42 protein-coding genes and 8 pseudogenes (1 of these 50 running past the window's edge) are annotated in these 57671 nt (G+C 61.0%); 24 read left to right on the top strand and 26 right to left on the bottom strand.

Features of this window, described 5'->3' with window-relative positions:
• Both LCF40_RS14605 and LCF40_RS14600 read left to right on the top strand, forming a co-directional pair.
• Nucleotides 1–2988: the 3' portion of a PKD domain-containing protein gene (locus tag LCF40_RS14605; RefSeq protein ID WP_224828975.1), read on the top strand. It extends 1272 nt beyond the left edge of the window; the window shows 2988 of its 4260 coding nt (coding positions 1273–4260); the start codon falls outside the window, past its left edge; its stop codon occupies nucleotides 2986–2988.
• Between the two features lie 68 nt (nucleotides 2989–3056).
• Nucleotides 3057–4481, top strand: a complete 1425-nt coding sequence (locus LCF40_RS14600) for a sulfatase-like hydrolase/transferase (RefSeq protein WP_224828974.1) — start codon at nucleotides 3057–3059, stop codon at nucleotides 4479–4481.
• On the opposite strand, the gene LCF40_RS14595 is transcribed toward LCF40_RS14600, so the two are convergent.
• Nucleotides 4482–6536 carry a gamma-glutamyltransferase family protein gene (locus LCF40_RS14595; protein ID WP_224828973.1) on the bottom strand — a complete coding sequence of 685 codons (2055 nt, stop codon included), beginning with the start codon at nucleotides 6534–6536 and terminating at the stop codon, nucleotides 4482–4484.
• Between the two features lie 125 nt (nucleotides 6537–6661).
• On the opposite strand from LCF40_RS14595, the gene LCF40_RS14590 reads away from it, so the two are divergent.
• Nucleotides 6662–7756: a M14 family zinc carboxypeptidase gene (locus LCF40_RS14590; protein WP_224828972.1), complete on the top strand. Its 1095-nt coding sequence runs from the start codon at nucleotides 6662–6664 to the stop codon at nucleotides 7754–7756.
• A gap of 2 nt (nucleotides 7757–7758) precedes the next feature.
• On the opposite strand, the gene LCF40_RS14585 is transcribed toward LCF40_RS14590, so the two are convergent.
• Nucleotides 7759–9402, bottom strand: coding sequence for a glycoside hydrolase family 3 protein (locus tag LCF40_RS14585; protein ID WP_224828971.1), 1644 nt, complete (start codon nucleotides 9400–9402; stop codon nucleotides 7759–7761).
• A gap of 77 nt (nucleotides 9403–9479) precedes the next feature.
• Between LCF40_RS14585 and LCF40_RS14580 the strand changes: the two genes are divergently transcribed.
• On the top strand, nucleotides 9480–9731 hold the full coding sequence (locus tag LCF40_RS14580) for a hypothetical protein (protein ID WP_224828970.1): 252 nt from the start codon (nucleotides 9480–9482) through the stop codon (nucleotides 9729–9731).
• Between the two features lie 316 nt (nucleotides 9732–10047).
• A complete protein-coding gene (locus LCF40_RS23710) occupies nucleotides 10048–10302 on the top strand; it encodes an SDR family NAD(P)-dependent oxidoreductase (RefSeq protein WP_224828969.1) in 255 nt (84 codons plus the stop codon).
• Nucleotides 10303–10542: 240 nt separating this feature from the next.
• Here the strand turns inward: LCF40_RS23710 and LCF40_RS14570 are convergent, their stop codons facing one another.
• Nucleotides 10543–11718: a GNAT family N-acetyltransferase gene (locus LCF40_RS14570; protein ID WP_224828968.1), complete on the bottom strand. Its 1176-nt coding sequence runs from the start codon at nucleotides 11716–11718 to the stop codon at nucleotides 10543–10545.
• A 260-nt stretch (nucleotides 11719–11978) separates the two neighbouring features.
• Between LCF40_RS14570 and LCF40_RS14565 the strand changes: the two genes are divergently transcribed.
• Complete coding sequence (locus tag LCF40_RS14565; RefSeq protein WP_224828967.1) at nucleotides 11979–13013, top strand: hypothetical protein; 1035 nt, start codon at nucleotides 11979–11981, stop codon at nucleotides 13011–13013.
• A gap of 418 nt (nucleotides 13014–13431) precedes the next feature.
• Here the strand turns inward: LCF40_RS14565 and LCF40_RS14560 are convergent, their stop codons facing one another.
• Nucleotides 13432–14367, bottom strand: coding sequence for a dihydrodipicolinate synthase family protein (locus tag LCF40_RS14560; RefSeq protein WP_224828966.1), 936 nt, complete (start codon nucleotides 14365–14367; stop codon nucleotides 13432–13434).
• Nucleotides 14368–14583: 216 nt separating this feature from the next.
• Here LCF40_RS14560 and LCF40_RS14555 point away from each other — a divergent pair, with 216 nt between their 5' ends.
• Nucleotides 14584–14976, top strand: coding sequence for a hypothetical protein (locus tag LCF40_RS14555; protein WP_224828965.1), 393 nt, complete (start codon nucleotides 14584–14586; stop codon nucleotides 14974–14976).
• Entirely contained in the window at nucleotides 14973–15176 is a 204-nt protein-coding gene (locus tag LCF40_RS14550) for a hypothetical protein (RefSeq protein ID WP_224828964.1), read from the top strand. The genes LCF40_RS14555 and LCF40_RS14550 overlap by 4 nt, the downstream gene beginning before the upstream one ends.
• Before the next feature lie 463 nt (nucleotides 15177–15639).
• Here LCF40_RS14550 and LCF40_RS14545 read toward each other — a convergent pair whose 3' ends face one another.
• From LCF40_RS14545 to LCF40_RS14535, 3 genes are all read right to left on the bottom strand, one after another.
• Nucleotides 15640–16434 (bottom strand): PIG-L deacetylase family protein, encoded by a 795-nt coding sequence (locus LCF40_RS14545; RefSeq protein ID WP_224828963.1) that lies wholly within the window; start codon nucleotides 16432–16434, stop codon nucleotides 15640–15642.
• 407 nt (nucleotides 16435–16841) lie between these two features.
• Nucleotides 16842–17906, bottom strand: a complete 1065-nt coding sequence (locus tag LCF40_RS14540; protein WP_224828962.1) for a glucose 1-dehydrogenase — start codon at nucleotides 17904–17906, stop codon at nucleotides 16842–16844.
• 5 nt (nucleotides 17907–17911) lie between these two features.
• Nucleotides 17912–18175 (bottom strand): RidA family protein, encoded by a 264-nt coding sequence (locus LCF40_RS14535; RefSeq protein WP_224828961.1) that lies wholly within the window; start codon nucleotides 18173–18175, stop codon nucleotides 17912–17914.
• A 325-nt stretch (nucleotides 18176–18500) separates the two neighbouring features.
• Between LCF40_RS14535 and LCF40_RS14530 the strand changes: the two genes are divergently transcribed.
• From LCF40_RS14530 to LCF40_RS14520, 3 genes and pseudogenes are all read left to right on the top strand, one after another.
• A complete protein-coding gene (locus LCF40_RS14530; protein WP_224828960.1) occupies nucleotides 18501–19502 on the top strand; it encodes a zinc-dependent alcohol dehydrogenase in 1002 nt (333 codons plus the stop codon).
• Between the two features lie 1518 nt (nucleotides 19503–21020).
• Nucleotides 21021–21191 (top strand): annotated as a pseudogene (locus tag LCF40_RS14525) (TATA-box-binding protein); the annotation flags it as partial.
• 72 nt (nucleotides 21192–21263) lie between these two features.
• Nucleotides 21264–21452: pseudogene (locus LCF40_RS14520) on the top strand (helix-turn-helix domain-containing protein); the annotation flags it as partial.
• Nucleotides 21453–21457: 5 nt separating this feature from the next.
• Here the strand turns inward: LCF40_RS14520 and LCF40_RS23705 are convergent.
• The gene (locus LCF40_RS23705) at nucleotides 21458–21736 is read right to left on the bottom strand and encodes a transposase (protein ID WP_224828999.1); all 279 of its coding nucleotides are present in this window, start codon (nucleotides 21734–21736) and stop codon (nucleotides 21458–21460) included.
• A 59-nt stretch (nucleotides 21737–21795) separates the two neighbouring features.
• Between LCF40_RS23705 and LCF40_RS14510 the strand changes: the two are divergent.
• The 4 genes and pseudogenes from LCF40_RS14510 to LCF40_RS14490 all read left to right on the top strand — a co-directional run.
• Nucleotides 21796–22161 (top strand): annotated as a pseudogene (locus tag LCF40_RS14510) (helix-turn-helix domain-containing protein); the annotation flags it as partial.
• 108 nt (nucleotides 22162–22269) lie between these two features.
• Nucleotides 22270–23460: an ISH3 family transposase gene (locus LCF40_RS14505; protein WP_224828959.1), complete on the top strand. Its 1191-nt coding sequence runs from the start codon at nucleotides 22270–22272 to the stop codon at nucleotides 23458–23460.
• A 319-nt stretch (nucleotides 23461–23779) separates the two neighbouring features.
• Nucleotides 23780–26047, top strand: a complete 2268-nt coding sequence (locus LCF40_RS14495) for an Eco57I restriction-modification methylase domain-containing protein (RefSeq protein ID WP_380682519.1) — start codon at nucleotides 23780–23782, stop codon at nucleotides 26045–26047.
• A gap of 377 nt (nucleotides 26048–26424) precedes the next feature.
• Nucleotides 26425–27270: a hypothetical protein gene (locus LCF40_RS14490; protein WP_224828956.1), complete on the top strand. Its 846-nt coding sequence runs from the start codon at nucleotides 26425–26427 to the stop codon at nucleotides 27268–27270.
• 176 nt (nucleotides 27271–27446) lie between these two features.
• Here LCF40_RS14490 and LCF40_RS14485 read toward each other — a convergent pair whose 3' ends face one another.
• Nucleotides 27447–28361, bottom strand: coding sequence for a hypothetical protein (locus LCF40_RS14485; RefSeq protein WP_224828955.1), 915 nt, complete (start codon nucleotides 28359–28361; stop codon nucleotides 27447–27449).
• A gap of 371 nt (nucleotides 28362–28732) precedes the next feature.
• On the opposite strand from LCF40_RS14485, the gene LCF40_RS14480 reads away from it, so the two are divergent.
• A complete protein-coding gene (locus LCF40_RS14480; RefSeq protein WP_224828954.1) occupies nucleotides 28733–28945 on the top strand; it encodes a DUF7386 family protein in 213 nt (70 codons plus the stop codon).
• A 6-nt stretch (nucleotides 28946–28951) separates the two neighbouring features.
• Here LCF40_RS14480 and LCF40_RS14475 read toward each other — a convergent pair.
• Nucleotides 28952–29952, bottom strand: a pseudogene (locus LCF40_RS14475) (IS630 family transposase).
• A 56-nt stretch (nucleotides 29953–30008) separates the two neighbouring features.
• Between LCF40_RS14475 and LCF40_RS23700 the strand changes: the two are divergent.
• Nucleotides 30009–30182 (top strand): annotated as a pseudogene (locus tag LCF40_RS23700) (DUF7342 family protein); the annotation flags it as partial.
• A gap of 169 nt (nucleotides 30183–30351) precedes the next feature.
• Here the strand turns inward: LCF40_RS23700 and LCF40_RS14470 are convergent.
• The 3 genes and pseudogenes from LCF40_RS14470 to LCF40_RS14460 form a co-directional block, all read right to left on the bottom strand.
• Complete coding sequence (locus tag LCF40_RS14470) at nucleotides 30352–31653, bottom strand: MgtC/SapB family protein (RefSeq protein ID WP_224828953.1); 1302 nt, start codon at nucleotides 31651–31653, stop codon at nucleotides 30352–30354.
• A 177-nt stretch (nucleotides 31654–31830) separates the two neighbouring features.
• Complete coding sequence (locus LCF40_RS14465) at nucleotides 31831–32619, bottom strand: HAD-IIA family hydrolase (RefSeq protein WP_224828952.1); 789 nt, start codon at nucleotides 32617–32619, stop codon at nucleotides 31831–31833.
• A gap of 96 nt (nucleotides 32620–32715) precedes the next feature.
• A pseudogene (locus LCF40_RS14460) lies at nucleotides 32716–33901 on the bottom strand (inorganic phosphate transporter).
• Between the two features lie 167 nt (nucleotides 33902–34068).
• Between LCF40_RS14460 and LCF40_RS14455 the strand changes: the two are divergent.
• Nucleotides 34069–35520, top strand: a complete 1452-nt coding sequence (locus LCF40_RS14455; protein WP_224828951.1) for an alkaline phosphatase D family protein — start codon at nucleotides 34069–34071, stop codon at nucleotides 35518–35520.
• A 293-nt stretch (nucleotides 35521–35813) separates the two neighbouring features.
• On the opposite strand, the gene LCF40_RS14450 is transcribed toward LCF40_RS14455, so the two are convergent.
• The 7 genes from LCF40_RS14450 to LCF40_RS14420 form a co-directional block, all read right to left on the bottom strand.
• A complete protein-coding gene (locus LCF40_RS14450) occupies nucleotides 35814–36734 on the bottom strand; it encodes a metallophosphoesterase family protein (protein ID WP_224828950.1) in 921 nt (306 codons plus the stop codon).
• A gap of 37 nt (nucleotides 36735–36771) precedes the next feature.
• Nucleotides 36772–37908: an ABC transporter ATP-binding protein gene (locus tag LCF40_RS14445; protein ID WP_224828949.1), complete on the bottom strand. Its 1137-nt coding sequence runs from the start codon at nucleotides 37906–37908 to the stop codon at nucleotides 36772–36774.
• A gap of 40 nt (nucleotides 37909–37948) precedes the next feature.
• The gene (locus tag LCF40_RS14440) at nucleotides 37949–38821 is read right to left on the bottom strand and encodes a carbohydrate ABC transporter permease (RefSeq protein WP_224828948.1); all 873 of its coding nucleotides are present in this window, start codon (nucleotides 38819–38821) and stop codon (nucleotides 37949–37951) included.
• A gap of 3 nt (nucleotides 38822–38824) precedes the next feature.
• Entirely contained in the window at nucleotides 38825–39712 is an 888-nt protein-coding gene (locus LCF40_RS14435) for a carbohydrate ABC transporter permease (protein WP_224828947.1), read from the bottom strand.
• 74 nt (nucleotides 39713–39786) lie between these two features.
• Nucleotides 39787–41310, bottom strand: coding sequence for an ABC transporter substrate-binding protein (locus LCF40_RS14430; protein WP_224828946.1), 1524 nt, complete (start codon nucleotides 41308–41310; stop codon nucleotides 39787–39789).
• Nucleotides 41311–41483: 173 nt separating this feature from the next.
• Complete coding sequence (locus LCF40_RS14425; RefSeq protein WP_224828945.1) at nucleotides 41484–43040, bottom strand: sulfatase; 1557 nt, start codon at nucleotides 43038–43040, stop codon at nucleotides 41484–41486.
• Entirely contained in the window at nucleotides 43037–43255 is a 219-nt protein-coding gene (locus LCF40_RS14420; RefSeq protein WP_224828944.1) for a DUF1450 domain-containing protein, read from the bottom strand. Before LCF40_RS14420 ends, LCF40_RS14425 begins: the two co-directional genes overlap by 4 nt.
• A gap of 135 nt (nucleotides 43256–43390) precedes the next feature.
• Here LCF40_RS14420 and LCF40_RS14415 point away from each other — a divergent pair, with 135 nt between their 5' ends.
• Complete coding sequence (locus tag LCF40_RS14415) at nucleotides 43391–44917, top strand: sulfatase family protein (RefSeq protein WP_224828943.1); 1527 nt, start codon at nucleotides 43391–43393, stop codon at nucleotides 44915–44917.
• A 37-nt stretch (nucleotides 44918–44954) separates the two neighbouring features.
• Here LCF40_RS14415 and LCF40_RS14410 read toward each other — a convergent pair whose 3' ends face one another.
• On the bottom strand, nucleotides 44955–45608 hold the full coding sequence (locus LCF40_RS14410) for an HAD family hydrolase (protein ID WP_224828942.1): 654 nt from the start codon (nucleotides 45606–45608) through the stop codon (nucleotides 44955–44957).
• 362 nt (nucleotides 45609–45970) lie between these two features.
• Here LCF40_RS14410 and LCF40_RS14405 point away from each other — a divergent pair, with 362 nt between their 5' ends.
• Nucleotides 45971–46741 (top strand): IclR family transcriptional regulator, encoded by a 771-nt coding sequence (locus LCF40_RS14405; RefSeq protein ID WP_224828941.1) that lies wholly within the window; start codon nucleotides 45971–45973, stop codon nucleotides 46739–46741.
• Nucleotides 46742–47552: 811 nt separating this feature from the next.
• Here the strand turns inward: LCF40_RS14405 and LCF40_RS14400 are convergent.
• The 5 genes and pseudogenes from LCF40_RS14400 to glpK form a co-directional block, all read right to left on the bottom strand.
• Nucleotides 47553–47735, bottom strand: a pseudogene (locus tag LCF40_RS14400) (FKBP-type peptidyl-prolyl cis-trans isomerase); the annotation flags it as partial.
• A 16-nt stretch (nucleotides 47736–47751) separates the two neighbouring features.
• Nucleotides 47752–48402: an IS6 family transposase gene (locus LCF40_RS14395; protein WP_224828940.1), complete on the bottom strand. Its 651-nt coding sequence runs from the start codon at nucleotides 48400–48402 to the stop codon at nucleotides 47752–47754.
• A gap of 406 nt (nucleotides 48403–48808) precedes the next feature.
• Complete coding sequence (locus LCF40_RS14390) at nucleotides 48809–49978, bottom strand: Cdc6/Cdc18 family protein (protein ID WP_224828939.1); 1170 nt, start codon at nucleotides 49976–49978, stop codon at nucleotides 48809–48811.
• A gap of 90 nt (nucleotides 49979–50068) precedes the next feature.
• Nucleotides 50069–50244 (bottom strand): annotated as a pseudogene (locus tag LCF40_RS23955) (DUF7973 family transport facilitator); the annotation flags it as partial.
• 3 nt (nucleotides 50245–50247) lie between these two features.
• Complete coding sequence (gene glpK / locus LCF40_RS14380; protein WP_263623724.1) at nucleotides 50248–51780, bottom strand: glycerol kinase GlpK; 1533 nt, start codon at nucleotides 51778–51780, stop codon at nucleotides 50248–50250.
• Nucleotides 51781–52401: 621 nt separating this feature from the next.
• Between glpK and glpA the strand changes: the two genes are divergently transcribed.
• The 4 genes from glpA to LCF40_RS14360 form a co-directional block, all read left to right on the top strand.
• Entirely contained in the window at nucleotides 52402–54132 is a 1731-nt protein-coding gene (gene glpA / locus LCF40_RS14375; RefSeq protein WP_224828938.1) for an anaerobic glycerol-3-phosphate dehydrogenase subunit GlpA, read from the top strand.
• Entirely contained in the window at nucleotides 54122–55396 is a 1275-nt protein-coding gene (gene glpB / locus LCF40_RS14370; RefSeq protein ID WP_224828937.1) for a glycerol-3-phosphate dehydrogenase subunit GlpB, read from the top strand. Before glpA ends, glpB begins: the two co-directional genes overlap by 11 nt.
• On the top strand, nucleotides 55393–56778 hold the full coding sequence (locus tag LCF40_RS14365; RefSeq protein WP_224828936.1) for an anaerobic glycerol-3-phosphate dehydrogenase subunit C: 1386 nt from the start codon (nucleotides 55393–55395) through the stop codon (nucleotides 56776–56778). The genes glpB and LCF40_RS14365 overlap by 4 nt, the downstream gene beginning before the upstream one ends.
• 89 nt (nucleotides 56779–56867) lie before the next feature.
• Nucleotides 56868–57671 (top strand): ISH3 family transposase (locus LCF40_RS14360; RefSeq protein ID WP_224828935.1); only part of this gene is annotated, 804 nt, incomplete at its 3' end.

Genomic DNA, 57671 nt, shown 5'->3' with positions numbered 1-57671 from the left:
TTCGACGGCGACGTCTGGAACGAGGAGCCCGAGAACTGGTACACGACCGGCGGGAACGTGCTGGCGCCGATCGTAGACGAGGCGGATCGGGACGGCTACTGGCACGAGGGATCGCTCGGCTACAACCGGATCCGGATGTCCTCAATCCGCCAGGTCGCCGAGAACCTCCAGGGGTACGACGGGTTCGACGGGGCGAACCTCTACCAGCATCCGAAGTTCCAGAACGCCCTGAAGATCAACGCTGACCTGCTCCTATTGGACTCGTTTTCGCCCGCGCTGGGCGACACCCACTATCCGTCGGGAACCGAGTGGAGCACGAGCGCGATCGAAGCCGGCTACGAGGTGACGGGCGACCCGGAGTTCGCCCAGTTGTGGCACTACTCGAACGGCTACTCGACGGCGGGGATGCGGGGATCGATCTACGACGCCGAACCCGAGGGCCTCGCCGACGAGATCCAGTCGGTCATCGACGCCGAGGGCCCCCTCGACGTCCCGAGTACGAACCTCGCGGGCTTCGGCTTCGCGGCGCTTCGCGACGGGGAGAACTACACCGCCGGCTCGTTCGGCGTGACCTACGACACCTCCGACCTGTTCGCCGACGCCTCCGCGGCGGTCGACGACAGCTTCGACGAGGCCATCCAGTTCGAGGCCGACGAGGCGGGCGAGTGGTGGAGCTTCGAGTTCGACGTCGAGGAGGCAGGCGAGTACGAACTCGAGATCGAGGCGCTGTTCGTCGGCACGTACGGCATCTACGAACTTTACATCGACGACGAGTACGTCGACACGGTCGACTTCATGGCCGACGGCAGCGGTCGGGAGGTCCTGACGTACGTCCGAGACCTCCCCGAGGGGACCTCCACGATGCGCTGGGACTGTGTCGGACAGAACGACGACGCGGGCGGCTACAGCATGGCGCTGTACTACCTGACGCTGCTCGACGAACGGGAGCGCGAGCGAAAGGAGAAGGTCACCCTCGGGAACGTCAAGCGCGCGGTGTGGATGTATTACGGCCGCAACGGCGTCGAGGGCGGTGGCACCTCCCACGCCCACCGGGACACGCTCCAGATCGGCGTCGCGGCCAACGAAATGGACCTCGCCCGGGACGTCGGGTATCCGGCCGAAACCGGCGACCATCCCCCGAGCCGGATGTACACCGACAACACGATCAGTCACAACACGGTGATGGTCGACGAACGCGGCCAGAAACACCACTGGGTCGGCAATCCTCGCCACTTCGAGGGGGACGACGAGCGGGTCGACCTGATCGACGTCGAGGCGCCACACTGCTACGACGCCACGGAGGAGTACCGTCGGACGACCGCCCTGATCACCGTCGGCCAGGAACGCTCCTACGCCGTCGACTTCTTCGACGTCGCCGGCGGCGACCACCACCGATACGGCTTCCACGCGACGAAAGCCGGAGTTACCACCGAGGGACTCGATCTCGAGGCCCAGGAGGGCGGAACGCTCGCCGGTCCGGACGTTCCCTACGGCGACGACGACTACGATAGCACTCGGGATCCCCGCTCTGCGGGCTCGGGGATGAACTACTTCGATAACGTCGAGCGCGACGACGATCCGTCGGAGAAGGTCACCGTCGACTGGGACGTCGAGGACCACTACAACTTCCGGGACGACGACGCCGAGGAGGTCCACCTTCGGCTGACCAGCATCGGCGACTTCGACGAGGTCGCCCTCGCCGACGCCCATCCGCCCGACAGCAGCGGCGGGTCCGCGCCGGAGGACGATCTGAGATACGCCTTCCTCGACCGGAGCGGGTCGGAGATGGAGACCACGTTCACGTCCGTGATCGAGCACTACGAGGGCGACCGCGCCGTCGAGTCGATCGAGGAGGCCGACGTCACGGGCGGCGAGGGCCACGCGCTGAAGGTGACCCTCTCGAACGGACGCACGGACTACGTGGTCCGTTCGCTCGATAGCGACGCGACGCTCACCGTCGACGACACCTTCCAGTTCAGGGGGTTCTTCGGGCTCTATTCGGTCGAGGACGGGGAGCCCGAGTACGCGTACGTCCACGACGGGACCCGACTCCAGCCCACCACCGACGGCCAGTTGATCCAGGAGAACGCGAACGAGGTCCGCGGGACCGTCGACGCCTTCACGAAGGGGATGACCCTAGACAACGAACTCGAGGTCCAGGCCGATGGAGACCGCCGTCACGTCGACCGCCACGCCGGCTTCGTCTACGTCGACAACGACGATACGAATCCCCACCAGGGAGATCCGGACCCGAAAGAACGCATCGACGAGCGCGACCAGCGCGGCCGGGGCAACGGCGCCTACCCGATCGAGGGAGTCGAGTCGAGCGGGAACACCCTCGCGTTCGACGTCGGGAAGAAGACCTTCACCCGGGACTTCGTCGATCCCGACGAACTCGAGGACGGGGGCTACCACTACGTCATCGGCGAGGGCGACGACGTCCGGGTTCCGCTCGCGACCTCGTGGTCGCCCGGCGGCGAGCGGCCGCCGGTTTCGGAGGTGCTCGACGTTCGCCAGGAACACTGGCTCGACGAGCGAGAGTACATCCTCGAGATCGTCGGCAACGACGTCTGGGCGGCCGACTGGGAGTTCGGCGACGACACCCGTGCGTCGGGCCATTACGTCCGGCATACCTACGAGGAGGACGGCACGTACGAGGTTACCCTCACCGCGACGATCGACGGCGAGGAGTACACCTACACCGAGACGATCGAGGTCGAGGGAGGACCGAGCGACGGCGGCGACGGGCCGCCCGCCGAGGAGGTGTACGACGTCCGCCGGGAGGACTGGCTCGCCGATCGGGAGTACGTCTTCGAGATCGTCGGCGATGACGTCTGGGACGCCGAGTGGGAGTTCGGCGATGGCTACGAGGCCTCCGGACACTACCTCCGGCACACCTACGGGGAGGCTGGAACGTACGAGTTCACCCTCCTCGCGACGATCGGCGGGGAGGAGTACGTCTACGCCGATACCGTCGAGGTCGAGTAGATCGGCGCCCCCCTCCGGGGCCTTCGAACGGGCACCAGACGTAAGGCGGAATCCGTCGTAGCCGGCGTATGGCCGATCGACCGAACGTGCTGTTGATCACGACCGACCAGCACCGGGGGAGCGCGATCGGGGCCGATCCGGCGAGTCCCCGGGACGCCCACGGCGACCCGCTGGTCCACACGCCGACGCTCGACTCGCTCGTCGGCGAGGGGGCGATGTTCACCCGGGCGTACACCCCGGCACCGTCGTCGATCCCCGCCAGGCGGTGTCTCTGGACCGGGCGACGCCCCGCGAACGTCGACGCGACGACCTACCACGGGCGACCCTGGACGTTCGAGCCGACGCTGGCCGGCCTCCTCCGGGAGGCGGGCTACCGGACGCGACTGACCGGGAAGACCCACGCGATTCCGGCCGGCAACCGGATCGGGTTCGAGGAGACGGTCCTCCACGCCGGCCTCTCGGGACGCGAGGACGACTACTCCCGGTGGCTCGCCCGCGAACGCGAAGGCGCCGACGAGATCGGCCACGGCGTCGGGCGAAACTCCTGGGACGCCCGGCCCTGGCACTTAGACGAGCAGGCCCACCCGACGGTCTGGACCACCGATCGGGCGATCGAGTTCCTCGACGACCGGGACCCGACGCGGCCGTTCTTCCACTACGTCTCCTACGTCCGGCCCCACCAGCCCTACGACCCGCCGCGGGCCGCCTGGGAGCACTACGACGGGCGGGAGATCCCCGACCCGCCGGTCGGCGACTGGGCGAGGGGAATATACGGCGATCGGGTTCCGGCGTACCCGTCGACGAACGCCTGGCTCGCGGACCTCCCCCGCGAGGTCGTCCACCGGGCCCGGGTGGGCTACTACGGCTCGGTGACCCACGTCGACCGCCAGATCGGGCGGCTGCTCCGGGCCGCCGATCTGGAGAATACCCTCGTGATCTTCGCCTCGGATCACGGCGATATGCTCGGCGACCACGGCCTCTGGCGGAAGACCTTCGCCTACGAGGGCTCCGCCCGGGTCCCCCTGATCGTCCGTCCCCCGGACCGGGTGGAGCGTCCGAGGGGCCGGGAGGTCCCCCGACCGGTCGGGCTCGAGGACCTCCTCCCGACGATCCTCGAGGCGGCGGGCGTCGAGGTCCCCGGATCGGTCGACGGCCGGTCGCTGTGGCCGCTGATGGAGGGGGACGCGGAGTGGCGCTCTCACTATCACGGCGAACACGGGCCGACCTACGACCCGAAGACGGGGACGCAGTTCCTCGTGAGCGAGGACGCGAAGTACGTCTGGCACCCCACGACGGGCGACGAACTCCTCTTCGACCTCGCGGACGACCCCCTCGAGACCCGCAACCTCGCCGGCGAGCGCTCCGAGGAACTCCCGACGTGGCGCGACCGGCTCGTCGATCGGCTCGCGGGCCGGCCGGAAGGGTTCACCGACGGCGATCGGCTGCTCCCGGTGGAGGCCGGGGAAGCCTGGAACCCGACCGGCTCGTCGTGATCAGGGCGGGCCGCCGTTTCCCCGGCCCGGACGGTCGCCGCCGTGGCCCGGCGGATCGTTCCCGTTTCCGGGGTGGTCGCCGCCCTCGCCCGGCGGGCCGCCGGGATGGTCGTCCTCCTCGCCGAGCCCTGGCGGGCCCCTACCGGGGACGTCCGCCGGGGGCCCACGCGGCGGGCGGCCGACGTCCTCGCCGCTGGCGCCGACGACGCCGCCGCCCCGGCGGGGATCGTAGACGCCCATCGGGCCGTCGCGGTCGACGGCGACCATCTGCGTGTCGCCCAGCGGCCCCGTGGGCTCGTCGGCCATCGTGTACCCCATCGACTCGAGCCCGTCGATCGTGTCCTCGGGGACCGCCGCCTCGTACTCGCCGGTGAAGACGTACATCCGCGGGTGGGCGACGGCCTCCTCCAGGCTCATCCCGTACTCGAGGACGTTGACGAGGACGTCGGCGACGACCTGGGAGATGACGATGCCGCCGGGCGAGCCACACGTGAGGAACGGTTCCCCGTCCCGGAGGACGAGCGTCGGCGCGGCGGTGGTGTTGTACCGCCGGAGCGGGCCCAGGCGGTCGGGGCCGGTCTCGCCGAGCTGGGCGATCGAGTTGTTGAGGAAGAAGCCGTAGCCGGGGACCACGGCACCGGTGCCGAAGCCCGAGGAGAGCGTGCCGGTGAAGGAGACGACGTTGCCCTCGCCGTCGGCGACCGAGAAGTGGGTCGTGTCCTCGGTCGTCGGCGGCTCGAACTCCCCGGGGACGTCCCCGTCGTCGACGCCGACGGGCGGGTCCGTCGTCCAGGGCTCGCCAGGCTGGCGGGCCCACGGGTCGCTCTCGGCACCCAGGAGGTCGGGGTTTCGCTCGTCGGGGTCGATCAGGTCACGGCGGCTCGCGATCAGGTCGTCCGAGAGGATTCCTCGAACCGGGACGTCGACGAACTCAGGGTCGCCCGTCGTCGAGATCATGGGGTTCTCGATCGTCGCACGGGCGGCCCACGTCCGGTGGTAGCGCGTCGCCGACAGTGGATCGTCCGGAAGCTCCATCCCCTCTATGATCTTCAGCATCCCAGGAACGACGAGACCCCCTTCGACCGGCGGGGGAGTCGAGAGCACGTCGACTGCCTTCCCGATCGTCGGATGGGAATCCTCGTAGGTCACCCGGGTCGGCGGGTCGATCGTCGGACGGTAGCTCCGAAGGTCGGCCATCTCCATGACCCCGCCCGCGTCCTGGACGAGGTCGACGATCGCCTCGCCGATCTCGCCCCGGTAGAAGGGGTCGATCCCTCCCTCCTCGATCAGCGACAGCGTCCCCGCGAGGTCCTCCTGGACGACGAGGTCGCCGGCCTCGAGGGGCTCGCCGTCGGGCGCCCAGATCTCGAGGGCGGCGTCGTTCATCCGCCAGACAACCGCCGAGAGGACGCTCGCGACCCGTTCGTCGAGCTCGAACCCCTCGGCGGCGATCTCTCTGGGTCGGGTCGCGAGGTCGCCCAGCGAGCGGGTGCCCCACCGCTTGAGCATGACGTCGAGCCCGCGCAGCGTCCCGGGCGTCCCGATCGAGATCCCGCCGTAGGAACGCTGGGCGGGCGGCTTCAGGTTCCCCTCGTCGTCGTAGCGCATCCCGACGGAGGCGTCGATCGGCGCGCGGGCCTGGCAGTTCAGCGTGACCGGACCGTCCTCGCTCGCGGAGTACCCCACAAGCATCCCGCTGCCGCCGAGCCCGGAGCCGTAGGGGTCGACGACCGTCAGCGCGAGCTGGACCGCCGCCGCGGCGTCGAAGGCGTTGCCGCCCGATTCCAGTACTTCGGCGCCGACCTCGGCGGCGATCGGGTGGGACGCCGAGACCACGCCCTCGGGGTCGGAGACGGACTCGACCTCCCAACCCTCGCTGCCGTCCTCGCCGTCGTCCTTCTCGTCTCCCTCGGCCGCCGCGCTCCCGGAGACGCCGGCCCCCGAGAGCCCGAGCGCGACGGCCGTTCCCCGCATGAACCGCCGCCGATCAGGCTCCCGTGAGACGCTCTTCTCAGACTCGTCCCCGCCGCTCTCTTCTCTGGCAGTATCTGACATGGCAACGTCTAGCTCTCCCTGACTCTCATTAAAACTATTGGTTATTTCGTTCGGAACGTCGTCGGCGACCGGCCCTCCCGGCCGCTGGAGAAGCTTTAACCCGAACGGCTCCGTCGATCGATCCCATGAGCGAGGAGACGGACACCATGACCCATGCGGAGGCCGTCGAGCGGATTCCCGACCGCGACCTCCCCGAGTTCTGGGTCGGCGACCGCAAGGGGGTCACCGATCAGCTGGCAGCCATCGACCGCGGGCGAATCGAGGAACTCGCCCGGTCGCCCGGCGACCGACCGATCCACGCCGTCACCTACGGCGAGTCGACCGACCGCGACCGGCGGGCGAACTACAACTCCGCGGTCGCCGCCCGCGACCCGACCCGCTACGTCGACCGAGGGGAGCGCGACCGGCCAGTCGTCTTCCTTCTGGGGCCAGTCCACGGCCACGAGGTCGAGGGGCTGACCGGTCTCTGTAACCTGCTGTCGGTCCTCGAAACGGGCCGGGATCTTGCAGACAACGAGCGGCCGACACTGCGGATCCTCGCAGATCGCTGTCGACTCGTCGTCATCCCCTGTGGCAACCCCGACGGACTCGCACGGTTCGAGCCCCGCTCGCTTGCGGGAATGACCCTCACCGACCTCGAGTTCTGGGGCCAGGGCACCCGGAGCGACAACCGGCTCACCGGCTACCCCGACGCGAAGGGGCACCATCCGATGACCGGCGACGAGGTCGACTTTCTCGGGTGTTACTTCGACGACGACGGGATTAACCCGATGCACGATGAGTTCTTCGACCCGATGGGGCCGGAGGCGCCCGCCATCCTCGACGCCGTCCGCCGCGAGGCCCCCGACGTCACCCTCTCGCTTCACAGCCACGCCTACCCGCCCGGGTTCGTCCGGACCTCCTACGTCCCCCTCGAGGCCCAGGCCGACGCCCGGGCGATCCACCGGTCGTACAACGAAGCCCTCTACGAACAGGATCTCTCGGCGTACGATCCGATCGAGGTCGCAGCCGAGAGCGGGTCTCCGCCGCCGTACTTCAACCTGCTGAGCGCCGCCCACCACACGAGTGGCACCCTCCCCCTGCTCCACGAGTCCGCCCACGGGCTCGCCGACGGATATTCGGGGGAGATCGACCACGAGGGGATTCTCGAGGCCCAGTTCGCGCTCTACGAGGCCGTTCTCCGGCACGCTCTCGACGGCACAGAGGGCGGGACGGCCTGATACTACCGGTCGCCGATCGGCAACGACTCCCGAACCGCCGGCGGCTCCCGGAGAGTCCCGACGATCGCCTGACTGGCGGCGTCGGGGACGGGATCGGGCAATCCAAGGCGATCCTGAAGGTAGGTCCCGAGGTAGCCGACCCCCGAAAGCTCCGAAAACTCGTTCGGCAGGCCGAGCGAGACGACGGTTGTCGACGCCTCCTCGGCGACGTTCTCGACCAACCGCCGCTGGCTCTCGGGGAATGCCTCCCGACTGTAGGTCGTCACGACGGCGCGGTCGACGTCGGCGGCGAGCGTCCGGACCGTCTGGAGCGCGTCAGTTGTGGGCTCCGTGGCGGGTTTCGAGTTCGCGGATGTTCGGGTCCCGTCGGGGGCCAGCGAGCAGGTCACGACGGGTCCGAACGCCCGGTCAAAGTGGGGTTCGAGCGCGCCCACCCCCCGGACCCCGGTCAGCAAGACGGCGTCGTTCCCGCCGATCGGGAGGCCGTCGTCGGCGAGGAGGGTCACGGAGCGCTCGTAGGCCTCTCGGGCGAGCGACCGGTGGGTCTCCCTTCCCGTCACCTCGAGGGCCTCGACAGGATCGACCCGTCGCCGGTCGGTCGCGCCCGCACGCTCCTTAAGCGCGAGGATCCGCTCGACCGAGCGGTCGATCCGCGATTCGGGGAGGTCGCCGCCCTCCACTGCGGCGAGGAGCGCGTCGCGCGTTTCCCGGAGGTCCTCGTGGGGGACGTAGCCCGTGAGGACGAGGTCTGCGCCCGCGGCGACCGCGCGGACGGCGGCCTCGCCGACGCCGTAGTTCTCGGCGACCGCGTCCATCATCATCGCGTCGGTGACGACGACGCCCTCGAAGCCGAGGTCCTCGCGAAGCAACCCGGTTAACACGGGTTTGGAGAGCGTCGCCGGCCGATCGGGGTCGATGGCATCCACGACGACGTGGGAGGTCATGATACAGTCGATGCCCTCCTCGATCAGTACCTCGAAGGGTGGGAGGTGGACTCTCTCTATCGTCTCCCGGTCGTCAGTGACATGGGGGAGTTCGTGGTGGGAGTCGAGTTCGGTATCGCCGTGGCCGGGGAAGTGTTTCGCGACTCCGATCCCTCCGACGTCGTGGATCCCCTCGAGAGCGGCGGTCGCGTACTGCGAGACGGTCGCGGGGTCAGTTCCGGGAGAGCGGACGCCGATCACGGGATTGTCAGGGTTAGTATGGACGTCGGCGACCGGCCGATGGGTCAGCGAGAGACCCATTGAGCATGCGTCGCGGGCGATCGCCGCCGAGACCTCGCGGGCGAGATCGGGATCGCCCGTTGCCGTCCGGCCCATCAGCGAGGGATACGCTTGGGTTCCGTGGCCGACGATATCGACGGTGCCGTACTCGCAATCCGCCGAGAGCAGCAGGGGGATGGCGTGGTCGGTCCCGTCTGCCAACTCCTGGAGGCAGTTCGTGTACTCCGCCATGGCGTAGGGGCCGGCCCGATGAGTCCCGTAGATCCGGACCGCGCCCGGCCGGAGTTCGTCGACTACGTCCGCCATCTCCTCGGCAGGCCACCCGGTATCGGTTTCAAAGTGTCCGAGTCCGATCCCGATGTGAAGGAGTTGTCCGATCTTTGTCTCGATCGAGAGCTCGTCAACGGCGTGTTCATCGATCATATCCTCTCGTTTCGAGCGGGAGATCAAGGCTCTTGGGGGACCCGATCCGGTAAGTTAGTGGGGGGAAATCGCCGGCGATGACCAACGAAATTACTGGAGTGCTCGCGGGCGATGTCTCGACCGTAAACGGAGGAATCCGCGGGTCGGACGAGCAATCGTCGACCGGTTCGTCGAGGAGGGTACTGCCGTCGTCTTCTCCGCGCGGGACGGGGCGGACGTCGAACGGTGACCGGGAACTCGAGACGGAACACGGAATCGAGACGGCGAAAGTCGCCTGTGACGTCTCCGAACCGGCCGAGGTCGCGGCCCTTGTAGACGCCACGGTTTAGTGGACCTGCCAGTTAATTCGAACCCACCTCAGGAGTTCTTATTCATTCCACCCCTTTTATCGGCCGATGACTATCAGAAAGAGACACTCCCCCGAACAGGTGGTATCGACTCAGGGAAAGAGGCCTCGTAGATGCGTCACTGTTCTATTCTAAAAGTCATCGGCCGATCACTGGTGACAAGCGTGAACTCATGTCTTCTCACACTCCACCTACTTCAGCCCAGATCACTCTGTCCTATCTCGAACGGACTAACCTCGAAGCGGTTCGGACTGTCGACCTCAATCTGAAGTTGCTCTTTCCGGCCTCCCGGTGATGGTTGAGGGCGGCGGGTGGTCGATCGTTCACACTGTCGTCGGTCAACGGTCTGGACGGTATCGGCCAGATCGCCTACTCGTTGGCCAGAAGCGGCATTATCGGGCTTTCGCGGCTGTTAGCGACCCAGTACGGCCACCACAGGATCAGTTTGAACGTGCTCTGTCCGGGTACGATCGAGACCGACCGGCGCTCCGAAAACATGGATCAAGTCGGCGAGAGCCGCCACAGTACCAAACACGACGGAGAGTGGACCTAGCGTGACCAGTAGATCGACCAGTACCCCCAAGGATACTTCGGCAGGCCCGAGAAGGTCGTCAACGGCGGGCTCACCGCCGGCCTCGACTGAAGCTTCCAACGCTAAACCTTCGGCAACGAGGAGATACTGATCCGGTCCGACGACCGCTGATACGGCCAGGGAAACCGATGTACTATTCGATCGGATACAACCATGGATCGTGCCTTGACGTTTCTCCGACCGTATGATGGCGTCACAGAATCAGACGTGTTCGGTCGGCCAGATGAAGTATCGTAGCGGGAGCGCCGTCTCGAGGAACGGATCTCCCGAGCGAAGCGACGCGGTGCGGTCGGGAAGGCCGAACAGCAACGACACGAGTTCCCGGCGGCCACGTTCGATTTCCTTTCTCTCGCTCTCACGCTCGCCGGGACCGACGGAGATTTTCTCAGGACTGTAGGCGATCCGGACGGAATCCCCCTCGGGAAGCTTGAGGGTGACCGATCCCTTCTCCGCTCGTCCGCTCTCGAGCCATCGCTGTTCGAGTTGCTTCTCAAAATCAGAGAGCAGCGCCTGGAGATCGTTGATCCGGAGCTTGCGGTGAGGGCGTGCAGTCCAAAAGCGGCTGTGGCGGGCCAGAACCCGCTCAAGGTTATGCCAGGGCGGCATCCGGACCGACAGCTCGTTCAAATCGAGGATAGCGAGAACATGGGCAAGGAGGGTCTCGAGGCCGACCGCGCTCCCGCCGAACTCCTCAACCGTCCGGGAGCGGCTCTCACGTGAAAGCGATAGGTAGGCAGGGTCGAGAACGACGTCATCGGGCCCGTCGCTGGTGGCTACCACGAACGTCTCCAGTCCCCGTTGACCGAACACTACGCGGCCGCCCTCGCGGTCCCGGACGGCGCGATACGGTTCCTCGCCGTGGATTCGATCGAGATCCTTGAGGGTCATCTCCTCACCACGGTAGACCTCGACGGCGGGAGAGGCTTCGGGCTCGCCGTCGAACGATCGGGCGGTGATTGTGTACTCGTACTCGCTGCCGGCCAGTTCGTAGCCGAAGTGACCGTACCGCTGTCGGTTGCCGCTCAGGTCAGAGAGGGGAGCCCCCGCGTTGTCCATCCTGTCGAACCAGAACTCGAGGAGGTCGGTCATGTACTCCTCACCCCGGTAGCGCCGATCCGTCGCGACGCCGCTGATGCCCCAGCACTCGACGGTTTCACTGGTGCCGGTCGAGAGCATCTGTGGGACCGCCGCGACGTGGCTCACGATCTCCCCGTCAGCGAGTATCACTGCATGGCGGTCGGACCGGTCGGGGTCATAGACAAACGGGAGTCGGGCTTGCATGCCGCCGCGCTCGTAAGCGAAGTAGCGATCGAGCAGCGCCATCATCTCAGGGAACTCTTCGCGAGTCACGAGCCGTGGTCCCTCGATCTCGGTCATCGCCGTTTACCTCTCGTCGATCGGTCGCGTACCTCTCGTTGGTCGCTGTCTGTCACCATCTTCCGGAGGCTCTCGACGTGGGATCATAAATCCCGGCGTCGGAATTCTTTTGGTCTCGATCCATGATTTCTGTGTATGCCGGCGCTCTGGACCTACCCCTGGACGATTGAGCGAGAAGGAGCTGACGCGGCCGCCAACCGCCCACGACCTGCGGGATAGATGCAGTCAACGTTGCTTTCCACTACCACTCCGTCCGGGCGATGAGCCCCCGGACGCCCGACGACCTCTTTCACTCCGCATCTGGAGGCTGTTACTTCGATCCCGAAGAAGAGTTCGAGGGAACTGAGATCGATCCCCCTGTCAACGCGATCGGCGAGTGGACCGAGCCGCTCACGACAATCGTCGATGGCCTCGGTGATCACGGGATCGTGACGAACGCCTGGACGGTCTGTCTCCACAACACCCGCCTCGCTTCGAGGAATCCCGACTACCGAATTGAGAGCGCCTTCGGCGACGCCCACGACCACTCTCTGTGCCCCTCCTACCCCGAGGTTCGGCGCTACTTCGGGAACGTCGTTCATGCGGTCCGTGAGCGCGGCGTCAACGGGATTCACCTCGAGTCGATCGACTTCCCGACGGCTTTTCATGGGCACGGTCGGGAGTTCGGCCACCCTAAGCGCCAGACGATCACCTCAACTGCCGGAGAGATCCTCTGCTCGCAGTGTTTCTGTGACGGCTGTCGGGCGGCGGCGGAAGACCACCTAGTCGACATCGAAAGAGCTCGCGAGCAGGTCCACGACCTTCTCGCCGAGCCCCTCGTGGATCCAGCAATCTCGCCGCCGCCGCTTGCCGATCTGGTCGAACACAACCCTCTCATTGCCGACCTCTTCGACTTCCGGGCGACCGTGATCAAGAACCTGCTGGCAGCACTTGACGACGCCGCGGGATCGGTCCCGCTCACCTACTACGTGATGGAGGCCGCGGGCGCCGACCCTGAGGACCTCCTTGGGACCGGAGTCCGCCTTGATGCTCTCGACGATCACGTCGATCGATTGCTCGCGATCTGCTATGTCTCGGATCCCGAAACCGCCCGCGAACGGATCCGGGCGATAGACCGAGAGACGGGCTTGCCGACCGATGCCGGAATCACGCTTGATCCTGCGGTTTTCGGGAGTGAAATTACCTTCAAGGGGCTCGTGGGGGCCGTTCAAGAGGAGGCCGACCAGCTCTCGATCTACCATGACACGCTCGCGACCGAGACACATCTCAGCTGGCTCGAATCCACATTCGGCTGAGTGGCTATTTCGTCGTCATGGCTCCGGCGGTGGCGGCCCCGTAGACGACCTCACCGCCGACGACAGCTCTGTCCTCACTCCTTTCGGGGTGCTCGAAGGGTCTTGCTTTACGTTCGTCACATCCACGAATTTCCCGGGAGATTGAGGGACCCTCACCGATCCTCAGCGAACCTAGCGTACGCGCCACCTGAGGTGTACGCCTGCAGCGCCTCCCCAACTGACAGGCGTTGGGAGTCGTGGGACGCGTTCACCGTGTGGTAGATTCCTTAGAGGGGACCGAAGGGTATCGTATCGTTCCCGAAGGCGAGCTTGCGAGTGTGTAGACGGTACCTCCCGGGAGCGCGAGCGAGTCGGCTCCATACCCAAAGTGGGGGCCCGGCAGGTAGTGAGGAACGGGGATCCGGCGCAGGCGACCGGATTACGCGGGCGCGAGCAGTTCGTCCTCCCGTTCGACTCGTTCGAGGTACTTCTCGACGCGCTCGCGGTCTTCCTCGGCAAGTTCGACCAGCGGCTCCCTAACAGGCCCTCCCGTGAGGCCCCGGAGGTCCATCCCGTACTTGACGACGGGGACGTTCTTCGCGGCACCGAAGGCGGGGCCGCCGACCGCCTCCGCCCGGAGGTCCTCGAAGGGACGCAGCAGGTCCCGGATCTCCCGGGCCCGCTCCCAGTCACCGTCCTTGATGGCGTCGTACAGCGCGAGGACCGGTTCGGGAATGAAGTTCCCGATCCCCGTCGTCAGCCCCTCTGCGCCCTCTAAGGCGTACGACGGGCCGTAGCGCTCGGCGACGCCGTTGAGCCAGACCACATCGGTGATCGTCGCGGCCAGCCGGGAGAACTCCGTTACGTCGTTGACCGCGTACTTAACGGCGACGACGTTCTCGATCCCAGCGACGGCCTCTATGACTCGTTCGCTCAGTAGCGACCCGCGCTTGTAGACGACGACCCCGAGGTCGGTCGACGCTGCGATCGACCGGTAGTAGTCGATCAGCCCCTCCTCGTGGACGTAGGTGTGGCGGGGGTACATCACCATCGCGGCGTCAGCGCCCGCGTCCTCGTAGGCATTGATCATCTCAATCGCTTCCGCGGTGGCCCCGCCCGCGCCGGCGACGACGGTCGCGTCCGCGGGGACCGCGTCGACGGTCGCCTCGACAACCCCGATCCGCTCGTCGTCGGTAAGCGAGTAGTACTCGCCGGTGTTCCCACAGGGGATGAACAGATCGGCGCCCGCCTCCGCCAGCGTTCGGATGTTCTCGCCGATCGCCTCACGGTCGACCCGGTCACCCCCCTCACCAAAGGGCGTCGCCGTCGTAAACGCGACCCCATGTAAGTCGTCTCGAAGCGTCTCGTATCCCATCTCTGAGCCAACCGTTCGCAAGGGGGAATCATTATGGTTCCGGTACGAGCAGCCCTCGCGAGACGCCGCCGAACCAATCAGTGAAAGGGGAAGTCGGGAACTATAAACCGCTCGCGGCCAAGAGCGGTCCATGTTCGTGTTCGCCGTGATACTGCTGTCAGCGGGGCAGTCCCCCTTGAGTGACTCGAACGGCTGGCCCGCGAGACCGACCACGAGGTGTGGGCAGCGGGCGACCAGTCGCTCACCCGAGAGACGGCGATTCCCGGCGACGACGAGGCCCTCGACCGCTACCGGGTGCGGTGGGGCGACCCCACCGACCACACCGAGGACTGGCTCGTCGGCGAGGAGTGGGCCGACCGCCCGGCGAGTGCCCCCAATCCCGACGTCGTGACCGCGCTCGCGGCCTACGCACGGGAGGGCCGGCCCCCCGCACGCCACCAGCGCCTGCGGCTCCTTTTGGCGCTGTTCCCCCATGCCGATCACGTCGCAGTCTGCGACCGCGACGTCGACTACCTCGAGGACTGGCGCTCCTACTATCCCTGGGAATTCAAGGAGGCCCTCGAGGACGGCCTGGTCGACGCTGCACTCGCTCCGGAGGCCCCGCGATGACCGACGGCCCTGACCCCTCACGAGGATTACTCGGCTACTGGAAGCACGTCTCTCCGGACGGCATCGTTCGGAACCGATCGCCGGAGGGAAACCACGGCAACTATGGGACCGACGCCCGCTGGATCTGGTTTACGAACCCGCGAGCGATCCGCCACGCCGGCGAGCTCGAGGTCGTTGACCAGATTACGCCCACCTCGTGAACTATGGTCGGATCGAGTGGATTGGCCCGCGGGGATCAGTCCTGCCGTCTCGGTTGCGTGACAAAGAACTACAACGGTTCGAAACAGATAAAATAATTGACTATATTTAGTCCTTGGATATATGGAAATATTGTATGATTGTATATATTGTATAATTGTTCATAGCAGACATGGTGTAGTGGACATCGATCGACCTAAACAGAGTATAAGAGTGGGGGATTGTTGCTGGCATCTCCAGTCCACGTGACAGAGCCACCAGGGGCTCCCCCGCGACGGTATGGCTGATAGGTACCTGGTCAGGCAGGTGGTTGACGCTCGATTCAGTCCCCAGCACACGGCTCCCCAGCCGCAAACGTGTCTAGGGACGGGTCACCCTACGCATGGCTGGATAATAGTAGCATATCTCTCGGAGTTTGTTGCCGCCTTCGGGGCACGATTTACTCCGGACTCCTGCCAGCGAACGCTACTCGAACAGATTAGCCGTGAGTTCGTCGTCAAGTTCGGCGCCGTATTCCGAGATTTCGAAGGCCTCAGCGTACTCAACGTCTCCCTCCAATCTGTCCCGGAGGCGATCGGCGGCCCCCTGCATCTCCGCGAACGAGGCGAGAGGATCAGTCTCGAGCCACTCCCGGCGGCGGTCGGGGTCGTCAGGGACCTCCTCAATGATTCCCGCGTTGTACGGCAGCCACTCGTAGACCTGGGACTCGTGACAGTCGAGCATCTTATACTTCCGATCCACGAGGTCAGGCGGGATTGGAATGACGACGTCCGGGTCGAACGAGTGGGGTCGGTCGAAGGTATCAAGCAAGTACGCGAAGACGGGGTTCGAATCAAGGGCGGGCGTCCCAGGACAGACGTTTGGGCCGGTGACCATGTAGGCTGCGTCCCGGACCAGCTGCGAGGTGTAGCGGTGGTCGGGGTGGTAGTCGTTGGGCCGGTGAGTCAGGACGAGGTCGGGCGACAGCCGGCGGATCAGCCGGATCAACCGCTCGCGACGCTCTAGGGTGGGTCTGAGCCGGCCGTCGGGGGCCTTGAGGATACAGTAATCGATGCCGGCGATGTCGGCCGCGGCCGCGGCTTCGGCCCGCCTCCGTTCGACGAGTTCGATCCCGCCCTGTTCGTGGTGACCTGCGCGCCCGTCGGTCATCGAGACGAAGATGACTTCGTGGCCCGCCTGCGCCAAGCGGCAGGCGAAGCCGCCCGCGCGGATGTCAGCGTCGTCGGGATGGGCTCCGATAACGAGTACCGTTCTCTCCATGTCCGGGAAGTCGGACGACCCGGCCGAAAACCTTGCGACTAGACGAGCCGTTCGGCAAACCAGTCGACGGTCGCTGGCGGGTCCTCGCTGGTGTCGTGCTCGGCAACGATCTACTCCGTGCCAGTCGTCCCCTCCTCATCGAGACCTTGACGCCTTCGCTAGTCGGGACGTCGCTCAGGCCGGTGAGAAAATATTGTTTCTAGTACAGGTCGGCATGGTGGTGGACCTTGACAACGCCGCGATCTCAGCGGAGAATATGGTCAGGAACCTGCGCCGGGAGGAAGCATGAATGTTCGTCAACGCGAACAGTTCCCTTCCAGTAGATTTCATGGTCAGAGATATATCTTCCCACGAGGAGACCGACCACGTCGTCTGCTGGATCCGTTCGCAGTTCGAGGTATGACTGATTATGGCGTATCGAACTCAACGACGGTCTTGATGACGTCATCATCCCTCTCGAAGGCTTTCTCAACCTCCTCCGGTGAGTAGATGCCGGTGATGAGTTCATCAGTAAACCAGTCAGGAAACGCTGCGAGCGACTCCTTGGCGGCCTTGAAGTGCCGGACATTGGAATTGACGCTACCGAACAATGCCTTGTTCTCGAGAACGATCTCCCGGTGAAGCTGTCCGCCGTTGATCTGGAACGTCCAATCGTCCGGAATACCGAGCAACGCGCCCACACCGTTTGGCGCGAGTGCCCGCACAGTATCGAAGGCGTGGGGCGCGTACCCTGTCGCTTCATAGACGAAGTCCATCGCCTCGTGGGCGGCCGCGATCTCTGAGACCGGCGTTTCGCGGGAGTCGACGTACGTCGCGCCGAGGCATTCGATGACATCGATCGTCAGATCCGGGCGGTCTCTCCGGCCGAGACAGTACATCCTATCGAACCCCTTCCGGTCAAGCATAGCGAGCGTCAGGAGCCCCAGTGGACCGTTGCCGAGGACGAGTGCCGACTTGGGATTCCACTCGAATGCCGACCGGGTCGCCTGAGCGTGTTCGAACGCCTTCTCGGAGTTGCTTATCGGTTCAATGAGGAAGCCGTAGTCGGCAAACTCGTCAGGGATGCCGACCAAAAAGCGCTCCGGGCTGGTGAAGTACGTGGCCATGAACCCGTGCGCGCCAACAATGCCTCGTTCGAGATAGTCGCCGTCGGCAGCCATGTCCGGCTCGTTCCGCTCGAAATATTCATTGGTCTCGTCTGGAGGCCGTCGCACAGTCGGAACGACGAGGTCGCCCACCTCGAACCTCGTTCTATTGGGGTCCTCGACGATGCCAACTGCTTCATGGCCGAGTATCTGGTAGTCCTCCCCTTCGGGAAAGTCACCGTGGTTTCCGTCGAGCACCTCATGGTCGGTACCGTCGATGCCAACCCGGAGCGTCCTGACCAGCGCCTCATCCGGGCCAGGGTCAGGTTTCGGGATGTCGAGGAATTGGGGGCCCTCCTCGTCGCGCACGGCAGCGATCACGTGCATTTCAGTCACGCCTCCGCTACGCTGTTGACGACTTCGATATCGGTTTGGAGGGGCACCGTCTCGATAGCACTCCGCGGCGGATAGAGATTACTCATGAATTCGGCGCACACCACCGTTATCACATCGTAGTCGTCCCTGTTACTGGCAATTTTGATGGAGTTAGGATTGACTGGACCCTGCACGAAGGCGTTGATTCGATCGCCGTGGCGAATTCCCTGCGAGAACGGGCCTATACTCAGCGGTTTATCGTTAGTACTAATCTCCGCCATGTTTCACCTCCGACAGGGAACGAGGCGGTGAAGTTCCCACAACGTAGACGCTATTTGGTAACAATCCGTCTCTCGACAAGCAAACTGACATCGATCCAATAGTCGAGTTACCATTACATAAAACGCTCGCTGCGCTTGCGGGAGAGTATCGCCGAACTTGGGTGGATGAGGAGTCGTGCATGGATTAACAGTACCTGCATAGATTATCTCTTCAGGTCGCGTTCAAACCGTATCGGGTCAGTCAGAGACCGAGTCCTATCGCTTCGACTCCATCGGAGCGGGATAGGGATTTATACCGGTCGACTAGAAACCCATCCGTTGAGAAATGTGTGGTAATGAGACTGTGGTCTTCGAATCACCTGAGGCGGTGATTGTCGAGCAACGCAACGTCCCGGTGCCGGATCCAAATGAAGTGCTTGTCGAGAGCCGACGAACTCTCGTCAGTACGGGGACCGAGCTCACGATCCTCTCAGGGGACTTTCCCGAGGGCTCCAGATGGGATCACTACGAGTACCCGTTCGTACCCGGCTACAACAACGTCGGTGTCGTTGTCGAGACCGGCAACGACGTCGTGGATATCGAGACGGGTCAGCGGGTCGCGACGCTCGGCTCGCACGCCCAGTACGTCACTGCGTCGCCAGAAGGGTGCCGACCGATTCCGGACGACGTCTCCGACGACGCGGCAGTCTTTTTCACGATCGCCGAGATCGTGATGAACGGCGTCCGTCGTGGCGAGGTCACCTGGGGAGAATCGGCGGTAGTCTTCGGCCTCGGACTACTAGGTCAACTAGCGGTTCGGGTGTGTCAGCTGGCGGGTGCGCAACCGGTCGTCGGGGTCGAACCGAGCGCCCCGCGGCTCGACCGGTTGCCCGATTCGCCGACCGTTGCAGCGGTCGATCCGACGGCAGAGACGGCTGAGGATTCGGTCGCCCGCCTGACAGACAACCGGATGGCCGATGTCGCCTTCGAGGTGACGGGGAATCCGGATGTGATCCCTGAAGAGTTCGACGTACTCCGAGAGCAGGGCCGCCTGGTGTTGCTTTCGAGCCCTCGTGGAACGACTGAGTTCAACTTCCACGACGACTGCAACGCGCCGAGTCACACCATTATCGGCGCCCACAACAGCTCCCATCCATCGGTCGCGACGTCGGCGAACCCATGGACGAACCACCGCCACTGCGAGCTGTTCTTCTCCGCGGTCGCAGACGGAACCATCTCGGTTGCCGACCTCGTGAGCCACCGTATCGAGGTGGCTGACGTGCCAGCCATGTACGACAAACTGCTGGCCGACCGAAGTGAGGCGATGGGCGTTGTCATCAAGTGGTAACGAGTTCGCCGACGATCCGATCGAGTCTCGACACCATCCCGAACTACCTACTGGGAGTGGGAAATTCTCGACATCAGTTCTGACGAGAACAGATTATACAGTAACCAGTAATTTAGGTCTGATCAAGCACACCGCGGCCTTCACGGTTGGCAATCTCAACGAGTTAATCGAGACGGTCAAGGTATACGTCGCTTGTCTGCGGGAAGACCGTCGTATCGGTATAGCAAGGCTTCTCGAACTGGTATTGTGGATTCGTATGTGTGTCTCTCGCGTCAGCGGGCGATCGGAATTTATCCAGTTGGCGATTCCTATTGCAGTCTCGTCCGCGTTTCGCCCGGGATTAAACAGATTCAACGAAGGTCCGATTAGAAGGGTATCCGTTGCCAGCTTGTGGCTGAACTCTAGGATGGTGATCTCCCCACGACGATCGGGCCCGTGTGTCCTAAAGACCCTCAATGAACCTCGCAGCATGGTTCGCGACGTTGTCCGAGAACGCTTCGGCAGCTACAGGTGTGTCTGATCCACGAAACGGTGAGGCCCTTGAGCGCAATCGGAACGCCTGCTAGTGGGCTGACTGACCCGCTGGCCTCAAGGGAGGACTCGATTTTGCAAGCCCGCTCTGAGTGTGATGTCGTTCACGCGAATGAAGGCCACCAGACAATCATTTTTAGCTTCGATCTGGTCAAGATGGATCTCGACAACTGTCGTCGGGATGACTGCTAGTACGGACCAGATCCATGAGGTCCGTGACCAGGTAATGTCGGAGCTCTGGTGTCAGCCTCTGGTCTAAGAGTGCGCGGCAAACAACGTACTAATTGCTTTAGTGGGTCGATCGTTTTGGTGGATAAAACGATCTCTCGAGATGGGATTACAAACATACGATCGTAATCAAGAAGATCGGCTGGTCCTCGAAGGCGATAATATCGAAATATTGTTCGTGCAGTCGATCCGGGGAGAATGTACATACCCGGGACGAAGCAAGGTTCTCCCGGCCAGCCGTAGCAATTGGCCTAGCGGCCCAGTCAGGATCGGACGATTGTCCATAGATCCCGGTAGAGAGCGATACAGGGAAATCGTTTTGAAAAAGGAAACGGTATAGACCGTGCCCAGAGTTATCATACAAGTCAAACAGGTTTTTCGGCGATTATACCGGCGTCTCGACGCGGTCTGGCTCAGATCTGTTTAGTCTGACAAAACAGATTCTGGGATGACAACATTCAATACTAAGCCGGTTGGTACGGACGAACGGATAGATGTACGCTAGTTCGTCGGGAGGTGAGCGGTTGATCAACGTTGGGATCCTCGGGCTCGACACGAGCCACGCCGAGAAGTTCGCCGCGGTGATCGACGACCGGCCCGACGCGACCGTCGCCGGCGTCTGGGACGGCGGGGACGTCCGCGAGGAGTCGTATGTCTCGGCGTTCCGCGAAGAGTACGGCTCCGCCCGCTACGACCGTCCGGGCGCGATGGTCGAGGAGATCGACGTCGCGATGGTACTGCTTAGAAGTCGTCGAGTAGGAACCCGAACAGTTTCCTGGGTTGGTCTATCATCCCGACGAACTGGAGGTCGTCGTCTTGGTGTTCGGCAGCGGGGAGCTCGTCATCACCGGCGGAACTCAGCCAAGCGATGCCGAAGACGCGATTACCATAATTCACGCTCGATTAGATGATCTCGGACTGCTCGAGTAGAATTGGTGAACTCGGAGATGACTCCTATAGTATCCGGTAGAATTTTTTACTCAGAGTTCGTTGCAGCTACTAGTGGATCATCTCGACGAGATCTCCGTCGAGGAACTGCAAGACACCCCCGACAACGTGGACGGAAAGAAACCGACACAACGGCTCTTAGCGGCAATTGCGTACAAAAACGGTGTTTCACAGACTGAACTAGCCGAGTGGTACGACGTTCAACGACGGACGATCTACAGCTGGCTCAAGCGACTCGACACGAGTGGTTAGCGTAACTTTTGCACATCGGAGAGGAACGTGTCGATCCGTTTGTTTGCGAACCCAAGACGGTTCGATAGGTATAGGAAGGTGTTAGTAACGAACTGGTTGAAGTGATCTTTGTCCTCGAAGATTTCTGGCGAAATCTTTCGTTTGAGAGTCTTCCAGAGGGGTTCAATTGCATTGAAGTTCGGCGAGTATGGGGGAAGGAAGACGAACTCGATGCCGAGTTCGTAGGCCCGTTGTTGGGTGAGATGGGCATGGTGACCGCCATCGTTGTCAGCGATGAGCAGAATCCGGCCTAATGAGTACGAAAACTTTTGTGAGTTAATGCAGACTGTCGTTCATGGAACGCTCACGTCGGAAGGAGATCAAGCATCACCTGTCTGAAGAGGAGATTGACGAATTGCTGCGTGAGGCTGAAGACGATCACCGACTGCGGCGTCTTGGCTTTCTGAAAAACCTCTATCAGGGTGATTCGATTCCGGAGGCCGCCGACCGGGAAGGCAGGTCGGCGGCCACCGGTGATCGCTGGGCAGAAGCCTGGAATGAAGGTGGGCTGGAAGAACTCATGCCGAGTTTCGGGGGCGGCCGGCCCCCGAAACTCGACGAAGACGAACAAGAAGAGCTGGTCGAGATACTCCGTGACGGCCAGCCCTGGAAATCACAGGAGATTCAGCATCTTCTCACCGAAGAGTTCGGCGTCGAGTACAGTCGCTAGTTGTCCACTCTGGCTCAGAAGCCTCCTAACTGACACGTCGTCGTGAAGGAAGCGGGTGAATCAGGTGACTGATTCATCCGCTGTCCGGATACGCACCTGATGAACATTCCACAACTCAAACAGGTGCTTACAGACCCGGACGAGTTCATTACGAACAGCCAACTCAAGACTCTTGCTCTGGAAGTGCTTGAGCTGGTGCCATTGCCAGGAATCGAGGGCTCGCCCCTCGATTCCGTCGATATCCTGGAAGTCGTCCTCCGAGCAGCCGTTGGAACAACTTCGGTCAACGGCGTCACGACCAATACAGAGGACACGCCCAACAGAGAACCCGTCATGGACTGGCTCCATACGCTCAACAAAGAGCCGATGCTGGACGCTGTCAACGATATTCTCGCGACGCTGACGATGTCGGTTCTCGACCGATCGCGGTCGAGAACCGTCTGTCTCGACTTCATGGACAACCCGTTTCACGGCTATCCCGACGACGAAACCGAGTTCAGGCGAATGCAAGTCCGTGACGGCACGACGAAGTGCCACAGGTACTGCACGGCGTTCGTGATCGCCCAGGGAAAGCCGCTGACACTGGCAGTTGAACCGGTGGATGGCGATGACAGTGCCGCCGACGCGGTCGAGCGAGTGCTCGCCCGCGTCGAGCTGTATCCGTTCGAGATCAATCGAATTCTCATGGATCGAGCAGCCTACGTCGGAGAGGTGATCGGCGTTCTTCGGGCTGTTGCACCGCCAGTCTTCCCGGTCAAGACCGGGAAGGCGACGCTTCGGGAGAAACTCTCGGTGAACGCGTCATATATGGCCGAAGAAACGATCTGTGAAGGCAAAGAGCACGAACAGACGTTTCCGATGGCCGTGCACATCACGTATCAGAACGGGGATCGTGGGAAGTCCGGCGTGAAAGCGACAGGATACGCGGCGTACGGTCTGGAAGACCGCACGCCGCCACAAGTCGCACGTATCTACACTGATCGATCGCGAATCGAGAAGAGCTACGAGAAGTTTCGTGAGGCACGGGCCCTAACGACAACGCCGTCACCGACAATTCGACTGTTCTACGTCGGCGTTGGGTTCCTGTTAGAGCAGCTGTGGATCGTGATCCAGTGGGCCGTGCTCGCCGCGCCACGTCGTGGCGGGCGAGCACTCCCCGTAGAGTTCACGTTCGGAGACGCGTTTCTCCACGGGATCGAAGGAGTGCTCGACGATGAGCTGGGATGGAAGGAGAAGCATCGAACGAACGGGGTTGGATTGCCGGCTGGATGCGACCACGGTCTCGGCTGAGCCGCCTCGCTTCGCGTGAAGCGAGGCTGGCGAACAGCGACAGCGCTCTTCTGAGGCGGCCTCAGCGACGGACAAAGCCAGAATAGGTGTCTAATCCGATATGTCCTCACATCCTCGCAAGGTATTTGTCGCTCTTCGGTCCTTTTTCGCCGTCCTTCCAATCTGAGACCGGACTTCTCCTTCCGCCGCTATCGATCGAGTGGACAACTAGCGACAGTACGACACTCTGTACGAACTCATCGATGGCCTCCCCAGTTCAGGCGACCTGATTACGACGCTGCTCGCGGAATTGGACGACTTCTACGTGGTTGACGTAGGGATGGGAAGCGGCCACTTCCTGACCTCCGTCATCGAGGAAATCGTCAACGTTCGGCAGGCGCTGTACGCTCGCCGAGACAGTCACCCGAGTCGTCATCGGCTCAAGAAGACGACCGTCCAGAACAACATCTACGGTGTGGATATCATGGAACCAGCGGTCGAAATTGGAAAGCTCCGGCTCTGGCTGTCGATCATCTCCGAACTCCGCGAGGAGGACCTCGATGATCTCGACGTCGAGGAAATCGCACTCCCCAACATCACGTTCAACGTTCGCCAGGGCAACAGCCTGATCGGGTACGTCAGCTTCCCCGAGGAAACCGAGGACGGTCTCGCGACCTTCGAACGGTGGTCCGAGGACAGCGTTCGCTCTCGGTACGAGGACGTCATCGAGCAGGTCGAGTTGTACGAGGAGTACAGTGCCTTTCCCGAGCGGGCCGAACAACACCGTCAGCGAGCCAACGAACTACTTGAAGAGTACCGAGAGGAACTGGATGAGGACGTTTTAGAGGAGTTTCGTGAGGCAGTCGAGGGCGTCTCCGAAGATGATCTCGATGAGTACACCCCCTTTCATTTCGTACTGGAGTTCGCAGAAGTGTATGCCGACGGCGGGTTCGACGTCATCGTTGGGAATCCTCCGTGGGATCGACTCCGTCCGACTCGGGACGACTTCTTCGTGAGGTACGACGAGACGTTTCCATCGTTGCTACCCAAAGAGAAAGACCGACGGCAAGCGAAGTTAATCGAGAACGACGAGATCGCGGACGGATGGGAGGAGTACCAACGCGAGATCGAGATCGTTAGCGAGTACTTCCACGAGAAGTACGAGATGCAAACTCCCACTATCGGGGGAACCACCCAGGGAACGGAAAACGACTTGTCGGCCCTGTTTCTCGAACGAGTGTTCCAACTGACGAAAGAGAGCGGATACGTCGCCCAAGTCCTGCCGGGCGCGATATTCAACGGGGCATCCACCAAGGACCTACGGACACACCTACTTGACGAAACAACGATCCAGAAGTTAGTCACGTTCGAGAATCGAGGGATTTTTCCCGAGATTGATACCCGCTACAACTTCGGCGTCATCGCGTTCAAGAACGAAGGAAGGACTGAGAATCTGCGTGGTATCTTTCACCAGGTCGGAATGGATTCGCTCCAGAACTTCGACGATGTTGCCTTGACGATTCCTCGCCGGGTGCTGCGGGACTACTCACCCAAGGCTCGAATCTTCCCCTATCTTCAATTACAGCGAGAAGTTGACGTCTTGCATACAATTCTCGAACATCCACCGATCAGTGACGACTCGGAGGATGGGTGGCACGCACAGCCGTACGCCGAGTTACACCGAACGAGCGACACGGATCGGTTCGTAGAGGACCCCTTAGAAGGGGATTATCCGGTTCTTGGCGGCAGCAACATTTATCAGTTCGATCACGACCCGACGTTCGTAGACATCGAACCGCCAGAGTTCTGGAGCGTCGAGGAAGATATCGATCCCGATACGAGCGCGAAACGGCGAATACGTGAGAAGAACTATCGAAAGCTCAAGCGAGCACTCTACTACGCTTTCGACGGTTCTGGCTCCCAGATTGGATTCGTAAACGAACTACTGGAAGAACATCGGGGTGAAGGACTGTCCGAAAGCGACGTATTGCTCGATTGTACCGAGTATCGAATCGTGTTTCGGGATGTTGCACGAGCATCCGACGAGCGGACCATCATCGCGTCGGTCATTCCTACCGGAATCGTATGCACAAACACCCTACATACGGTTCGGCCCTACGAGATAGATCCTGACGCGGATGATCTCGATAGCTCACCGTTACATCCCGTCTACAAACGAGTCTTTACCGACAAGTCGCTTTTCGTCACCCTTGGTTTACTCAACAGTATTCCGTTCGACTATCTGATGCGCACAAAAGTGGACACTCATATCGTGATGTACAAATTTGAGGAGTCGCAGGTCCCCCGTCTCACGGAGGGCGACGAGTGGTTCGAGTACATTTGGCGACGGGCGGCCCGTCTCAACTGCTACGGCGAGGAGTTCGCGGAGATGCGCGACCGTCTCGGCGGGATCGAACCGGGAACCGAGCCTGATGAACGCGAGGAAGTGCAAGCCGAACTCGATGCGGCATCATTCCACGCCTACGGCCTCGATCGAGAACAGACAAAGTTCGTCCTCGATGATTTCTATCAGGTGAACAACCCCCGCCGAATGACCGACGAGTACCTCGATTTAGTGCTCGAAAAGTACGATGAGTTGGCTACCTGATTGATTCTTCAGCAGTAGAAGCCGCGTCGATCGTCTCAAGGAGGTTCACGAGGTGAGCGCAATGAATTCCCCAGATGCCTAGAGAACGGCGGCTACAGTGTCTTCCGGCATCGTATTCAGCCGAGACTTCGCCGGCGAAAGAGGGGTGACCGCGCCGCGCAACGGATACCTTGCTCCCCTTTCGAGACCCGTGTCTGAAGTGCTAATCCGAACGGTCGCCGGCCAGATCTCGGCAGCCAGATCATTGAATTCGAGTTCTGTGCCGATCGCACTGTTCACAAGTTTCCCGATGGTGTGGATAGTCGAGTGAGAGGCTAACGGCACTCGCAGCTAGTTTTTTCTGGACAGTCTATCATCAATTCACTATGCGTCGGATAATGCAAATGTTCGGTGGTGGGATAGTACTTCTTACAATAGTAATCTGCAGCTTTCTCTACTTCGTTCATGAGGGATTGTTCGAGCCTGAGTTCGGGTCTGCAGTTGTCACTTCCATGCTAGTCTTAGTAACTGCGGTTTCTGTATTTTTGACATTACTTTTGGTGAAGGAGAACAAAACCGCAAGAGAGAGGGAAAACAAGCCTGTTTTTACAATCACAACCGGTTCAATTTATTCAAATTCCTACCAGTTAGCGGTTGAAAATATTGGAAACGGCCCCGCTCAAAATGTTGATATTACTATGACAACTGAACCCGATAATATAGATGCAAAACTTGAGCGGAAAAACGTACGTCCAGGGGACATCTGCTTAGACTCAGCTACACATATCACTGCTAATCATATTCCAGAACGATACAAGACTGTGTCAATAAAGGGAACTTGTGAAGATATTTTTGGGAATGAAGTTGAGGTGAATAACGAAGCAAAGGTTGAAAATATAACTGGGAATGAAGAGCAAGTTGTCAGGAGTGAAATCGAAGAGTTGGGTCAAGAAATTAAGGGGGTATCTTCATCCATTGATTCACTTTTTGACAATATCCATGTGAAAGAGATAGATTCGCTAGTTAAAATGGAGAATTCCAAGCGTGTAACCGATTGTTTGAAAGAGAACGGAGCACTTACTATTGAGGAATTAGTTCAAAATTTAGGGCTACATTATACAGACCTGCTTCAAACACTAATATGGCTAGATAGTGCTGGAAGTATTGAGTACGACAAAGAGAGTATTACCGATATAGGCGAGGACAAAGAAACTGAGATTAAACTGTCTTTTGGGGAGAAATAATTCGAGAGAATCAGCAGCCGTAACGAAGAATTAGATAACTGTAGACCTGATTACGGTGAAGGGTTGCCTGACTGGTGATTTAACCGCAGAAGTACAGGGATATGGTATATCAAAAGAGAACTCAACCTCTCAGTTGCTTATTGATTTCCTGACTCGAGATCCGGTTTCTAATACAATCAGGTTTCTGGATAATCTGTAGTAACAGGATCTCTTTCGATACTACTCCTTCTTACCATGTCTTCTGAGAACCCCATCTCTCGAACAACTGCTTGGACTGCCTCAAAAACGAACATAGGTGTGTCTGGTTTTAATACTACACTCTCAATAAGGGTTTCAACGTCAATAGCAACGTAAAGACCCTTCTCAACCCTGAGATTTAGATCTTCAATAGCAGATTTTGTTAATGGAGTGCGTACCTGAGAGTTTTCTCCATTGTCTAAGTCGTCCGGGTCATCTTCGAATCCAATATGTAGCGTTGGGGAAGGAGATTTATCTACATCAATAAGTTCAAGTGATTCTCCTAAAATTACAGCACGAATCTCGTTTTCGTATCTGAAGGGTTGTCTTTTATATAGAGTTACCTGAGAGACATCTTCAATTCTCTCCATTGGATCTGTGGAATAATCAGCATAATTCACAGGGCTAATTCTAATAGGGGTCTCTGAAGGGTCATTTAGAATTGGATATCTTGCTTCTCTCTTTTCCTCAATTACGCTACCAAGAGACTCAGAAAGCCGCGTATAGGTTGATTTAATAGCTATTGGATGCTTAGAATATTGATTCCACATAGCCATGGACTCTCCCGAATTCCTGTGCCAGCAATTGACGTACGATGTTTGTCGGACGGCTTCAGGAAGCGTGATCAGGGCATCCGGAAAATCATTACCAGAACATCTCCGGACCTCATTGCGTAGGGCTTCTGCTGTCGGCTCACTCAGTGTGCCTTCAAATTTATCTGGCAAATCGGCCAATCTAGGGAAATAGAGTGCGTCTTCATGGAGAATTGATAAGAACTTCGCTAGGCTCATATATCTCCATAACTCTGGGTTGTCCTCATCGGGCTCTGGGAAGTTTTCTTGGATGTGGGGCATACTCCTTCTTCAGCGTATAGTGGCATAGACAATAGATTCTATGAAACGAATGTCTAATTTCAAATGTGTTCGAATGAGTTGATGTACTATCCCAAAGAATCTGTCTCTCCCTTCTCGTGTGGGGCAATTGAGGATAATGGGGAGTTGGGTCTTCTAGTGTAGAACCCCGGGGTCAGACGTCGATGTATGCAGTCGGCCGAATATATGCACGATCGACGCCGTCAACAACCTCTCGGTGTGCATAGATCGGCGCCGATCGCGACCGTTTTCGGCCCGATTACGGCGCCGGGCAGAGCCCCCTTTATCCCATATACCCATTTCAGATAGTCGAAATCGACGGGTTCGTACCCCCTGTATGCACATTCGTTTATATGCCGACGAAACGGACGACCCTCAGACTCAGCGACGAGCGCCAGCAGCTCCTCGAGGAAGCCAGCGAGATCATTGCCGACGGTCCACCGATGGCCGACGTGATCGACGCGGCGCTCACCCACCTCGTCGAGAGTGAAGAGAACATCCAGAACGCTTGCGACGAACATCCACCTCACGTTATCCAGTCGATCGCGAACACGAGCGTCCTATAGTAGAAGTTAGAAATAATTGCTCACGTTTGGGATCGATATTCGATTAAGAGCGGTGTCGATCGCCGCCGTGAGCTCGTTGAGCGAGTCGAAGAATCGGTTGTTGAGGGCGTTTTTGGAGTTGTCGCCAGCACTCTTCGACCGGATTGAGTTCTGGCGAATACGCCGGCAACGTGACGAAGGCGAGGTCGTCACGAGCCGCTAGGTCCGTGACGGCCGACGCCTGGAAGTACGGCGCACCATCCAGCACGATGATCAAGTCTTCTTCGAATTCTTCGCATAATTCGAGAATGATATGTTTCGCGTGATCGGCGGTGACGTATTCAGTGAACCGTGAGAAAAAGCAGTCACCGTCTTCCGTAATCGCGCCAAGTAGACACGCCCAGTCGCGTTGACCGGACAGTTCGACGCACGGCCGCGTGCCACGCGGAAACCACATGGCACGCGACTCGACCTGTACAGATTTCTTGGTTTGGTCGATACAAACTACTGTGGTGTCCATTTCCCGCCGCTTTTTTTGATCTCGTCGTGGAACTCCTCTTGGTCAGATTCCTCGGCTTCGGCGACTGTTCGACGTGGTTATTGATAACTGAGTCCAGCTTCTTTGAGCAACCGCCGACAACTCGGAATCGAGTATTCGACGCTGTACGTTTCTTCGAGAAGTTCTTGGGCGAGCGCCAGCGTCCACGCCGGCGCGTTGATCCCGACCTTTTCAGGAGACTCGTTGACGGTTTGTTCGAACTTTTTTGCTGAGATTCTGATATCTTTCTGTTTCTTCCGGATTGATGAGTATCAGAGACGGCTTGCTTAAGCGACTCGTCGGTGTCGAGTCGCGTGAGCCAGCTGTAGATCGTCCGTCGTTGAACGTCGTACCACTCGGCGAGTTCAGTCTATGAAACACCGTTTTTGTACGCAATTGCCGCTAAGAGCCGTTGTGTCGGTTTCTTTCCGTCCACGTTGTCGAGGGTATTTTGCAGTTCCTCGACGGGGATCTCGTCGAGATGATCCACTAATAGCTGTAACATGCTCTGAGTGAAAAATTCTACCGGATACTATATGAGCGTTCGAACAACTTGTCGACGATAGAATTCTTCATCGTGACGAGAGCGGTACTCATGCCACCTACTACCTGGATTACCGTCACCAGACAATGCATGAGGCAATTCGCCTCGGAGATAGCGATCACACTGCCTAAGAGCTCACGGGTCGCCTTACCGATATGAAGGCACTGATTCGGAGCTAAGAAGATAAATTCGGTGTTCGTCACCGAATCAACTCGGCGGAACGATCGCCAAAGAGATTTTTCCCATCAGTGGAGAGTATTCACAAATAAGCGCGTAAATCGTGTTGACGGCCGCGTTCCGCTTTGCAGGGAGAAGATGACATTAGCGAACCGACCAGTGCGTAGGCTATGGTGCGCCGATAACCAGCGAACCGAACACGATGCCGACCACAATGAGGATAGCGTTCCACAGCAACACCGGTCTGACGAGATCACGATCGATGGTCGCGGCGAAGAACACCTTTACCAGGATGCTCGCAAGCGTTCCGGCGAGGATGCCGGCGACCGCGAGGTCGTTGGTGATCTGATCCGTCGCAACGAGTGTGACCGCCGTGGCAGTGGCCGTACCGCTCGAAATCAGGCCCGCCAGGAACGTCGTGGTCAGGAAGCCGCGGGCGCTGAACAGGGCCTCTGCCCCAGCAGAGAGGACCAGAATAGCGAGGAACAGCGCGCCGAATACCAGCGCGTTCCGCAGGCTGAACGGGGAGGTGAGGTCGGTCTCTATCTCTTGGCTCCAGTCGCTGACATACAGCGAGAGAACGATGCCAGTGACGGTGATCGCTCCGAGCGGGACGCCGACGATGGCCGCCGCCTCCGGGATGAAGGGGATGACGACAATGGCGTTGCGGAACGCCATCGCGGCGTTCGCGATCAGGATGGCGCCGACGGCCAGGTCCCGCAACGGCGGCTCCGTCTTCGCCCTCTGGGCCATCTCCGCGATGACCGCCGTTGAGTTGACCAGGCCGCCGAAGAAGCCGGTGACGGCGATGCCCCTTCCCTCGTACTTCTTGACGAGGATGTAGTTGACGAACCCGACACCGCTTACAGCGATGACCAGCAGCCAGATGGTCCGCGCGTCGATGGCGTTCCACGGGCCGAACGCCTCGTCAGGGAGCAGCGGGTAGATAACAAACGCCAGAATTGCGAACTCCGTCGCGCTACGCATCTCCTCCTTCGAGAGTGCCCAGGCGAATTCGTGTAGTTCGCGCTTCAACACGAGGAGCAGCGATGAGAGCACGGCCACCGTCACGCTCTCCAGCATGTACCCGCTCGCGACTAGCACCCCTACGCCGAAGGCGACGAACATCGATGCTGACGTCGTCAGGGAGAGGTTGGACCCGTGTTCGTCGTCAAGCAGGCCCCGGACAGCGAGTAGCACGCTCATGGTGATGACCAGCAGTGCGCCGGCACCAAGCAGAAGCGGCTCGTCGATGATGCGCATTATCGCGCCAAGGAGACTGAGTAGCGCGAACGTCCGGATTCCAGCGCTGCGCTGCGACCACTCTCGCTCCAGGCCGAGGAACATCCCCAGCAGCACCGCCAGCGCCAACTGGACGACCTCTTTGCTGACCTGCTCGAAGATGACGCCATCCTCGATCCCAATGCCCTGGAACAGCGCGGCGATCGTGCTAGCAATCTCACCAAACATAGCCGTACCACCGTCCGGAAATCAGAGCGCGATTCGTCGGTCCGGCAGGGATTGCACAGCGTCGGCTAAACGACTGTTCCGTCGAGACTCCACCAACCCTCATCACGCTAACTTTCGGGAGTTGTCTTTGGATGCGTATTAAACTTCCAGCGGGATCGGAACGTCGCCCACGACGGGTCATCCACACGCTTCCACATCGAGCACGTCGCCTATGGACGCCATGGTCTCGAGAACGTAGTCGGGGCCGTCCCCGTCCGTCGCGGAGACGTCACTGCTCTCGAGGCCACTCTCGATCAGCACCGTCGTCATCCCGGCGCGCTTGCCCATTGCGACGTCGGTCTCGGGGTTGTCTCCGATCATGAGACACGCTGACGGCGGGAGGTCGAGCAGCCAGAGCGTCGTCTCGATCACCGGATCGTGGGGTTTTCCGGCGACAATGTCGGGCTCGCGTCCCGAAGTGGCGGCGACGGCGGCGACGATAGCTCCGGTCCCGGGGACCACGCCGCTCGCCGTCGGGCTTCGTCTGTCGAGGTTCGTAGCGACGAACGCTGCCCCCTCGTCCAGCACCCGCGCAGCTGCGGTGAGCGTGTCGAAATCGAACGATTGATCCTTCCCGACGACCAGGACAGTCGCGGTCCCGGGATCGTCAGTCAACGTAACGTCCGCTCGCTTGAACTCCTCGCGCAGTGGTTCTTCTCCGACGAGGAATGCGGTCGCATCAGGGGATGATTCGGAAACGTAGGCAGCAGTCACCGAGGCTCCGGTTACGATATCGTCCGGCGACGCCTCGATGCCCATGTCGTCGAGGCGGTCCACACAGGTCTTCCGGGACTTGCTTGAGGTGTTCGAGACGAAGAGGACGTCTACGCCGCTCGATCGGAGCTCTGAGATACCGTCGACGGCGCCGTTCACCGGGACCGTCGAGCGGTACACAGTACCGTCTAAGTCGACCACGGCTCCTCTCATACTTGTCACATGGCTATATCGGTTCCAATATAAGTGTTCTGGATGGGGTACCTTACTACCCCGGCTAGGTTTCAATCCCGAAGCGGCGGTCATCGATCACGCCGACGGCGTTAACGTGACGAGAGCGTAGGCACAGAGTCCGGACAGGACGAGCGAGCCGATCCACGCGGCAACGATGGTTCGTATCTTGATTGCGCTCGTCGCGTCCCCCTCGGCCACGACGCCGGCGCCAACAATTGCGCTGACGATGATCTCGTTGAATGAGACCGGGACGTCGGGGAATACCGTGGTCTGGACGATGAAAAGGAGGGGACGAGCGCCACGACCGATCACTGCGGACCTAGCGCGGAGTAGTCCTGGGAGACGACCTTGATCATCCGCGGCGCGCCGGTCCACGATCCGACGAGCAGGCCGACGCGGCCGAACAACAGGACGCCGAAGGTCGGGATCGCCCGACCCTTGAGGAGCGGAAAGAGTGGCCAGATGGCCAGGCCGACTTGCGTCCTGCCGACGGAGAACGCGACGGGACTGCCCCGTCCCAGGAAGAATCGGCGTTCGGTCCAGGCCTCGCGCGCCGCCACAGGCGCGCGATGGCGGTGCTGACCGCCGCGATGACGAACAGAGACGCGCCAACACTGCCGGAAACGTGGCTTCCCGTCACCGACGCGGCCTAAGCGGCGGTGAGGGAGGCCAGCAACTCCCGTTCGACCGTCGCTCCCAATGTGGTGAACTGCATGTTGGTGACGCTGAGCACCGTCAGTCCGGTGAAAACACCGACCGCGGCGATCCCGGATATCTGCCTGGACCTAAGACACCGGGTGGTGGCGTAGGCGGTGCCACCGCCGACGAAGGGGATCGCAATCCACAGGACGATGATCCGCAGATAGCTCGCCCACACGGGAGCCCCGCCCAGCGCGAAGCCGATGCCTGTCATCGTGCCCGCCACTGTAAACGCCGTCGCGATGAGGTAGCCGGTGAAGATGTCGATGCCGACGCGCAACTTCGCCGTGAATAGGCCGACGGTGACGGCAACTGGTGAAAGAACAACGCCGCGAATCAGGCCACTCCCGACGGTCTCGGAAACGGTCGCCCCCTGGAGGACGGCGCCGGCGAAGCCGAGCACGCCAACGACGAACCCCGCACGCATAACCGAGATGATGTTCGCACCGACCGCCGGCGTGAACGGTGTCGAACCACTTGGCCCCGCCCTGATGGTCCAGGCCATGAAGAGGCTTCTTCGCGTCGCTGCTGCGCCGACCACTAAGCTAGAGACTTCCACCATGCTATCGTCGCGTCCCTATGATCCGACATAACAGCATAGATTCAGGGGCCGCTGTTCGCAGGCGGGATCGAACTGCCAATACGGGCCGTTCGAACCGGCTACGCACCATAATATAACAAATATCATGGGCACTTTTATTACAGATGAAGATATATTTGTAGGCCGGTATGACCGGAGACTCGTTAGAACCGGACGTAGCCCGCCGAAGGATGCTTCAGGTGACAGGGGCCGCCTCGATGCTCGGGCTGGCAGGATGTAACGCTAATGCCTTTGACGACTCCTTGGACCCGGACCAGTTGCTCGCCCTCCCCCACGGCGTCGCCGTCGGAGACACTACGAGCGAGACGGCAGTGTTCTGGACGCGACTCGCCGAACCCGGAACCGTCAACCTCGAGTTTACGAGCAGCGACTCGTTTGACGATGCCGACCGGGTCCAGCTCGAGGCCGATGCCGACGCCGACGACACGGCGAGAACGCGACTAACGGGTCTCGAGCCCAGAAGCGAGTATTCCTATCGGGCTTGGGGCGTCGCCGAGGGGGGCGACCTCGACGCCAATCCACCCGAAGACGAGCCGGCGGTCAAACGAGGTTCGTTCCGTACGGCACCGACCCCGGACGCTGACGCTCCGGTGACGTTCGCCTGGAGTGGGGACACGTATGGCTATGGAGGGGCCCCGGTGGAGCCACCGTACGCCGGCCTGGAGGCAATCGGCAAACTCCAACCGGACTTCTTCCTCTACCTGGGCGACACCATCTACGCGGACGCCAACACGCCCGCCGGCCAGGTCTCCTCGAGCACCGATCCAGACGAAGCTCTGGAGATTTACAACGCGAAGTACCGGGAGATGCGGAACCCGGACAGCAGCGTCGCTGACCGGACAAACCTACAGACGATGCTCGAAGCGACGTCGGTGTACGCGATATGGGATGACCACGAGGTAATCAACAACTTCAATCGGACGAATCCGCTGTTACCGTCTGGGTTGGAATCGTTCCTCAACTACTGGCCGCTCGACACGCACGAGTCGGTCACCGGCAGCAGCGATACCCGAATGTATCGGTCGTTCCGGTGGGGGAAGCATCTCGAGCTGTTCGTCCTGGACACTCGTCAGTACCGGGATCCGAGCGACATTCCGCCCGAGGAGAAGGCGATGCTCGGCAAGCAACAACTAAATTGGCTGCTTGGGTCACTCCAGGCCTCCGACGCGACGTTCAAGGTCATCGCCAGTTCGACGACGATGGGGATCATGTCCGGCGATGGCTGGACGCAGTCGGGACAGGGCTACGGACGTGAGCTCGGTGAGATACTTAACGTTGTTGAAGACCTTGACAACGTCCTCGTGCTGTCCGGCGACATCCACAAGGCCCAGGTCGCCGCGTTCGATACGAACGACGACGTGGTCAACGAGTTCTACGAGGCGAGCGCTGGTCCGCTCGGCGCGCCCAGCGGTAATCCAAACCAGTACTACGAGCCATTCAACCCGAACGTCTTCTACGACCGGGGGAACTTCAACAATTTCGGCGTAATCCAGGTTGACGAGGCCGGTGACTTCATCTGGATCGAGATCCGCCACGAGAACGGCAAGATCGCCTTTTCGCGCCGGATGAAGGCCGTCTGAGGTGGCGTCTAATGAGAAATTGCGCGATATGCTACGCGAGGGCGTAGACGCCGTACAACACTGGGCCGACCTCCGCTTGAGCACGAACTCCGTAACACAGGGTGATATCCGCTTGAGACAGTTCCACTGGAGATTACTACGGCTTTATTTGCGATCGTCAGGAGGGCCTTTCGCTCCGCCGCGGGTACCCAATCGTCGCGCTGCCCCGTCGCGCATGCCTTCAGGGTCCCATTGGCGTCTCTCCACCGCTGTAGAGTGGCTGTGAGAACGATGTTAACCTGGCGAGGGACAGATCAATCTCGGTCGATCTCGTCGACGAGAGGGAAGCTGGCGATCCGGGATGCTGCCATCACAGAGAGCGCTTCGGCTTTCGGTCGGAGTCCGCTTCGCCGGGTAAAAGCCGTCCGGGCCTCTGTCGAATCGCCGAGGGGGATGTATCGGACGATCGTGCCGTCGGGCCCGATTTCGAGGACGAGGTACGCCGGAGGGAACGTACTCGTCGCCGGTGCGTTCACCTCCCGCACCCTGTCGGTTTGGGCGATTGAGGGTATGTGGAGGTGACCCGTGAGTACCAACGACACTTCGTGTTTCTGCAGCACGTCGATCAGAGGCTGAGTGTTCTCCAGGACCGGCGGCGGCGAGAGGTCCGGATCGACGTCCCGGCTGTACGCCTCGAACTGCTCAATCATCGCCGGGAGCACGTGGTGAAGGGCGACGACGGGGTTCATCGCCGCGGCCAACTGCTCGTCAAGCCACTCCAATTGGTCGTCGTCGACGGTCCCGGCGTGGGTATCATTCACGTCGTCGTGTGAGGAGCTGTCCAGCGCGATCAGTTGTACGTCTCCGTGGTCGATTACAAACGGGAGGCCGTCGGACGTGTATCGGTCCTCGAAAACCTCGATAGACGGGCTGTCGTGTTCGTCGTACGTCTTCCATACGTCGTGGTTCCCCGGGATCGCTGCCCAGGGGACATCGAGAGGTTCAACGATTCGGTCGAACCGCTTGTACTCCTCGTTGAAACCGTCCATTGTGATGTCGCCGACGAACAGCGCGGTGTCGACGTCTCGGGCGTTTACGTCCTCGACGACCCGTTCTAGAAAGATGTCCGCCTGATATAGCTTGAGCGTGTCCTCTGACTCTCGCGGGATGTGTGGATCACCGATGACCGCGATCGTCGTCAATTCCTCTGCTGTCGGTTGCGCTAACCGTCCCATCACAATCGAAGGGCGTCCGTTGGAAGTCATGAATGAGTCAGGATTGATTGATCGTCAGTTCGTTCTCCGCTTTCGGGGGCTGAGTGTGATGGATCGCCTCGCCCGACTCGGCGTCGAAAAGGTGGAGCCTGTCCGGATTGAACGTGAGTTCGACCTGACTCTGGTTGTCCATTGGCTGGTGGGGCTCCGTCTTGAACTTGATCTCCGTGCCATCGATATCACTGTAGGCGAGCAGGGTCTCCCCGAGAGGTTCGGTAATGCGGATGTCCGTCGGGATGCGGTCCGCCTCGTTGTCCAACTCATCGGCGAGATGGATGTCCTCGGGCCGGACGCCGAGTATGGCGCGCTGTTCGGGTACGCCGCTCGGATCGGCCCGGGACAGCGGAATCCGGAAGGAGTTCGACTCTGCGTAGACCCGCCCGCCGGCGTGAACGACGTTGACCTGAATCATGTTCATCGCTGGACTGCCGATGAACCCCGCCACGAACTGCGTCTTGGGGAAGTCATACAACTCTTGGGGCGCCGCGACCTGTTCCAATTGCCCCTCATTCATCACGGCGACGCGGTCCCCAAGTGTCAGGGCCTCGACCTGGTCGTGGGTGACGTACACTGTCGTTGTCTGAAGTCGGCTATGTAGTTCCGAGAGCTCGGAGCGCATCTGGACGCGGAGCTTAGCGTCCAGGTTCGAGAGGGGCTCGTCGAGCAGGAACACGTCCGGCTGCCGGACGAGCGCGCGGCCGATGGCGACGCGCTGGCGCTCGCCTCCGGAGAGGTTCGCGGGCTTGCGTTCGAGAAGGTCAACGATGTCAAGCATCTCCGCGGCGTTGCTGACCCGCTCGTCAATTTCTTCGTCCGTGTATGACCCCGAAGAGTTCATCCCGAAGGTCATATTCCGCCGCGCGGTCATGTGGGGGTATAGCGCGTAGTTCTGGAACACCATTGCGACGTTTCGCTCCGGAGGCTCCAGGTCGTTGACTACGGTTTCGTCGATAGACAGCTTCCCGTCGGTGATCTCTTCTAGCCCGGCGATCATCCGGAGGGTAGTACTCTTCCCACATCCGCTGGGACCGACGAAGACGACGAATTCACCGTCATCTACCTCCAGGGACAATTCGTTTACAGCCACTACTTCTCCGAACCGCTTCGTGATGTTTTCTAACGTGAGTCTTGCCATGTTTGGTTATCGTAATCGAGGGGTTTAATGGTTGACTATATTATTTCTGCTGCATCGTCATTGTGTCCAACAGCGGCCGGTGGAAGATGATCAGGATGATCAGCGGTGGGAGCAGCGCGACGATAGATCCAGCCATGATGAGTGACCAGTCTGTGAATCCTGACTGGGCCGCTTGTTGCAGGTTCCTAACACCGACCTGGACGACCTGCTCGCTCTGGTCGTTGATAACCACCAGCGGCCAGAGATACTGGTTCCAGGCGCCTATGAACCGAATGACGCCGACGCCGACTAGGAATCCCTTCGCCATTGGAAGGACGACGTAGACGAGGAATTTGAGTGGACCGACGCCGTCAAGTCGTGCGGTCTCGACGTAGGAGTCTGGAATCGACAGGAAGTACTGCCGGAGGAGAAACACAGTCGTCGCGCTCGAGATGTAAGGAATTGTAATCGCCCAGATAGAGTTGCTCCAGTTGAGCACCGCCATCAGTTCGAATAGTGGAACAATCCTGATCTTGAGCGGAAACATAAGTGTCATCAAGATGAGGAAGAAGACAGCGTCCTTGTAGGGGAAGTCGTAGTAGACAATTGCCGTCGCCGCGCAGATCGAGAAAATGATCTTCCCGGTGACGATGATTGACGCCATGATAAACGAGTTTATCATGTAGGTCAGGAAATTCCACTCGGTGAACAACTCGACGTAGTTGCTGAAGCCCTCGCTTCCCGGCATAAGGTCCGTGATCGTGTAAATCTCGTAGAGCGACTGGGTGCTGAAGATGAGCGCCAGTATCAGTGGCGTCGCGATGATCCCGACCGTAAATAGTAATAGGGCGTGGAGCCCAGCATTCTTGGGAACTGCGTTGCTGAATGAGTCGTAGAGATCAACGTGACTAGTTTGGTCTGTTTTTGTTGCCATAATTCACCCGTAGTGAACGAATTTCTCGGTGTAGCGGAACTGGACGATGGTGAGCGCGGCCACGATAGTAAAAAGGATGACCGACTCAGCAGCGCCGATTCCAAGGTTATTCTGCTGGAATGCGTCGACATAGAGCTTGTAGATGAGGATGTTCGTCCAGCCGCCCGGTTCGCCGTTCGTCATCATGTCAACGAGAGCGAATCCGCCGAAGAACGACTTCATGAGGTTGATCACCAGGAGGTAGAATAACGTTGGTGAGATCAGCGGCACGTAAACACGCGTCAGCATTTTCCAGCGACTGACGCCGTCAAGCTCGGCGGCTTCAGAGAGTGCTCCCGGGACGTTGCTGAACGCAGCGAGCATAAAGATGACGTTGAAGCCGATCCCCTTCCAGATCGCCGCACCCGAGAGGAGAATGAATGCGTACACCGGATTCGAGAACCAGTCGAACTGGATTCCGGTGAATACTTCTAGGTAATACGAGAAAATACCGAGTTCGGGGTGCGCGACGAAGCTCAGGATCGCGCCAGTGACAACTGCTGGCATCGCGTAGGGCCAGATCGCTGCAATCAGGTAGAATGACGATCCGCGTGCGACCTCGTATATCATGTACGAGACCACGAGCGCCACTGCTAACCGGCCGAACATCACTACCGCGCTCCAGAGTGTCGTCACAAGGAGGCTCTGGTGGTACTCCTCCGACGTCAGGAGCGCCTCAAAGTTGTCCAGTCCCACGAACGTCTTGTCCATTCCGAAGAAGAGTGTGCTGTATACGCTGTACCGGAACGTCTCGAGCCCGGGGTAGTAGAGGAACAGCACGACTACACTCATCGTGGGCAGCAGGAACAGTGCTGCCTGCCAATTACTGTCGTATATTTCCTTTCCTGACATTATTTAATTGCTATTTTCGATCTGTGTACTACAAGTGAATAATCGAGGCGACTCGGTGCTCAGTGAGGGCCATATTACACCTTATCCTGGTAGCTGTCGAATTCCTGCTCGATGTTTTCCTTCCGGTTAGTGAGGACGGGCTCGAGTTCGCCGCCGTCCATGAGGTCGACAAACGCCTTCTCGATCTGCTCGCGCATATAGGAATTCGGACCGACGACGGGCTTGGCCGTCGCCTCCGTTGCCTCGGCCTCCTGAAGCTGGGTGAACGCCCGCTCGTAGTTGGGGTTCTCCTCGAACCAGCCCTCGTCGCGCAGCGTTTCGACGGCGCTGGTCCGGACGGGGAAATACCCGGTCCCCTTGTGCCACTCGACCTGCTGCTCTGGCTCGATCATCCACTGGATGAACTCGGTCGCCGCCTCCGTCATCGACTCGTCGATGTTCTCGGGCGTCCAGAGGCTCCCGCCGCCGATGAACACGCCCGTCCGCTCGCCATTCGGTGCCGGGAGCCAGGACGTCTCGACGTTGAAGCCGGCTTCCTCTTTCGCTCCTTCGGTGATTTCGTTGATACCGGCCGACGAGATGATCATCATGGCCGACTTCTCCGTGAGGAAGGATTGCTTCGCAGCACCCCAGGCCTCGATGCCGGGATTGAAATACAGTCCGCCCTGGTACAGCTGGTTCTGCCAGCTGAAGATGTCCTTTCCAGCCTGACTCGCCAGGTAAATCTCGGTAGGTGGCCCATCGCGCCCGTTGGAGTTATCGACGAGCACTTGATCCTGCATCGCAAACCACTCTTCGACGAACCAGGAGTGGTTCGGCCAGGTACAGGCGTATTCCAGTTCGATGTCGGCGTCAAGTAGCTGGTTCCCCATGTCGACGACGTCCTGGTAGGACGGCTCGTAGATTGGGTCGACCCCGGCCTCCTCGAACTTGTCGACGTTATAGTACATGACGGGTGTCGACGCGTTGAACGGCATTGACTGGACCTTCCCGTCCTTGCTGTAGGTATTGACCGCCGCTGGGATGAACTCGTCCCAATTGATGTCAGGGAGCATGTCCTCAACCGTTGCGAACGCCCCGCTATCAGCCGCCACCGCAGCGTTCGCCCCGTTGACCTGGACGACGGCTGGCGGATCGCCGGACCGGATGGCAGAGATGGCAGCATTGAGTGTCTCGCTGTAATTCCCCTTAGAGGACACGTTGACGAAGGCCGTGTTGGACTGATCGTTGAAGTCCGACGCCATACTCTGGAGCAGTTCTAGCTTGTCGCCGCCGAGACCGGCCCAGAACCTGATCTCCGTCTTGTCAGAACTCGATGGGCTGTCCTGTTGCTCCGTCTGGTTGTCCTCTGTCCCATTGCTATCGCTCGTCTCGTCCGAAGGATCCTCGCTCTCATTAGTCCCGGTTCCATCGGTTTCATTCCCCGAAGCGTCCGTCTCGTTCGAGGACTCACCGTTCCCACCGTCGGCCGCGGGACCAGCCTGCGCGTCGTCGCCACCCCCTATACAACCCGCGAACGACACTCCGAGCGCCGCTCCGCTTGTTATTTTGATTGCTCTCCGTCGCGAGATACCGTGGTAATCTCTATCTCTGGACATCTGCCTGTTGATTCAGGCGAAAGTGTATAAATCTTCCCCTATCGATCATTGGCACTGTAAATTGCACTCGTTGACCCGGCTTGTCTCTACAGAGGACCATCGCAGGCATCGAACACCGCTAGTCCACGCGGCGGACTCGGAACCGGCCTGCAAGCGAGTGACGTGTGGACCGGTCAGGCCGAACGGCCAAGCTCGAGTCGGTCAAACTCCGTCTGCGGTGCCTCAAGCGATTCCATGGCGTCGACAAGGAGATTGAGCATCTCTGACTGCTTCTCGGCGTCCGTGTCAGCAATGTTCGTTTCCTGTCGCCGATCCATCTCGGTGTCGTACAGCAGCGGCTCGTCGTGTTGAACCGAGACTTTCAGGTGTTCTTCGGGACCGTCCTGGTTCGATGGTGCGTAGCGCCAGACCGGCGCGTCGGTGTACGGCAGGAACTCTCCTGCAGTCGCTTCCTGCTGTACTTCCGGGGGAACGAACCAGCCGTACGGGTTCACCATCGATGTCGAGTGGTTCAGCGGCGGCTCGGCTCCGCGGTTCGGGTGGTGGTAGGTGTACTGCCCGTCGGTCACGTTCATTGTCGCCCCCCAGTAGCCGTACAGCGCCCAGTCGCGGTGATCGTCGTGCTCGCCAAGCGTCACCGGAAGGTGGCTGTGCCCGTGCGTCCACTCCGGCGCATTGATACCGAGCCCCTCCAGGATGGTCGGGTAGAGGTCGACCGCTGAGGTGAGCGCGTCGACGTGTTCACCCTCTCGGTCGGAGTCGGGATGCCAGACCATGAGGGGCGTCCGCGCGAGCACGTCGTAGACCGGCGGGTCGTTCTTGCCGATCCAGCCGTGGTCGCCCAGAAAGTAGCCGTGGTCGGACGTGACTACGACCATCGTTTCGTTCCACAGGCCCTCCTCGTCAAGTTTGTCAAGGAGCCTCCCGAACTGCTCGTCAACCATCGTGACCTTCCCGGCGAACTGCGAGCGAACAAAGTCTAGCTCCCGCTTCGAGAGTTCACTCTGGCCCTCCTTGACGCGACCGTAGTATGGCCAGACCGGGAGGTCGACGTCCTCGGGGTCCTCGTCAGTGTACATCGACGCGTAGGGCTCCGGGCAGTGGAACGGCTCGTGGACGTCGAAGCTGTCCACGTAGGTGAACCACTGGTCCCACTTGCTATTACCCTCAATGCGCTCAACGGCCTTCGAGAATACTTTCGGTGCAAAGAAGTCGGAGTAGTCGTCGAATTCCTCTACGTTTCGGGCGTATGCGGCCCGGTTCAGGAAGCGCTGGCTCTCCGGGCTGTTGGCATTGATCTGGTCGATCAATTCCGAGTCAGGCTCTCGGGGCGCGGTCTTCCAGGCGTCGTACTCGTGTCCGCGGACGAAGTCAAAGCCGTTGAAGTCCTCGAAGTAACCCCGGGCGCCGTGCTGGAAGTAGTGATAGTGGTCCGTGACCAACTGCGTGACGATGTCTTCCTCGCGGGCGAGTTGCGGGATCGTCCGGTCGAACGGCTCAATGGGGCCCCAGGACCGCCAAAGAAACTCCCGCACGCCGGCGAGCCACTCGCGCCGGGCCGGCATACAGGGGAGGCTCCCGGCGTAGTTCGCGTCGAAGACCGTTGCCCGCTCAGCGAACCGGTCCAGGTTTTCCGTCTTCACTTCATAGTCGACGACATCCGGCGTGTCCCGATAGGCGCCAAGAAAGTCGCGCCGGAGGCTGTCGATAGAGACCAGCAGGACATTCATTCCTCGTACCCCTTCGGTTGGTCATCCACTGATTCGAGTAGATCCATGTGAGAGTTACCGGTCCGGAGTTCGCCGTCGACGACCAGGAACGACCGATCGTAGCAGTCGCCACATCGATCGAGACAGAATGTTTCTCTGACGTCATGATCGGACTCGCCCAATGCAACCCGTGCGTCTGAGGAGACGTTGTTGAGGCAACACTCTAAGAATGCCATTGACAGGCTCACAATAATGATCATTCTATAAAAAGCTATTGCGACTCTGGGCTGTAGGCGGCGGCCAGGCGCAGCAGGGAGTACGCCGGAGCCGACCCCCAAACGATTATGAATATCGACGAGGACGGTTTTCATATGCGGATACTCTACATCGACTGTGATTCACTCCGACCGGATCACCTCGGTTGCTACGGCTACCACCGTGACACCTCGCCCAACGTCGACGCGTTGGCCGAAGGCGGCGCGGTGTTCACGAACTACTACGCCTCGGACGCTCCGTGTCTCCCCTCGCGGACGTCGTTGTACACGGGTCAGTTCGGCATCCACACGGGTGTGGTGAATCACGGTGGCCGGGCGGCCGACGTCCGGTCCCAGGGACCAGACCGTGAGTTTGCCAACCGTGGCGAGCAGCGCACTTTCCCGATGGCGCTGAAGGAGGCCGGCTACCGGACGGCGATGATTAGCTCGTTCCCGACGCGCCACGCCGCCTGGCACGTCCTTGATGGGGTTCAGGACTGGGACGATCCGAGCCGCGAGTTCGACGGGCGAGGCGGAACCGAACGGGCCGAGTACGTGGCACCGATAGCGGAGTCGTGGCTGCGCGAAAACGCAGCCGAGGACGACTGGTTCCTCTCGGTGAACTTCTGGGACCCGCATATCCCCTACGATACGCCACAGGAGTACGGCAATCCCTTTGAGAACGAGCAGGCGCCGGGGTTCCCGTCGGAAGACGTCATTGAGGCGCAGCGCGACAGCTACGGCCCGCGCAGCGCACGCGACATCCACGGCTGGGGTAGTCCGTACGTTGAGGGCGGCGACTGGGGCGAGGACGACCTCCCGCGAACCCCAAGCGAGATTGGGTCGCGCGAGGATTTCAAGGAGTGGATCGACGGCTACGATGTGGGTGTCCGGTACATGGACGACTACATCGGCGACCTGTTCGACGTCCTCCGGGAAGAGGGGGTCTACGAGGGAACGTTCGTGGTTCTCTCGGCCGACCACGGCGAGAACCAGGGCGAACTGAACGTCTATGGCGACCACCAGACTGCCGACGACAAGACGTGTCGCGTGCCACTGATCGTCAGCGGACCAGGCGTCGACCCCGGCGAGCGGACCGGTCTGTGGTACAATGTTGACTTCGGACCGACCGTCGCGGACCTCGCCGGCGTGAACCCATCCCCCCAGTGGGGCGGGCGATCATTCGCCGCCGCGATCACCGACGGCAAAGACGGGGGGCGGGAGTACCTTGTCTTAGGACAGGGCGCGTGGTCCTGCCAGCGGGCGGTCCGCTGGGACGACTGGCTCATGATCCGGACGTACCACAAAGGGATGAAGGATCTCGACGACGTCATGCTGTTCGACCTGGCTTCAGACCCTCACGAGCAAAACGATCTATCCGAGGAAGAGCCGGATGTGGCAGCCGAGGGAGTGCGGAAGCTGGAGCGGTGGTACGCCGAGCAGATGCGAGACGCCGCGATGGGACAGTCGCGCTGTTCGCCGACGGACGACGACTGCCTCGTCGATCCGTTGTGGCGAGTAATCGCCGAGGGCGGACCGTACCACGCGATGCGGACCGACAGCGTTGAGCCGTACATTGAGCGGCTCCGCGAGACTGGGCGCAAGGAGCACGCCGACGCACTGGCAGAGAAGCACCTCGATTGACAGCGGTCGCGTCGCCTAGACGTTCGACCGACGTCGCTCAGACCGATCCCGTCCGACAGATCTCATGGAGGCGCTCGCGAAGTTCCGTCTCAGTTTCGACGGTCTCGTCGGCGTGCTCGAGTGGTTGCCCAGGGTGGTGAGCGTACCCGATACAGTAGAGGCCAGCCCCCTTCGCGGCCGTGACCCCATGTTCGGAGTCCTCGACGGTGACAGCCTCCTCGGGTTCGACTTTGAGCAGCGAGACTGCGTGCTCGTAGATAGCTGGCTCGGGCTTACTGGGGCCCGTAATGTCGTCCCCGGCGACGGCGGCGTCGAAGTACTGATCAAGATCGAACCGGTTGAGAACCATTTCTACGCGTGTGCGATATGAGGCCGAGACGAGACCGAGCCTGAAGCCGCTCTCGCGCGCCGCGGCGAGCAGTTCCTCGTAGTCAGCAAGAATCGAGACGCGCTCGCGATAGATCTCGTTGGCCCGGTCCTCCAGCAGCGAGACGTACGACTCCTTGGAGCGCTGGAGCGTGTGGTCCTCGGCGAGGTAGTCGTACTCGTCATCGGCGTTCATGCCTACGAGTTCCTCGACGTCCACGTTGTCGACGCCGAGTTCGTCCCGGATGATCTCTTCGCGGATCTCGTTCCAGTAGCCCACTGAGTTCACTACGACGCCGTCCATGTCGAAGATGAGCGCCTTCATTGTCCGTATCCACTATCAAATTCAAAGACTAAACGCTCTTCGGAAGCAGATTGTTGGTCGAACAAATCTAGCGCTGTGATTCGAACCATTCTTTCACTTACCAATAATGTACTTCACAAGAGCGCTCCTCCTTGGTAGGCAGAAGGACTTCGTCTACACTCTCTTTGCTGATCACGTTAGGGACAACTACGAACCCCGCTCACAAAAGCATTCACTGCTACAAATGAGGGCCTCAGCTGAAATAACTGTGGAACTCACACCCTACTCCCGAATGGTTATTCATTCAACTGCTTCTTACAGAGGCTGATAATCGTTCGATTCAACCGAACGAATTAACTCAACGGGAGGTGAGTCTATAGCGCATGGGAACGAACCCTTCAAAACAGAAAACAGGAAAAAAAATTCTTGGAATCATTAATGCTCTCCGCAAAGATGAGGCCCTTGGCGTAACAGAGCTATCTGACCGCTTGAATATTGCTAAGAGCACCGCCCACTATCATCTGGATACGCTCCATGAGGAGGGTTACGTCGTCAAAGATGACTCGAAGTACCGCCTAAGCCTCCAATTTCTTCGGATCGGTGAACTCACTCGAAGCAGAGTCCCAATCTTCGAGACGGCAACTGAGGAGGTAGAAAAACTAGCGGGGAGGACCAACGAACTTGCCATCCTAGCTGTTGAGGAGCAAGGCATGGGTGTCTATCTCTATAAGGCAGCCGGCGAGAATGCAATCGATATTGATGCGCCGATCGGTCGATTCGCTCACCTCCACAACCGCGCGTACGGAAAGGCAATTTTATCTCAACTCAAGGAAGAACGAGTCAAGTCGATACTAGACGAACACGGTCTCCCGGAGACAAGCGCACAGACGATCACCGACCGTGATGATCTATTCAATGAACTAGAACAAATTCGGACTCAGGGGTTCGCCATCAATCGAGAGGAATCGATCGAGGGAATTCATGGGATTGCTGTCCCGATCCTTGACAATGATGGCTCAATACTGGGTGGAATCAGCATTGCGGGGCCCTCGGAACGCCTATCCGTCGAGAAGATGACCGACGACTACGCCGATCTCCTCTCAAGATCCCAAAACATCATCGAACTCACCGTACAACACCCGGAATTCCAGTAGCCTCGCGCCACTCTCTGAGTTTATCATCGGAATCGGATTCTTGTCACCCTACATAAATTGAATCGCTATCAGCGTTCGATACGATAGAACAGAGTAAGTGATAATGACCTTACCGCTATTAGGATCAATTCTCTCAGGACTTCACTGGCAGGGCACTGATAGAGTGAATCCTCCAGTTCAAGCGTTTTGAGCAGCGTCCACAAATAACTCCGTTCAGTTCGTCTCCATCTAACAGTGCTCTGCCTATTGATATATAGTATAACATAATACACGTTCTGAATATAGATTACAACCATACGATTGTAACCCAATGTTTTACGCGGAATAACTGTCCGACGCTCTTCAGGAGCAGATTGTTGGTCGGGGAGAACTTTCGCTGATAACCTTCACAGTTTCGAATGTTCGAACACATCGAACACCATTATCTGCGTGCCACCTATAGAAGTCAGGAACCTAATTCATAGCTTCAGGGTGCATGTAGACTGAGATGGCGAAGTATATTGAAAAGTGGAGCGGTGTCAATGAGGTGCAGTTGTATGAGCAACTGCGCACGGAGCGTGATCCGAAAGTGATCAAGCGCCTCATTGTGACGCTCTGATACAAATCAGGCCTTTCACTTGCTAAGATGCAACAGAGATATGGCTGGTACGAACAGACTGTTTGCGATTGGCCCGCCATCGTCGCCGAGCGCGACGCTTCCGCGCTCGGCCACCTCTCTCGTGACGGGAGTCCTTCTCGCAACACTAACGACCAGTGGGCCCAACTGACGGTGACGCCGCGAGCGTCGCCGTCGGAAGCAAGAATCGACGCATCAGCCTGGAGACTGCCACTCGTCCGTGACTACATCCCCGAGAACTTTGACGTTGTACTCCCGGATCCGCTCAGCGTCGTATTCGCCGTAGCCGTCCTCGGGCGGGACGGTGACGATCTTGTCCTCGCCGACCGACATACCAGCGGCCGCGTCGTCAAGTCCATCGATGATCTCGTTTCGGCCGACGGTAAAGGCACCGTTAACTTAGGCAGATGTTCCAGGCCCACGCGAACTGCTTGAGCCAGTAATTCGTCGTCGAAACGTTGGCTCCAGTGAACGAGGCGTAGAAGGTGTCGATCCGGCGTTTCAACTCTTGGATCCAGCGTTCGACGCGATTTCTCACGCTGTGGCGACGGACGATGTGCGTGATACCCAGCGGAGTGAAGACGGGGCCGTAGCTGGCCCCGTCTGTCACCACGATCGGTGGGAATCGCCCATACAACTCGGCGAGTTCCGTCAGGAACCGCCGAGTTGTCAACGTATTTCTCGACGGTGCGACCGACGCGTGCAACAGGTGACGCGTTTCGGGATCGACCGCCACGAACAGCGTGAACTCCTCGCCGCTCTGGCGGACCGCCGTCTCGTCCATCAGTACGACCGCCGGCAGGTCGGCGGCCGGCCGCCGACCAGCCTCTGTCAATCGCTGACCAAATTTCTGAATCCACCGCCAGACTGCCACGTGAGACCGCTCAACGCCGAGCCAGCCGAGTACCCGCGAGACCTTTCGAAGACTCACCCCGTGATTGTACAGGAGGATCGCCAGCTCCACGACCTGGCGATCCGTCCGCTCGCGCTCGAAAAACTCAATTTCGTCCAGCACCTCGGTCAAGTCGGGAAGGTTTGGTTGCATCAGCTCCACTAGGAGTCGAACCTTCCCATCCTTGTCGCTAAGTTAACACTGCCACGGTAAACAACAGAGGATCCGAATCATCGTCCTTACCGGTCGGTTCCAGTCCCCGAATCTTGGCTTCCGGCAGGTCCGACGTCGCGAATACGGTTCCCCGAGCCGACCGATGTACCCGAGCAGTATCGATCGCCGGGTTCCATACTCACAGGTCGTACTGTGTGACCGCAGGAATAGCTCTTTTGATGAGCCTTGTCGACGTCATGGCCGGGTGGTCGGTTTCGAACTACCCAAGGCGTTGCCTTGAGACAATCGATCGACTCCATGTAATGGGCGATGCTCCCGGTGCCGGTCCAGAGACAGCGATCGGGAAATCATCGGAATCACCCCGATGAAGGACCCCGAGTGAGCGTTACTGCTGGAAGTCGTACAGGCGGCGGAACGCGATCGGGGGAAATCGCAACTCGAGGCGACTCGGCGGTCGCCCCTTGCCCGTGGAGCGATGGGACTGGACGCGTTCGACGATCCCGGTCTCGGCCATCTCGTAGAGGAACCGTTTGACCGTTCCCGCGGAGAGATCGACGTCGGGTTCGGCGCTGATCGCTTCGGTCGTCGCGGTGACCGAAACGCGGTCGTCGGGATCGACGTCGACGAGGTGGCCCAACACGAGCAGTTTGTTGGCCGGCAGCGAAAGCACCCGGTCCAGGGAGACCGACGGCCGCGGGATCTCGTCGATCGCCGCCGTGACGTCTGCCTCGGCGAGACGGGTGTGTCCCTCCCGGTCGGCCCGGTCGGCGGCGACGAACAGCGCGGTCAGCCCGTCGTGGGCGTTGCCCTCGGCCCAGACGGCGATCCGACGCGCCAGGTCGTGCGCGAGTGCCTGGTGGGCGAGCCCCGCCGAGGCACGCGCCATCAGGACGTCGACGAGCACCCGGCGCCGGTAGCGCTCGACCCGGATCGATGTCGCCGTGTCCCTGCTCAGGCTCGTCTCATCCGGATCGTCTCTGCCGATGGCGAGCCAGCTCACGGTGCTTGGAAGGCCCGCGAACAGGTCGGCGAGATCCGCCGCGTCGATCCCCCCGGGATCGTCGACGTGGTCGACCGCCACGACGGCCTGGGAAGATCCCAACAGCGTGTAGAGGCGCTCACGAAACTCCGCCGTACTGACCCCGTGGTCGGGGACCGGCTCGTCGACGAGCGCGTTGAGGACGCCGTGACAGAAGGCGAACTCGCTCGTCACCTCCCGCATATCGATGTAGACGAACTCCGGAACCGTCGGCGGTACTGCCCGCGTGCTCGTGTGGACGATCGAATACGTATCCCTCGATACCCCTCCCAAATGCGCGAACAGCGCCCTCACGATCGCGGATTTTCCGGACCCGAACGGGCCGTGGACGTACGCGTTCGGGGGGAGCTCCCCGCCGAACACCGGGTCGAGGTGATCGAGTAACTGCTCGAGAACGGGTCCCCGATTTGACGGTTCGTCGACGTGTGCGACCGGCAATAATGAGCCGTAGTTCCGGATCAGGCGGGGTTTCTCGTATCGACGTTGCCGTCGTTCGATTCTTGTGCCGATGTCCATGTTTAGCTCGGATTTCCGTTAGTAGCGGTTTCAGCCATCCTAAAAATGACTCCGATCGGCGCCCTCAGAGGTAGCCCGCGTTCGAGGGACCGCGTCGATCTCCTGCTCAAGGATCGCGACGCCCTCTCCGAGAAAGACAATAAACCCCGTGAAGACGAACGCCGGGAGTGCGCTGAAGGCGCCCCCCGCAAGCGCCGTGATGAACAGGAGCGCGAACTCCCCCAGGCCATTCCGATGACCGGAACCTGAAGGACGATGCCGTCCATCGGTCACTCCTCCCGCGCCCAGTCGAGCGAGCGCTCGACGGCGTCGTCCCATCGACCGTACATCGCGTCGGCCTTCTCGGAGTCCATCTCGGGGACGAACTCCCGGTCGATCCGCCAGTTGTCCCGCAGTTCGTCGATGTCGTCCCAGTAGCCGACGGCCAGTCCCGCCGCGTACGCCGATCCCAGTGCCGTCGTCTCGTCGACGACCGGGCGGGCGATCTCGGTCTGGATGATGTCGGCCTGGAGCTGACACAGGAAGTCGTTCTTGACCGCCCCGCCGTCGACCCGCAGCGACGTCGTCTCGATCCCCGAATCCGCCTCCATCGCCTCCGCGATGTCCCTGGTCTGGTAGGCGATCGACTCCAGGGTCGCCCGGACGATGTGTTCCTTTCCGGTCCCGCGGGTCATTCCCACGATCGTTCCCCGCGCCCGGCCGTCCCAGTGGGGCGCGCCCAGCCCGGTAAACGCGGGCACCATGTAGACGCCGTCGGTCGAATCGACCGAACTCGCGAGCTCCGCGGTCTGTGCGGCGTTGTTGATCAGATCCACGTCCTCCAGCCACTCGATGGCGGCGCCGGTGATGAAGATTGAGCCCTCGAGGGCGTACCGGACCGGCTCGCCCGAGAGCTGGAAGCCGACGGTCGTCAGCAGGCCGTGGTCGGACTCGACCGCCTCCTCCCCGGTGTTCATCAGGTAGAACGAGCCCGTTCCGTAGGTGTTCTTCGCGTCGCCCGTGTCGAAACAGGTCTGTCCGAACAGCGCCGCCTGCTGGTCGCCGAGGGCCCCGGCGACCGGGACCTCGGCGCCGAGGAAGCCGTCGGGATCGGTGTGTCCGTACAGGTTCTCGTCGGAGGACGGCCGGACCTCCGGCAGCATCGCCTCCGGAACGTCGAACTCCGCGAGCAGGTCGTCGTCCCACTCCATCTCGTGGATGTCGTACAGCATCGTCCGGGAGGCGTTCGTGACGTCCGTGATGTGGTTGCCCGTCAGGTTGTAGACCAGCCACGAGTCGATCGTTCCCATCAACAGCTCGCCGTCGCGGGCGCGCTCGCGAAGGTCCCGCGATCGGCCGCTCTGGAGCTTGAGGGGCTCTGCGTTGTCGAGAATCCACTCGACTTTCGTCGCCGAGAAGTAGGCGTCGCACTCGAGGCCGGTCTTCTCGCGGATCCCCTCGACCGTGCCGGCGTCCTGGAGCTCCTCGACGCGATCCGTGGTTCGCCGGTCCTGCCAGACCAGGGCGTTGTGTATCGGCCGGCCGCTGTCTGCGTCCCAGACCATCGTCGTCTCGCGCTGATTGGTGATCCCTACTGCCGCCAGCTGCTCGGCGTCGAGGTCCGCATCGGCGAGCGCGCTCTCGACGACCTGTTCGGTGTTCTCCCAGATCTCTACGGGATCGTGTTCGACCCACCCCGGTTCCGGGTAGAACTGCTCGTGCCGTTCGTACGAGTTAGCGACGACCTGTCCGCCGTGGTCGAAGACCATGAAGCGGGTCCCGGTCGTTCCCTGATCGATCGCGCCGACGTATGAAGTTGCCATGATCGTGGACGCTCCTTCGGGCGGCAGTTTACTCGATAAGCCGCCTTGACGATACACAATAATGGGATATGTATTAAACGCTCCCCATAATTGGGGAGTAGTGCGGAACGCTTGATCAATCGAGTTGGCTCGACGCGTACTGTATCCGCGGGAGGCGGTATCCGATTGAAGGAGCGTGAGCGACAAGTAGGAAGCGGCGGTGATGGCGTTCGGAGAGCGCGTAGACGTGGAGCGCAATAGCGTTCGGAGAACAGGCATACCCCAATCACCCACGGCTGTCAGAAACCGTCTCTTCGATGGATCGTCCGCAGTGACCGCATGGAAACTCTCGCTGTCCGAGGGCACCCGACGATCCTCTACGACCGAGAATTGAGTCGGCAGCGCGGCCGAAACGTTGTTGAACTGTGATTGCGGATCTTCCTTCCGCTCCCGGCAAGCCAATCCAGTCAGTGATCGGCAGCGACGGCGATTTGGATGCTACGACACGAGCCACCGATCGAAGCGTTCCCGACCCGCAGGGAGGTTCTTCACCGAAGAGTAGCCGCCAGGCGAATAAATTTACCATCGGATCCGACTCACCGGTGAAATAAAGTGGATCGGGGCCGAACGGGACGAACGGAGATGGGATCGCCACCACACATTGCAGTCATCGGGGGCGGATCGACCGGAGCCGGGATCGCCCGCGACCTCTCGATGCGGGGCCTGGACGTGACCCTCGTCGAACAGGGGAACCTGACCCACGGCACGACCGGGCGGATGCACGGGCTGCTCCACAGCGGCGGGCGGTACGCGGTCTCCGACCGGGCGAGCGCGAGGGAGTGTATCGAGGAGAATCGGGTACTCAGGGAGATCGCGACCCACTGCGTCGAGATGACCGGCGGCCTGTTCGTCAAACGCCCGGAGGACGACGAGGAGTACTTTCAGGAGAAGCTCCGGGGCTGTCGAACGTGTGGGATCCCCGCCGAGGTGGTCTCGGGAGCGGAGGCCCGCGCGATGGAGCCCCACCTCGCGAAGGACGTCGAGAAGGCGATCTCGGTCCCCGATGGTGCGGTCGATCCCTTCCGACTCGTGGTTGCGAACGCCGCGAGCGCGATCGAACACGGCGCGCGCATCGAGACCCACTCGACGGTCAGAGACGTCCTCATCGAAGAGGACGAGGTGATCGGCCTCGAGGTCGAACACGCCTCCGGGGCGGGCGAGCGCGTCCACGGGAAGGAGGGAGGACGCGAGGAGATCCGCGCCGACTACGTCGTCAACGCGACGGGCGCGTGGGCCGGCCGGATCGGCGAGATGGCGGGCGTCGACATCGAGGTCCGGCCCTCGAAGGGAGTCATGACCATCATGAACGTCCGGCAGGTCGACACCGTCATCAACCGCTGTCGGCCGAAGGGCGACGCCGACATCGTCGTCCCCCACGAAACGACGGCCATCCTCGGGACGACCGACGAGGAGGTCGAAGACCCCGAGGAGTACCCCGAGGAGCGCTGGGAGGTCGACATGATGATCGAGACGCTGTCGGAACTGGTGCCGATGCTCGAAGACGCCCGAACGATCCGCTCGTTTTGGGGCGTGCGCCCGCTGTACGAACCGCCCGAGGTCGGGAGTACGGACCCGACGGACATCACGCGCGACTACTTCCTGCTCGACCACGCCGAACGCGACGACCTCGAGGGGATGACGAGCATCGTCGGCGGGAAGTTCACGACCTACCGGATGATGGGCGAAGAGATCAGCGACCACGTCTGCTCGCAGTTCGGCATCGACGCCGAATGTCACACCGCCGAAATCCCGCTGCCCGGCAGCGAGGACTTCACCGTGCTCCGGGACTACATGGACGAGTTCGGCCTTCGCTCGCCCATCGGCCGCCGGAGCGTCGAACGTCTGGGCTCTCGGGCCGACGAGGTCCTCAATACCAGCGATCCCAACCCCACGGTCTGTACCTGCGAGGGAGTCACCCGCGCGGAGATCCAGGACGCGATCGCGGGGTCGGGCTCGGACCTGAACGCGGTCCGGATCCGGACCCGCGCCTCGATGGGCAACTGCCAGGGGGGATTCTGCTGTCATCGCCTTGCCGGCGAGCTCCACGGCGAGTACGACGAGTCGACCGCCCGCGCCGCGTGGGACGGACTCCTCGAAGAGCGCTGGAAGGGCCAGCGCCACGCCCTGTGGGGCGAACAGCTCTCCCAGGCCGCACTGAACTACGCGCTCCAGGCGACCACCCAGAACCGCGACCGCGATCCGGCCGACGGCGATCCGGTCGACTTCAGTGCTTTCGACGGCGGCGTCGGGGCGGACGGCGGTTCGGGGACGGCCGGCGTCGCAACCGACGGAGGGCCCCGGGATGGCGATTGAGTCGGAGGTGCTCGTCGTCGGCGGGGGGCTCGCGGGACTGACGAGCGCGCTCGCGGCCGCACGCGAGGGAGCGGACGTCCGGCTGGTCTCCTACAAACAGAGCTCGCTGCGCCACGCCTCCGGGCTGGTGGACTTGCTGGGGTACACGTCAGACGGCGAGGGGCCAATAGTCGATCCCTACGCCGCGATGCCCGGGTTGCCCGACGACCATCCGTACCGGACGGTCGGCGTCGAGACGGTCCGGGAGGCGATGGCCCTGTTCGACAACGTGACCGACTACCGCGGCGACCACACCGACGCGAACGCGCTGGTTCCGACCCACGGCGGGACGATCAAGCCGACCGCGCGCTACCCGGCGGGTGCGGCCGCCGGGCTGGCGAGCGACGACCGCAACGTGTTGCTGGTGGGCATCGAGTCCATGACCGACTTCGATGCGCCCCAGGCCGCAGCCCACCTCGAGGCCGCGGGCGTCCCCTTCGACGTCCGCGGGGAGACGATCCGGTTCCCGGGGGACCTCCGGGCCGACGCGAAGGTGACCAGGTACGCGAAACTGCTCGACGCGAACGGCGAGGTCGCCGTCCGGGGGCGAACCCGGGGCGCCCGCGACGCGCTCGCCGAACGGGTCAACACCGTCCACGGGAACGAACAGCGCGTCGGTTTCCCGGCCGTCCTCGGCGACCAACGTACCGACGCCGTGCGCGGCGCGCTCGAGGACCGGATCGGCACCGACGTCTTCGAGGTTCCGATGGGACCGCCGTCGTTACCCGGCCTCCGGCTGGAAGAGGCCCTGTTCGAGGCCCTAGAGGAAAGCGGCGCGAGCGTCGAGACCGGGAACCCGGTCGTCGACTTCGATGCAGAGGGCGGGGAAATCGAGACGGTGTACATCGAGAAAAACGGCGCGCTGATCCCCAACCGCGCCGACCAGTACGTCCTCGCGACGGGCGGGCTGGTCGGCAAGGGCATCGAGTCCGACCGCGACTCTGTCCGTGAGCCGGTGTTCGACTGTCACGTCGCCCACGCCGACGACCGCTACGAGTGGTTCGACGGCGACGCCTTCGGCGACCACCCCTTCGCTCAGTTCGGCGTCGAAACCGACGAAACGCTTCGCCCGCTCGCCGCCGACGGGCGAGTCGAGTTCGAGAACCTGCGGGCGGCGGGATCGGTGCTTGGCGGCTACGACTTCGCCGCGGAGAAATCGGGCAGCGGCGTCTCGATCGCGACGGGCTACGTCGCGGGCAACACGGCTGCGACGGAGGTACGATGAGCGACACAGAACCCCAAACCGACTTCGATCCGATCGAACCGAACACGGGCCGCGAGTTCGAGCCTGTCGACGTCTTTCCCGCGACCGAGGAGTTCGACCTACGCCCGGGCGCCGACTCCTGTTTCAAGTGCTCGGCGTGCGATACGAGCTGTCCGGTGGCGGAGGTCGACGACGACTTCCCCGGACCCAAGTTCCAGGGGCCCGAACAGTGGCGGCTCAAACGCCGAGAGGGCCACGAGATCGACGACTCGGTGATGTCGTGTTCGAACTGCATGCGCTGTGACGACGCCTGTCCCTCGGGCGTCCCGCTCTCCCAGATGCACAACACTGCCCGCGGGGAGTACGTCGAGGAGCAGATGAGCAAGACGTCGGTCGAATACTGGCGCAACCGCGTCCTCTCGAACTACCGCACCTCCGCTTTCCTCGCCAGCAAGGTGCCACGGCTCGCCAACGTCACGATGAACTTCGGGCCGGCGCGCTGGCTCATGGAGAAAACGATGGGCGTCACCGCAGAGCGCGAGTTCCCCGCGTTCGCCTCGACGACGTTCCGCGAGTGGTGGGCCGAGCGCGGCGGCGCCGACGAGTCCCGTCGCCGTGCCAGAGCGCATCGTGAACGCAGGGGACTGGACCGCGACGCCGACAAACGGGTCGCGTACTTCCACGGCTGTTACTCGAACTACAACACCACCGAGGTCGGAAAGGCGATGGTCCGCGTCTACGAACGCTACGGCTACGAGGTCGTCGCTCCCGAACAGAAGTGCTCGGGCACGCCGATGTTCGCCAACGGGATGCTCGCGGACGCGCGACGCCACGCCGAGGTCAACGTCTCCTCGATGGCGGACCTCGTCGAGCAGGGATACGACGCCATCGCATCGTGTACCTCCTGTTCGATGGCGCTTCGCCAGGAGTACCCCGAACTGTTCGACATCGACGGCATCGAGACCGTCGCGGCAAACACCTTCGAGTCCATCGAGTACCTGCGCATCCACGAGGACCTCAAAGCAGACGTCCGGGAGGCGAGGGTCTCCGGGGACCTGGCCCGGGAGTTCGCCTACCACGCGCCGTGTCACGCCCGCAATCAGGGACTGGAGCGCCAGTCAGTCGAGCTGTTCGGCGACTTGGAGGGCGCCGGCATCGAGGATGTCGGCGACTCCTGTTCGGGGATCTCGGGCACCTACGGCTGGAAGGAAGAGAAGTACGAGACCTCCATGGCCATCGGCGAGGAGATGTTCGACCACATGGCCGCGGCCGACGGCGAGGTCGGGATGACGGAGTGTCCAACCTGTGCGATGCAGATGGAACACGGCACCGGCTACGAGATCCGCCATCCCCTCGAACTGCTCGAGGAGGCGCTGGTCGAGAACCCGCGGTCCGAGCCGTAGCGGGAGGGGGGGGAACCGACACCCGTCGTCCAGAGAGTCAACTTCAGTCGATCACATCGGGTTAGAGTAAGCGTCTGCTTGGATGCGGTGTGAAGCCTACCCAAGCAGACAACGAGGTAGAGGAAGAGCACCTGCTTAATTTTGTCGTCAACAGCCTTGGAGACGAGCTCCCGATTGATCTCGGAGAAGACGTAGAAATTTCCGCTGATGAGTTGTACGAGGTCCTCGCCGGCGCCAGCGCCGGCGGGACCTCAATCAACCACGTCTGCGAGACGACTGATGAGTCGCCCCACGCTAACACCGTCCGTGGCCATCTCACCGATCAGTTCGACCTGGACTCTGTTGAGGCGGTCGGGAACACGCTCCTTCAACGAGATGCCCTCGAGACGCTTCCCGATCGACCGGTGGAGGTCGTCGCCGACCTCCACCTCGATCCCTATTACGGCGACGAGGCCGAGACGGAGGCGCTGTACTTCTCGCAGGCCAAACGAGGAACCACGGCGTTCCACGCCTACGTTACGCTCTACGCGCGGGTACGCAACAAGCGATATACGCTGGCGGTCCGCCAGCTGGTCGCTGGCGAGACCACCAGCGAGGTCCTCGCAGAGTTCCTGACGCTTCTCGACGGCCTTGACCTGCGCGTCAAGGCCGTCTACCTCGATCGCGGCTTCTACAACAGCGGCTGCCTCGAATTGCTGTACGCGCACAACTACGCCTTCATCATACCGGTCGTCAAGTGGGGTGAGACGATCAAAAGCGAACTCAGCAGCGGCTGGAGCCGCGTGATCGAGCACGAACTCGCCGGGCGGGTGACGTTCCCTGTGTTCATCGACTGCGTCTACCAGCGAGGTCGCTACGACGAACACGGGGTGGCGCGTCACGGCTACGCCGCT

It is taken from the genome of Saliphagus infecundisoli (assembly GCF_020177375.1).
Classification (GTDB): Archaea; Halobacteriota; Halobacteria; order Halobacteriales; family Natrialbaceae; genus Saliphagus; species Saliphagus infecundisoli.
This window is presented reverse-complemented; position numbering and strand designations above follow the sequence as displayed.

Bases quoted from the DNA above. Each gene is read 5' to 3' on its own strand.
- LCF40_RS14600 (WP_224828974.1), top strand. From the start codon at position 3,057: ATGGCCGATCGACCGAACGTGCTGTTGATCACGACCGACCAGCACCGG.
- LCF40_RS14595 (WP_224828973.1), bottom strand. From the start codon at position 6,536: ATGTCAGATACTGCCAGAGAAGAGAGCGGCGGGGACGAGTCTGAGAAG.
- LCF40_RS14590 (WP_224828972.1), top strand. From the start codon at position 6,662: ATGAGCGAGGAGACGGACACCATGACCCATGCGGAGGCCGTCGAGCGG.
- LCF40_RS14585 (WP_224828971.1), bottom strand. From the start codon at position 9,402: ATGATCGATGAACACGCCGTTGACGAGCTCTCGATCGAGACAAAGATC.
- LCF40_RS14580 (WP_224828970.1), top strand. From the start codon at position 9,480: ATGACCAACGAAATTACTGGAGTGCTCGCGGGCGATGTCTCGACCGTA.
- LCF40_RS14570 (WP_224828968.1), bottom strand. From the start codon at position 11,718: ATGACCGAGATCGAGGGACCACGGCTCGTGACTCGCGAAGAGTTCCCT.
- LCF40_RS14565 (WP_224828967.1), top strand. From the start codon at position 11,979: ATGAGCCCCCGGACGCCCGACGACCTCTTTCACTCCGCATCTGGAGGC.
- LCF40_RS14560 (WP_224828966.1), bottom strand. From the start codon at position 14,367: ATGGGATACGAGACGCTTCGAGACGACTTACATGGGGTCGCGTTTACG.
- LCF40_RS14550 (WP_224828964.1), top strand. From the start codon at position 14,973: ATGACCGACGGCCCTGACCCCTCACGAGGATTACTCGGCTACTGGAAG.
- LCF40_RS14545 (WP_224828963.1), bottom strand. From the start codon at position 16,434: ATGGAGAGAACGGTACTCGTTATCGGAGCCCATCCCGACGACGCTGAC.
- LCF40_RS14540 (WP_224828962.1), bottom strand. From the start codon at position 17,906: ATGCACGTGATCGCTGCCGTGCGCGACGAGGAGGGCCCCCAATTCCTC.
- LCF40_RS14535 (WP_224828961.1), bottom strand. From the start codon at position 18,175: ATGGCGGAGATTAGTACTAACGATAAACCGCTGAGTATAGGCCCGTTC.
- LCF40_RS14530 (WP_224828960.1), top strand. From the start codon at position 18,501: ATGTGTGGTAATGAGACTGTGGTCTTCGAATCACCTGAGGCGGTGATT.
- LCF40_RS14505 (WP_224828959.1), top strand. From the start codon at position 22,270: ATGAACATTCCACAACTCAAACAGGTGCTTACAGACCCGGACGAGTTC.
- LCF40_RS14495 (WP_380682519.1), top strand. From the start codon at position 23,780: ATGGGAAGCGGCCACTTCCTGACCTCCGTCATCGAGGAAATCGTCAAC.
- LCF40_RS14490 (WP_224828956.1), top strand. From the start codon at position 26,425: ATGCAAATGTTCGGTGGTGGGATAGTACTTCTTACAATAGTAATCTGC.
- LCF40_RS14485 (WP_224828955.1), bottom strand. From the start codon at position 28,361: ATGCCCCACATCCAAGAAAACTTCCCAGAGCCCGATGAGGACAACCCA.
- LCF40_RS14480 (WP_224828954.1), top strand. From the start codon at position 28,733: ATGCCGACGAAACGGACGACCCTCAGACTCAGCGACGAGCGCCAGCAG.
- LCF40_RS14470 (WP_224828953.1), bottom strand. From the start codon at position 31,653: ATGTTTGGTGAGATTGCTAGCACGATCGCCGCGCTGTTCCAGGGCATT.
- LCF40_RS14465 (WP_224828952.1), bottom strand. From the start codon at position 32,619: ATGAGAGGAGCCGTGGTCGACTTAGACGGTACTGTGTACCGCTCGACG.
- LCF40_RS14455 (WP_224828951.1), top strand. From the start codon at position 34,069: ATGACCGGAGACTCGTTAGAACCGGACGTAGCCCGCCGAAGGATGCTT.
- LCF40_RS14450 (WP_224828950.1), bottom strand. From the start codon at position 36,734: ATGGGACGGTTAGCGCAACCGACAGCAGAGGAATTGACGACGATCGCG.
- LCF40_RS14445 (WP_224828949.1), bottom strand. From the start codon at position 37,908: ATGGCAAGACTCACGTTAGAAAACATCACGAAGCGGTTCGGAGAAGTA.
- LCF40_RS14440 (WP_224828948.1), bottom strand. From the start codon at position 38,821: ATGGCAACAAAAACAGACCAAACTAGTCACGTTGATCTCTACGACTCA.
- LCF40_RS14435 (WP_224828947.1), bottom strand. From the start codon at position 39,712: ATGTCAGGAAAGGAAATATACGACAGTAATTGGCAGGCAGCACTGTTC.
- LCF40_RS14430 (WP_224828946.1), bottom strand. From the start codon at position 41,310: ATGTCCAGAGATAGAGATTACCACGGTATCTCGCGACGGAGAGCAATC.
- LCF40_RS14425 (WP_224828945.1), bottom strand. From the start codon at position 43,040: ATGAATGTCCTGCTGGTCTCTATCGACAGCCTCCGGCGCGACTTTCTT.
- LCF40_RS14420 (WP_224828944.1), bottom strand. From the start codon at position 43,255: ATGGCATTCTTAGAGTGTTGCCTCAACAACGTCTCCTCAGACGCACGG.
- LCF40_RS14415 (WP_224828943.1), top strand. From the start codon at position 43,391: ATGCGGATACTCTACATCGACTGTGATTCACTCCGACCGGATCACCTC.
- LCF40_RS14410 (WP_224828942.1), bottom strand. From the start codon at position 45,608: ATGAAGGCGCTCATCTTCGACATGGACGGCGTCGTAGTGAACTCAGTG.
- LCF40_RS14405 (WP_224828941.1), top strand. From the start codon at position 45,971: ATGGGAACGAACCCTTCAAAACAGAAAACAGGAAAAAAAATTCTTGGA.
- LCF40_RS14395 (WP_224828940.1), bottom strand. From the start codon at position 48,402: ATGCAACCAAACCTTCCCGACTTGACCGAGGTGCTGGACGAAATTGAG.
- LCF40_RS14390 (WP_224828939.1), bottom strand. From the start codon at position 49,978: ATGGACATCGGCACAAGAATCGAACGACGGCAACGTCGATACGAGAAA.
- glpK (WP_263623724.1), bottom strand. From the start codon at position 51,780: ATGGCAACTTCATACGTCGGCGCGATCGATCAGGGAACGACCGGGACC.
- glpA (WP_224828938.1), top strand. From the start codon at position 52,402: ATGGGATCGCCACCACACATTGCAGTCATCGGGGGCGGATCGACCGGA.
- glpB (WP_224828937.1), top strand. From the start codon at position 54,122: ATGGCGATTGAGTCGGAGGTGCTCGTCGTCGGCGGGGGGCTCGCGGGA.
- LCF40_RS14365 (WP_224828936.1), top strand. From the start codon at position 55,393: ATGAGCGACACAGAACCCCAAACCGACTTCGATCCGATCGAACCGAAC.